The following is a 57671-nucleotide window of genomic DNA, read 5'->3' on the forward strand; positions in this document are numbered from 1 at the left end:
GCTCTGTTCTCGGAGCGGTAGCGGTTGGAAAGTACACTACGCTGCCTTTATTGGCGATTTCTCCTGCGGTTGGCTGCTGCGCATGAACTACAGTGCTGCTGAGGACTGGATGATTGCTTTTCCGCTGAACAAATCTCAGCTATGCAATACCTTTACAGAATGGGTCCGGCAACCCACTTCTATTCTCTAGTTCAGAATGGCAGATGAATAGGGAGGTAAGGTTAGGGAATCTCCCTGTAAGACTGCTACATCAGAGATGTAGTTGATAACTTTGTGATAACTGTCTCCATTCACATTGGGATGAAGCAAGACCTGTTGCTTTTTGCCTGTAAGATTATGCATAACTAGTACTTGCTCCTGAGCGCTCACTCTTTCATAGGCCATAACACCTGTATTGCCCGAAGAATAATCACGAATCCCTCCGTCACGTAAGGCAGGCACGGCATTGCGAAGGGAGATGAGCTCACGGTATCGCTCCAGCAGCGAGTGGTTATCTTTATTTTGACTTTTCACATTATTTTCTGCGGTCCATGTGTTATTGCTGCTGTCTTCCCAAGTTGTTTGTCCTTTGCCGTCTTCCTCAGACACCCATCTCATGGGCTCGCGGATGCCTTCATCCGGCTTCACACCGAGCATCCCAATCTCCTCGCCATAGTAGATAAAAGGATTTCCGGGTAGGGTTAGCAGCATTGCTGCAGCCATTTTAGCATGATCCAAGTTGTCTTGCAGTTGGCTCATTACTCTATTCTGATCATGATTAGTCAGAAATATGGCATCGGTAAAAGCGTCCTTTGAGATTTGTGAGTAAAGCTTATAGGTACGTTCCAGCGTATAGGCTGCCCCACTGTCTTTCTCAGCTTCTGCGGAATGGAGCAAGGTCTCTGCTAAGCCAAAGTTAAAGCCGGAATCGAAGGCCTGATTGAGATAGGCACCAACAGATACGGCAGAATTCTCCCATACTTCGCCTACAATATAAGCCTGCGGATTGACAGCATTCATAGCTTTGCGGAATTCCTGCCACCAGGTTACATTTTTAGCAGTTGTAGCTGCACTTTTGTCTGTAGATAGATCCTCATAGATATGCTTGGCTGCATCCAGTCGAAAGCCATCCACGCCTTTTTTCAGCCAGAATTGTCCGATGTCCAACATTTCCCTGCGAACTGCGGGATTATCGAAATTCAAATCAGGCATCCCCTCCCAAAAGGTTCCCATATAATGACTCCCAAGCAGGCTGTGCCACGGATTTCCACTGCCCGCAGCGCTTGTTCCGCTTGCTGGTCGTTTCTGATCCTCTGCCCATATATACCAGTCCCGATATTTACCCTCTTTATTGCTGGCAGAATCAACAAACCACGGATGTTCCTTCGAGGTGTGATTCACCACCAAGTCCATAATCACCTTGATGCCTCTTTGATGTGCTGCTTGAATAAGCTCCTGCAGATCCTCTAGAGTTCCATAATCAGGATTAATACTCCGATAATCGGTTACATCGTAGCCATGATAACTCGGGGAAGGATTAATAGGCATGAGCCAAATACCGCCAATCCCTAAATCATCTGTGGTAGCGGGATCGCCATCATTCAAATAATCAAGTTTCTCCGTAACTCCCTTCAAATCACCAATTCCGTCACCATCAGAGTCAAAGAATGAACGCACAAATATTTCATAAAAGACAGTGGAAGGCTGCTCATCTACAGCCGTCACGGATGTGGCAGTCGTCTGTTTGGTAGCCGCTGGAGCCACCGTGTGATTCTGCTGTGCTGTCGCTTGAGGAGAGGCGGAAGACTGAGCAGATCCTTCTGGTGGATTACCGGAGCAACCGGCCAGCAATATAGCAGCTAAGGCTGTAGCAGCAACAGTCTGAAGGAAACATTTTGAATGTAGATAGGTAAACTGTGAATACATAGTAGCAAACCCCTTTCATGGCAATTCCGTTTTTATTGTGAGTAAGCGCTTTATCATTAATACTACCTGAATATGCCGAGTATATAAAAACGTTTGCACAACTCTAAAATTACGTAATATCCTGATAATTAGCCTTCTAAAATACATATACTCTTATTTACTCTGATATTCTACAAATTACTCTTCATTAACGGGTATATCTAAAATAAAGATTGATTTCAGCAAAGTGGATCAATGATTTTGGCTAAAAATCGCTCTTAAATTCAAAATAAATCTGTGCAAACGATATTTATTGTTCATCTTAACCTTTCACTAGGCTGCAGCATATGCTTTAGATAAGGGCAAACGACCCGGTAAGAAAGGAGAATGAAGAATGAAGAGAAGGTACAAGAGGTCCCTGTCACTCATGCTCATCACATTGTGTTTTTCAGTACTTGCCGGCTGCGGTGGAGCTTCAACGGGAGTAAAGGTGAAGATTGGGGAAGTCACCCGTTCTGTCTTTTATGCACCAGAATATGTGGCTTTGTCGCAGAACTTTTTTAAGGATGAGGGGTTGGAGGTAGAACTGCAGACGATTCCAGGAGGAGACAAGACCATGACTGCGCTTCTCTCGGGAGCTATTGATGTGGCGCTGGTAGGCTCAGAAACTTCCATTTATGTGTATCAGCAGGGTGCGGATGATCCTGTCATTAACTTTGCGCAGTTGACCCAACGGGATGGTACATTTCTGTTCGCCCGTAAGGATGCAGGGGACTTCAGCTGGGACAAAGTGAAGGGGTCAACATTTCTCGGGCAAAGAAAAGGTGGAATGCCACAGATGGCTGGGGCGTATAGCTTATTGCAAAAAGGGATTGATCCTGCCAAGGATATTACTCTAATTCAGAATATCGACTTCGCTAACATTGCCGGAGCCTTTGCTTCGGGGACCGGGGATTACGTGCAGCTGTTTGAACCTCAGGCATCCATCTTCGAACGTGAAGGCCGGGGTAAAGTGGTAGCTTCGTTTGGGATAGTGAGTGGCTATTTACCATATACGGTATTTATGTCCAAGGAGAGCTATATCAGCAAAAATGGTGATACCGTCCAGAAGTTCACCAATGCGATCCAGCGTGCACAGCTATGGGTGAAGGATCACAGTCCTGAGGAGATTGCCGATGCTATTCTGCCTTATTTTGAGAATACAGACCGGGATATTATAATATCGTCGGTCAAGCGCTACAAGGAACAGGATACCTATGCGGTTAATCCGGTTGTGGATAATGAAGAATGGAACAATCTGTTGGATGTCATGGAGAATGCCGGAGAATTGAAAGCACGTGTTCCAGTAGAGAAAATTGTAAATAACAGCTTTGCCGAAAAAGCTGAAGCCAGCCTTAAGGCTGGCGTCTCAAAATAACAAGTTACACAACATTCGAGAAGGTTCAAGCACTACAACCTTGAAGGAGGGGCTGATATGCTTCCAGTAGTGCAGCTAAAGGGAGTTACGCATGCCTATCTTGGCGATCTTGAGGCTTCATTAGCCGTTGAGGACCTGAATCTTACTGTTGAGAAGGGAGAATTCGTCAGTCTGGTTGGTCCCAGTGGATGCGGCAAGACAACTATATTATCGATCATAGCCGGGCTGATGCAGCCTTCGCGCGGTGAAGTAGTTATCAATGGTCGGTCCATGAATGGACCCTCTCCTGAGGTAGGGTATATGCTGCAGCAGGACTATCTTTTTCCCTGGCGCAGCATTTTGGACAATGCGGTGCTTGGTCTGGAGTTAACGGGATGTTTAAACGAAGAGACAAAACAGAAGACTTTGGAGCTGCTCCAAGACATGGGACTAAAGGATAAGACCAAAGCTTATCCAGCGCAGCTGTCGGGAGGCATGCGCCAAAGAGTGGCGCTGGTGCGCACCTTGGCCACCAATCCCGGACTTCTGCTGTTGGATGAACCTTTCTCGGCGCTGGATTACCAGATCAAGCTGCAGCTTGAGGACCTGGTATCAGAGACATTGCGCCGCCGCGGGACAACTGCAGTTCTAGTTACACATGACCTGTCCGAGGCGATTGCGGTCAGCAGCCGGGTTATTCTGTTGCAACGGAATCCGGGCAAGATCCGCAAAGTCTTTCCAGTGCCGGAGGTTATCCGGGCCGCACCTCCTTTATATGCACGTGATCAGGCAGGCTTCGCGGAGCTTTTTCATGAAATATGGCAGGAAATGGAGTCTGCAGGGAGGGACAGCTAGTGAAACATAACGGGCAAACCAGTGAAGCAGCTTCCCGGGAACAATGGCTGCAGCATATGCATGGAGAATTCCAGAAGAAAAAGCAGCGGCGGCGCAATCAGGTTCTTGCTGTGCGCAGCAGTGTGCTGCTGCTGTTCTTCGTCCTTTGGGAAGCGGGGGCCAGACTGGGCTATATTGATGAGTTGTTGTTCAGCTATCCTACGAAAGTCTTTCGGCAGATCTGGGGGGATATGGTTAGCGGCAGTCTATGGCCGCATCTCGGGATAACAGTAGGCGAGACTGCAGTTGGCTTTGTGCTGGGTACACTGCTTGGGACTCTGCTGGCTGTAATCATCTGGTGGTCTCCTTTTTTATCAGCAGTCCTTGATCCGTACATGGTTGTCTTTAATAGCATGCCGAAAGTAGCGCTCGGACCGATATTTATCGTAATGTTTGGTGCCGGATTCACGGCTATCGTCGTCACTACATTATCTATTACAGTGATTATAACCACGCTGGTTGTGTATAACAGCTTCTGCAGCGTGGACCCCAATTTAATCAAGGTAGTCCGCTCCTTCGGAGCAACACGCGTACAGGTGTTTAATAAGGTTATTCTGCCAGCCTCCTTTCCAACAGTGGTCTCTACATTAAAAGTGAATGTAGGCATGTCCTGGGTCGGAGTTATCGTTGGCGAATTTTTGGTCGCGAAGTCTGGCCTTGGTTATCTGATCATCTATGGCTTTCAGGTATTCAATTTTACACTGGTCATGTCCAGTTTGCTTATCATCGCAGTAGTGGCAACAGCAATGTATCAGTTGGTCTTATATGTGGAAAAGATTCTATTGTTGAGACGGTGAAAATAATGTCTTATTGTGTCTCTGCGGAAAATCTTGTACCATGACTATATCTTTAGCTAAGCATCCGAAGCGAGTTTTGTATGAAGTATTTCGGAGAAGCATGTCTTACAAAACTTTCAAGGAGAGATATCTTCATGGGATTTCGAATTATCAAAACAGCGGCTGCTACCGTCCTGTCCGTATTGCTGGCAGCTGCTGTAGGAATACCAAATGCGCAGAGTGCGGGTCTGTTAGCAATTCTGGGGGTGGAAACCACACGTAAGAGGAGTCTCCGGACGATAACGGCACGTTTTACGGCCTCGCTCGTGGGACTCTTTTTTGGCTGTATTTTGTTCTGGGTCTTGGGTTTCCATTATTGGGTGCTTGGAATGTACGTACTGTTCGGCTTTCCACTTATCGTGAAATCAGGCTTCAAGGAAGGGATCGTCACTAGCTCCGTTATCGTCTTTCGTGTATTTGGACAAGCTGAGATTACGCTGCATGTCCTGCTGCAGCAGATAGAATTGTTAGTGATTGGTCTCGGCTCCGCCGGGCTGGTGAATCTGATCTATATGCCACAGACCGAAGGGGCGATGTATGTAATCCGCAAGGAAGTCGATGGCTTCTTTTCTGTTATTTTCACTCAAATGGCCCGGACACTGCGTGAACCTGGATATATCTGGGATGGAAAAGAGCTTATTGGGGCGAACACGGCGGTACAACGCGGTCTGAGCGCTGCGGCTAGGGAAATGGAAAATCATGTGATAAATCCGGATGCGGCGTGGAATGTCTACTTCTACATGCGGAAGGAACAACTAGAATCGATTCAAAATATGCTGCAGCTGTTATCGCAGGTCTATCGCCAATTGCCGCATGGGGATATGGTGGCTGAATTGTTCGATCAACTCAGTGGAGATGTGCTGGCAGAAGAATATACAGGTCGGACAGAGCGACTTCTTTATAGTCTGGAGGAGGAGTTTCAAAAAATGGGGCTGCCGGATACTCGTGAGGAATTTGAAGTGCGATCTGCTATTTTGCAGCTATGTCGGGAACTGGCACTATATTTGAAAATTGCCAAGCGGCATAAAATGCCGGTAGGATTAAAGCAAGAAAAACGATCGCTCACAGCAGGCGAATGATTGACCTGAGGATTGTGAATAACAAATCAAGTATTAACATTCTTTAGTAAAAGAACGATAGAATATGTATAAACTAAAAAAAGTTGTCGCTGACTATGACTTTTTATTCAGTTTACGTTCAGGAGACGAGAATACTGTGAATAATAAAATAAATAGTGAGGGTTCCAATACAGCAGGGGTTCGCCGCAAGCGAATTTTCCGCTCTGGCAGGTGAAGAGTATGGACAAAAGCAATGACAACTTTATTGGTAAACAGCTTATAACCAACCTCTTTAATGAAAAGGGTGTATTTGTTTTACCCGCAAATACTTTATTAAGTACAGACCATATACGACTCATCAAGCAGCATAAGATTATTCTGGAGGCTAGTGATGTCATTCAGCTTGATAAAACGGCATTTTTTCAGATTGCTGTAGATGATTGCACGGCTGCGATGGAAAATATTTTTGAACAGATTCGCTATAACAAAAGCAAACGTCTGCCGATGATAGAGCTCAGAAATGAGGTTATTCCCTTTATCCAACAGGTATCTGAGCGGAATGATTTCTACGGAATTTTGGCTGCTCTGCAGTCCAAGGATGATTATACATACAGGCATAACGTTGCAGTGGGTATATTGTCCACGCTGCTTGGCAAATGGCTCAAATTGAAGCCGGAAGATCTCGGCATGCTGACCATCGCGGCCACTCTTCATGATATTGGGAAAATGATGATTCCTGCAGAAATATTGACCAAAGAGGGTCCATTAACGGATGAAGAATACCAACTGATGAAGAAGCATACCACTTATGGTTACGAGATGATCAGAGACACGGTAGGCACCAATCATATGCAGGCGCTTGTAGCGCTGCAGCATCATGAACGAATGGATGGCAGTGGATATCCATTTGGTCTGCTCGGACATCGGATAACGGATTTTAGTAAAATTGTTGCGGTAGTCGATATTTTTCATGCGATGACCTCTGATCGTTTCTACCGAAAAGCATCACCGCTATATCAGGTTCTAATTCAGATGCAAAATGATGTATTTGGCAAGCTTGACCCTTATATTTCCAGAGTGTTTATAGATAAGTTGATGCAGTCGATGCTAGGGAACGAGGTCGAACTGACGGATGGTAGGATGGGGAAAATTATTCTAATTCTTTCTCATGATCCGTTGCGTCCACTTGTGAACATCGGGGAGGAGTTCGTTGATCTTAGCAGGGAAAGAACGCTAGGTATTGTGCGAGTGATCCCGCAATAGACAGCTCCTTATTCAGTCCTACAATATGGCATTTTTCTTCTATATGTACTATGAGTCTCGGGGATGAAGCCCTTTCGAGGGCTTACCCAAATTTATTTATAGACTAACAATCAACAAATGCCCAGATCCTGCATACACTTGATAGTGAATGATTGTATGGAGGAGGTTCAAAGATGTCATTAAGCCATAAACGTCAAACAAGGGAGATCATTACGAAGGCAATTTGCGGCAAAGGTCGTAAGTTCTCTACCGCAACCCATACCGTGACTCCGCCACATCATCCGACTAGTATTCTGGGGGCTTGGATTATCAACCACCAATACGAAGCGGTTGCCGCCGGGAACGGAATCGAAGTAATTGGTACTTATGATGTTAACATCTGGTACTCGTACGACAAAAACAAGCAGACCGAGGTAGCAAAAGAAACGGTCTCCTACGTGGAGCTTATTCCGCTGTCGTATCTGGATCCAAGACACCGTGCTTCCACTGTGGAGGTATCTGCGGATGCAACGCAGGAACCTAACTGTGTGGAAGCTGGCGTCTCTCCAGGCGGTGGTAGTGTAACGCTCCGTGTAGAGCGCGAATTCGAGGCGGAGATGGTGGCTGAGACCAAAGTCCGCGTGTATGTCAGCGATCAAAGTGATGATCTGGAAGACAAGGATTATGATTTTGATGGTGAAAGCTTTGATTATGATGATTTGGATCCTGACGCCCTGGATGATGAGTTGTAAGGAAGGTTTCGCCGCCGCTAACCGAATAGCAATGGGTTATGCTCCCATTATATGTAGGAAGGGCGGCGGCGAAGAGGGCTAATGCCCTCCTTTTTTTGAAAATTTTTTGCGTTCAGGAATGACTCCGCTAAGGTTATTATTCAGCTTGCTCTGCGAGGCGAAAACGGTGCCGTCCCTTGGACGGAAGGCCGTTTTTTGCTGTTGTTGTAAAGACGGTGGATAGGACAGACACTCAGGCTGTTTCATGGCATCAACAAGTAATGAAATAAGCTTCGTAGTCATTTTTCTTTTTAGAGGTAATGTTCTTGTTGTCTGTTGCGTACTGCCGTGTTCGGCGGTGCTTCAAGGGAGGGCGTATCCATGAATGAGGGAATGAAAGGTTATCTCGCATGGTCTTTAGAGCTGAGAGAACAAAGGCTGCTGCGCAGTGGTCTGGAAGTTGCCCTAACACCGGCCAGCAGGAAGAAGTTGCTGGGAATTTCCGATCTTTATAATCAACAGTGGGTGCTTAATGTGCATGAGAATATTGAGCTGGAGCATGCCAATCATACATATAAAGCTGGATCAATACAGCGTAGCCATAGACAGCAATATCGAATTTTAGTTTATAATCTTACTGTGCTGGAGATTGTGCCACTGGGCGCAGGCCCGGCTATGATTGCTACCTCCAGAAATTCAGTTAGCGCAAACTTGCAAAACGAAGAGAATAGCTCATTAACCTATGCACCTCCAATAGAGCAGCGTGGAGTAACAAAGCTGCTCAAGGAGCTGGCAGTCCGGGCATTGTACAGCTTAGGTCTGGACAGCGGGGAAGTACGGTTACTAGATATGGGCAGCCGCAGGTATGTAGTGGAGGCGATCACTCCACTGCTAGAGACGCCCAGAACGCCCTTGCCAGAGCCTTACCGCACTGCTTCGCAGATGCTGGCAAGGAAGCTGGCTCTGGAGCAGCCCGGTCGTCCTGGGCTGCTCATGGGCATGGACCCGGAGTTTCTGCTACTCCGGGAGAACTCGGACCGCGTCGTGCGTGCGTCGCGGTTCCTGCCTATGGCTGGCGTCGCGGGCTGCGACGCCGGGCCCCCGGGAACGCGCGGCGCGTTCCCGGTCGCCGAGCTGCGCCCGGAGCCGCGCGGGGAACCACGCGCGCTGCTGGCGCAGCTGATGTCCGCCGTCGCCGCGGCGGACCGGCTCATCACCGACCGCTCGCTCCGCTGGCGGGCGGGAGGCATGCCGCTGCGGGGCTGGGCCCTCGGCGGCCACCTGCACTTCAGCGGCGTGACGCTGAGCGCGCCGCTATTGCGCGCGCTCGACAACTATCTCGCGCTGCCGATGCTACTGCTGGAGGACGCCCGGGCCGGGGCGAGGCGTCCTCGTTACGGAGTGCTCGGCGACTTCAGGTATCAGCCGCATGGCGGCTTTGAGTACCGAACCTTGCCGAGCTTTCTGGTATCTCCGGTCGTCGCCAAGGGTGCAGTCTATCTGGCTCACCTTATAGTGAGCCATTATGAAGACCTGCCGCTGCGCCCGCTCGACCGGGAAGAGCTGCATGCCGCCTATTACAACGGCGACAAACCTCCACTGCGCGCAGCATTCACTCCTCTGCTGGCACAGCTGCGCGCTTTAAGCGGCTACGAGCAGGCCGCCCGTTACATCGAGCCGTTATTTCACTATATAGCCGCAGAACGGACGTGGGATGAATCCCGGGATATCCGGGAGCTGTGGATACATCGGGAAACACACAGGTATGGACCAACCTAGAAATACATCATGGACCAGGCTCCGATATCTTGGAAGCCAAGCCGTTTATAAATGGCTCCAGCTTTCGGGTTATCATAGAATAAACATAACGATCGTCCTTCAGCGAGAAGATCTGCACATAGCTGAACAACTACACGTGTAGCTAATCCTTGTTCTCGATAGGCCTGGTGGGTGGCTACGGCAATAACCATCGCCGACATGGAGTTTTCCGCCGCTGTGGACGCGGTAGCCACCACTTCGCCTTGGCATTCTATATAATAAGTGCGGCCGGTGCCGCTCATCAGCGTTTGATGCAAGCTTTTTCGCGAGCCTTCCGAGCTGCTCTCAAATTCTTGGATGCCATCCGTAAGTGCACATATCGCATTCACTTCTGATACCGTAGCTTTCTTGATGCTGCCTGAGGCCGATAATCCTTTATATATTTCCTCATTCATGTCCTTTAGCTCTGCAAAATATAAATGCTTTTCTTTCCGGAAGTTGATGACTTTGCCAAAAGCCTTCATTACGTCCGACGATCCAGAGATCATTTCGACGTCCTTATCCTTCCTCAGAAGTGCGGCGAAGCCCTCCACATCAAAAGGGCCCTTTGCAAAGGGTAAATAGCTTTTGTAGAAACGCAGCAGGACGGCTTTAATATGAAAATCCACAGGATCAAATTCCCCCCATAGTTCCATGAATTCTTGCTCAAATCCGAAATTCTCCACATCGCCAATCAAGAATAAATTTAATGCAGGTTCTTGAATTAACAATGCCATCAATGGTTTCCTGTCAATCTCTGTTAATTTGCGAATCATTTCACAATCTCCTTCAGTAATAATAATTCACTATATATAATTAAGACTGCTGCTTGTTATTATTTTACATTACATGACCGTAAAAAGCACAGATATTAGCATCCATCTTATCCGTCGAGAATTAATGTAGCTATAGATAGCATCTCCTAGGAGTTCTAATAAACAAGTCGTAACCTTCTCATATGCAGTGGACTATGGGCTCGGTTATCTTCACCGGATATCGTAGTGCGGCAACTTTCTGCTATAATAGAGGACAGTATTAAATAGGCGTGGAGGTTGACCATGGCAGAATATACACCGATGATTGAGCAATATTTACGGGTGAAAGAGGGGGCGAAGGACGCCTTTCTATTTTTTCGGCTGGGCGATTTCTATGAAATGTTCTTTGAGGACGCCTTGCTTGCTTCGAAGGAACTTGAGATTACCTTAACAGCCCGCGCGGGTGGAGGTGATGAGCGTATTCCGATGTGTGGCGTACCTTATCATGCCGCAGAGGGCTATATTCAGCGGCTAATTGAAAAAGGCTATAAGGTCGCCATATGTGAGCAGCTTGACGATCCGACGACCACCAAGGGTATGGTGCGGCGTGATATCGTGCGTGTCGTAACGCCGGGAACGGTCATGGATGGCAAGATAATCAGTGACAAGAGCAACAATTATCTGGTCTGTGTCACCGAGAACGATGGGATGATGGCCCTGGCGGCTTGTGACTTAACTACTGGTGAGCTGTATGTTACCTCTGTGCTCTCGGGAGCAGAATGGCTGCGGGATGAGATTGGCATTTATGAACCTGCTGAGATTATTGGCGATCCTGCTCTTTTGGAGCTTTTGCGTAGGGAAACATCGCTTCTGGAAAAACCTGTTGTGTATACTCCCTGGGAGAAACGCGATGAGGAAATGGCACGCCGTCAATTTGGCGAAGCAGCATGGGTACGGTTGGAGAAAGAACGGGGCCACAATCTAGCTTTGCTGATCTCCTATTTAAGCGAGACCCAGCGGCGTTCACTAGGACAACTAAGCCAGATTTCTCCTTATGAGCCTGGCAATTATATGATTCTCGATCCGTTCACACGACGGAATCTGGAACTTACAGAAACCGTGCGAGAACGGTCGAAGAAGGGTTCGCTGCTCTGGCTGCTGGACCATACCGAAACGTCGATGGGCGCGCGGCTGTTGCGGCGCAGAATTGATAAGCCGCTGCTGCAGCGGGCACCCATTGAACGGCGGCTGGAAGCTGTGGATTTTTTGTACAACCAGTTTATTGTCCGTGAGGATTTGCGTCTTGCATTGAAAGAAATTTATGATCTGGAGCGCTTGGTCGGTCGTATTGCCTTTGGCAGTGCGAACGGCCGGGATCTGAATGCACTGAAGCTGTCGCTGCTGCAAATCCCGACGTTGAAGGAAATGTGTCTGTCTTCTGGTTCAGCAACGCTGCGGGAGATTGGAGCCGCTATGGACGAATGCGCGGAGCTGCGAGAGGATATTGATCGCGCTATTGTTGAGGATGCGCCAGTATCTGTGCGTGACGGCGGAATGATTCGTTTGGGTTATCATGAGCGGCTGGATGAGTTCCGGGAAGCAAGTACGAACGGCAAACGCTGGATTGCCGAACTCGAAGCGAAGGAACGTCTGGCGACAGGCATCAAGTCACTGAAGATCGGCTACAACAAAATTTTTGGTTATTATATAGAAATTACCCGCGCGAACCTGGCTTCACTGCCGGAAGGTCGGTATGAACGCAAGCAGACGCTGGCAAATGCTGAACGTTATGTTACCCCGGAGCTGAAAGAGAAGGAAGCTCTTATTCTGGAAGCCCAGGACAAGATGACGGATCTGGAATATAGCCTGTTTACAGAACTTCGTGAACGGATCAGCGGCGAAATTCCGCGCCTGCAGAGTCTTGCGGAGAAGGTCGCAGAAATTGATGTGTACCAATGTCTTGCAGCGGTCAGTGCGGAGCATCGCTTCGTGAAGCCTACGCTAACAGACAGTTATGATATGCATATTGAAGGCGGACGACATCCTGTAGTTGAAGCTGTACTAAAGGATTCGGCGTTTATTGCTAATGGGAGCCATCTCAGCAAGGGTGAAGGGAATATTCTGCTGATTACCGGTCCTAATATGGCGGGCAAAAGCACCTATATGCGTCAGGTTGCCCTCATTTGCATCTTGGCGCAGATCGGCTGTTTTGTGCCTGCGGCAAGCGCCGAGGTGTCACTGATTGACCGTATCTTTACGCGTATCGGAGCAGCAGACGACTTGATTGGCGGCCAGAGCACGTTCATGGTAGAAATGGCCGACATTCAGGTGATGACCGAGAAAGCAACCGCCCGCAGTCTGATCATTATTGATGAGTTGGGACGCGGTACTTCGACTAGCGAGGGGATGGCAATTGCTCAAGCCGTGATTGAATATGTGCACGATACCATTGCCTGCAAAGCGCTTGTCTCGACTCATTTTCATGAGCTGGCCCATTTGGAGCAGAGTCTGCAAGGCTTGCGCAATTATTCCATGGCCGTTCAAGAGAGCGGCGACAAAGTAAACTTCCTGCGCAAGCTTGTGCCGGGAGCTGCAGACAGCAGCTATGGTATTTATTGCGCCCGATTAGCCGGTCTGCCCGAAGGGATTATCGACCGTGCTTACAGGTTGCTTCAGAACATTGAGCTAGCTGCTGCACCTGGTGCAGTGACTCTTAATTATGGAGTGGGTTATGAAGGACAAGCAGTTGCGAAAGAGAATAAATCTGCTTATGCTGAAGCAGCAGTAACACTGGCCCATTCGGAGCAAGTAGCGGAACGTGAAGTGGTGCAGTTGTCCATCTTCGGCGAGGAAGAGCCGCGCAAGAGCCGCAAAGGCGGTGCTGGTGTTATTGCTGCAGTCGAAGTAAAAGAAAATCCAGCGCTTAAAGAATTAATCGCAGCTGTTAAGGGTGTTGATCTGATGAACATGACCCCACTGCAGGCGATGGGCCTGTTGAACGATTTGAAGATAAAAGCCAACGATCTTTAAGAAGTAAATTGCCTAAGAGCGAGGTGAATGAAATTGGCCAAAATTCATATATTGGATGAGCATATTGCCAACCAGATTGCTGCCGGGGAAGTTGTAGAACGTCCTGCTTCGGTCGTGAAGGAGCTAGTGGAGAACGCCATTGATGCAGGCAGTACCCGAATTGAAGTGACTGTCGAGGAAGGTGGCCTGCAGAGCATCAGGGTCAAAGACAATGGCTCAGGAATAGAACCTGAGGATTGTGAGACTGCTTTTTACCGCCATGCTACAAGTAAAATAGCGAACGGGCGCGATCTGTTCCTCATTACGAGCCTCGGCTTCCGCGGTGAGGCACTGCCCAGTATCGCTGCAGTATCCAAGGTATCTTTGCTTACTGCAACCGCTGATGACGGCAAAGGCCGCCTCATTGATATAGAAGGTGGCAAGCTGATCCGAAATGAGGATTCACCATCCGGAGTAGGCAGTGATCTTGCCGTGCGGGAATTATTTTTTAATACCCCGGCAAGGCTGAAATATATGAAGAGTATACAAACAGAGCTGGGGCATATCTCGGATGCGATGTACCGGATGGCGTTGGCTCATCCAACGATCTCGTTCACGCTGCATCATAACGGCAACCAACTGCTGCATACGCTAGGCAATGGAGATCAGTTGCAAGTGATTGCTGCCGTATACGGCACTTCTGCGGCGAAGGCAATGCTGCCGATAGCAGCGGAGGATCTGGATTATAGGATCTCCGGCTTTATCAGCCGCCCGGAATGGACGCGCTCCAACCGGAATGGGATCACTACCATTGTGGGTGGTCGATATATCCGCAACAATGGTCTGAACGCAGCAATTCTACGAGCCTACCATACACTCCTGCCAATCAACCGCTACCCGCTGCTGGTGCTACAGCTTGATATGCATCCTTCTCTCGTGGATGTCAACGTACATCCGGCTAAACTGGAAGTTCGCTTCAGTAAGGAGATTGAGCTGTTTAAATTTGTGGAAGAAGAGATCCGTAAGGTATTGCTAGGCCAAAGTCTGATTCTTCGTCCGGGTAAGGAAATGATTGGACAGAAGGGGAGCAGTTCATTTATACAGGAGCAGTTTGCTTTTTCCAAGGGGAATATTCCTCAGATTTCAGCGGGTGATGCATCTACTCCAGATTTGCCGGTTACAGAAGATTTCCCGCACGGTGACCGTCCGGGATCAACATTGGGTCCGCTCAGTAACAATCAAGCTGTGTCTGATCGGAGCAGCGATGGGAATCCAGCAGGCAATCGCAACACTGGCGGAAATAGCCAAACAGCGGACCAGGCAGGACTTCATCAAGCAAGAGAATCAGCCGCATCTTATGGCAGCAGTAACAGGCAGTCTCAATCACGCGGCCCTCAGAGCACCGTGGGCAGTAGCTACCGTCCGATGGCAGCAACGTTACCGCGCGGGCAGATGCCTGCTGCAGAAGAGCTGTGGGCGCCCGCAGACGGCGAAGCCTCCAGTCTTCCGGAATTTCCAGAGCTGAATTATATCGGCCAGCATCATGGGACATATATTATTGCCCAGAATGATGGAGGATTGTATTTGATTGATCAACATGCGGCTCATGAACGGATTAATTACGAATACTATTATGAGAAGTTTGGCCGCCCGGAAGAGGCTTCGCAGGAGTTGCTCCTGCCGATAACCCTGGAGTTCACCCCTTCCGAAAGCCGGCAGCTTAGTGAACGGCTGCACTGGTTCGAGCAGGCAGGTGTGTATTTGGAGCATTTCGGAGGTCAGACATTTCTGGTCCGATCCTTGCCCTATTGGTTCCCGGAGGGGGACGAGAAGGCAGTGATCGAAGAGATGGCCGAGTGGGTGCTGAGTGAAAGGTTTATTGATCTGGCGAAGCTGCGCGAGAAATCCTCCATCCTCTGCTCCTGCAAAGCCTCAATTAAGGCTAATCAGAAGCTGACTGAGCAGGAGGTAGATTCACTACTGTCCCGTTTGGCAGCCTGTCGCCAGCCTTATACCTGTCCACATGGACGGCCGATCGTGGTCTCTTTTTCAACCTATGATTTAGAGAAGCTGTTCAAGCGGGTAATGTAATTGCAGTACTGCTACTTAAAGAAGTGAGCAAGACAGGAGGCATCATGATTATAACAACGGGTACTAACCCGATACCGGAAATTGTACAGCGGGCGCAGAGTCTTGCGGAACGAACGGGCTGTGTCTATGCTCCCCGTGGTACTCTTTCTTTACCAAAGCTTGTCGAACGTAGCAAGGACGAAGAGGTTTTGGTTGTACTGCAGGAAGCAGTCCGTCTCTTGCGGCCTGGAATGGCAACGATGGAGTTTCATCCCAGTATGGGGTTTGTCCGCGCCAAACGAATACTGAAGGGCGAGGTTGACCCCATGCTTACCGCTGCCGGGATGCTTCCCGGGGACAGCGTACTTGATTGTACTGCAGGCCTAGGTACGGATTCCCTATTATTCGCGGTTTATGGCAGCGAAAGCTCTGTAGTAACCGCACTTGAGAGTTCACTCCCTTTATACGGACTGTTGTTGGAGGGAATGAGCCATTATATCTCCGGACAAGAGAAAGTAAATGCAGCACTGCGTCGTATTCATGTGGTGCATAGTGATCATTTGGACTATTTGCGGGCACAGCCGGATGACAGCATTGATATCATTTACTTTGATCCTATGTTCCGCGTACCGCTGACCGACTCTGCTGCGATTTCTCCGCTGCGCCAGTTCGCGAACGGAGACGCATTGTCTATGGTGAGCGTTGCAGAAGCGGTAAGGGTAGCTCGCAAAACCGTTCTTTTGAAGGAAAAAGCTTTGAGTGGTGAATTTGCGCGGCTGGGCTTCACTGAGCTGCTCCGTAGCAATTCTAAAACATCGTACGGGGTGATACAAATTGACCAGTGAAACTAGACGCAAGGTGCTGGTGCTTCTGGGGCCAACTGCTGTCGGCAAAACAAGACTGAGTTTGGAGCTTGCTGAAGCTTATGGCGCAGAGATCATTTCCGGCGATTCCATGCAGGTCTATCGAGGGATGGATATTGGTACGGCGAAAATTTCACCGGCAGAAATGCAGGGGATTCCACACCATTTGATCGATATCCACGACCCTCAGGATGCTTACTCCGCAGCAGAATTTCAGGAGCAGGGTGGCAAGCTGATTGAGGAGATCAGTGACCAGGGCAAACTTCCCTTTATTGTGGGGGGAACTGGGCTGTATATTGAGTCCTTATGCTACGGATTTCGCTTCTCTGAAGCTGTGGCAGATGAAGCCTTTCGCAAGGAAATGGATGACTTTGCAGAAAGGGAGGGGGCGCTTGCACTGCATGCCCGGCTTGAGCTTGTAGACCCGGTCAGTGCAGCCAGATTACATCCGAATGACCGCCGTAGAATTATCCGTGCACTGGAGATTCATCTCCAGACGGATACCACACTTTCTGCTTCACATGCGGCCCAAACTAAGGAATCCCCCTATGATTTATGCCTCATAGGTTTGACAATGGACCGGAAAATACTATATAAACGTATTGAAGACCGAATTGACAGCATGCTGGCGGAAGGACTTGTCGCCGAGGTGAAAGGGCTGCTCGATCATGGCTACGGCAGAAGCCTTGTATCTATGCAGGGACTTGGCTACAAGGAGATTGCCTCCTATCTCGCAGGAGAAATGACGCTGGATGAGGCTGTGACACTGCTGAAACGCGATACTCGCCGATTCGCCAAAAGACAGTTGTCATGGTTTCGCCACATGAACGAAATTCAGTGGATTGACGTCGAAGGTGAACAAAACTTTTCTGAGAATTTTGCAAAAATCCGTGCTATAATAGCAGGAAAGTTTCTCTCAGGTCTTGAATATACATCTGAACAATCTAATTGAACCATTGGGGGTACGTCATATGAACAAGTCCATTAACATCCAAGATACGTTCTTGAACCAACTGCGTAAAGAGAATATCCCTGCTACAGTATATTTGACCAACGGTTTTCAGATCCGAGGGATTATTAAAGCTTTCGACAATTTTACCATTGTCATTGACAGTGACGGTCGGCAGCAAATGGTGTACAAGCATGCAATCTCGACCTTTACTCCGCAGCGTAGTGTTTCACTTATGCAGGATAGCGGAAGCGAAGAGTAATATTTTACAAGTTTGAAGTGAAACCTTTTTGTTTATAAATCGTTTGAATAGAGTAGATGAGAGAGCAACCTGAGAAGGTTGTTCTTTTCATTCGTGGATGACCATTTATAAATGGTTCCGAAAGGGAGTCAGGAGACAACATGTCCAGAGACGATATACCGAACCGCAATAGAGATAGAGGATCAAATCAAACGAAACCTAAGAAGAAAAAGAAGTTTTTGACTAAGAAACGTGTGCTGTGGAGTCTGTTCTTTGCAACGGCCTTAGCGATTTTTTGTGCGTTAGGCGGCTATTTGTTCATTATGCTCAATGGAGAGAAGTTGCTTCAGGAGAATAGGGATAAATTGACTGTCAATGAAACGACCAAGATCTATGACCGCAATGCGAATCTTATCGGTGAATTGTCACTGGAGAAGAGTGATCCTGTAGATTATGAGAACATTCCTAAGCTACTCGTTAATGCATTTGTCGCTACAGAAGACAAGCGTTTCTTTGAACACAAAGGGGTCGACTTTTGGTCGATCGGACGCGCAGCAGTCAAGGATGTTGCGGCACGAAGCATGGTTGAAGGTGGCAGTACCATTACGCAGCAGTTGGCCAAAAATATATTTCTGACGCGGGACAAAACTTTTTTCCGCAAAGCGACAGAGGTATCGATTGCTGTAGCACTGGAGAATAACAATACTAAAGAACAGATCATTACGATGTATCTGAACCGGATTAACTTTGGTGGTACCATCTATGGGATCAAAGCAGCTTCCATCCGTTATTTTGGTAAAAGTGATTTGAATGACCTCAAAATATGGCAAATTGCCACGCTGGCTGCGATGCCAAAAGGTCCCTCACGCTATAACCCGCTTCGCAATCCGGAACTTTCCAAGGAACGGCGTGCAGTGGTGCTTCAGCTCATGAATGAGCAGGGTTTCATTACTGAACAGGAGATGAATGAGGCTAAGGCCGTTGATTACAATTATAAACCGCCGGAAAGCAAGCAGCGTTATCAGGCTTTTATTGATTATGCAGTGGACGAGGCAGAAAACAAGTTCGGTCTGTCCGAGGATGATCTGAATATCGGTGGATACAAAATTTACACCACAATGGATAAGCATGCCCAGGAGACCGTTGAGGATGCTTTTGCGGATAGTAACAACTTTGAGAAGAGTGTCGACGATGAGTTGGTACAAGGCTCTATGACCATCATTAATCAGGAGAATGGCAGTATAGTGGCACTGCTCGGCGGACGAAACTATGAGAAAAAAGGCTACAGCCGCGTTAACAGCAGCCGTCGTTCGCCTGGATCAGCTTTCAAGCCACTTGTTGCTTATGCACCTGCGCTGGAGTCCGGCAAGTTTACACCAGACTCTAGTCTCAGCAATGAGAAACAATGCTTTGGTAAATACTGTCCAAATAACTTGCATGGATATTCTTCGACCATCAGTATGAGCGATGCCTTGCAGAAATCGGAGAACATCCCGGCTGTATGGCTGCTGAATGAGATCGGTGTGGATACCGGTTTTGAATTCGCCAAGAAGATGGGTATTGACCTTGAAGATGAGGATAAGAATCTCTCTCTGGCGCTCGGAGGTATGAGCAAAGGAACGAACACGCTGGAAATGGCTCAAGCATACAGTGCCTTTGCGAATGGCGGAGAGTTACGAGATGCTTATACTATTAAATCTATCACGGATAGCACGGGTGAGACGGTTTATAAAGCTAATACGACACCAGAACGTGTCATGAGCGAGAAAACGGCTTACCAAATGACGCAAATGATGCAGAAGGTCGTGGAAGACGGTACCGGTAAAAAAGCGAAAATCAACCGTCCTGTTGCCGGTAAGACCGGCACGACCCAAAGTGGATATACCGGTATCAGCTCGAACCGCGATGTTTGGTTCGTGGGATATACACCGGAATGGACAGCTGCTGTATGGATGGGCTATGACAAGCCCAGCAAGCAGCATCTGCTCAAGAACAGTAGCCCTCTTGCGGCAGCATTCTGGGGAAAGGTCATGGAGGAGGCACTGAGAGATGTTCCGGAGAAATCCTTCCCGCATCCGGATAATGTCGATGTCTCTGAACCTACCGCAACCCCTGAGACAGCTCAGGCGGTAAGCGGACTGACAGCAGAGTATGATCCAACTACAATGACAGTTAATCTTAACTGGCAGGCTGTCCCTACAGCAGGCGTGGAATACCGAATTTATCGCCGTGAGACATCTGAGGCAGACTTTAGTCCACTGTTAAATACGGTAGCTATAAATGCAGGGGATATAAGCGCCATGCCAGGATTGACGTATGAGTATTATGTAACGGCGTATTATCCTGAATTGGATATAGAAAGCGAACCTTCCAACACAGCTTCTTTATCTGTACAGGATGAACTGCCGACGCAGGTGCCAGAAGCCACAATTGATCCAAACCTTCCAACGGCTACACCTGAGAATAGTGGAAACAATGGTGGCCCAGGTAATGGGAATGGAGGCAACAATGGAAAAGACAACAATGGAAAAGGCAACAATGGAAATGGCGGTAATCACGGAGGCGGAAATGGTGGAGAAGGAACACCTCCAGCTGCTACGACCCCTCCTGTATCAGAGACGCCCGTTCCTACCCCTCCACCTGCGGCAACGTCAGGACCAGCAAATTCCGGAGCCGATAGTGGTGCCGTTGCCAGTCCTGATCCAACAGCAGGAGCTGTAGACAATGGGGTCACCACACAGTAATACTCAACAGCTGTTATAAAGATGAATTACACTGCCCTGGCAGACCTTATGCTCTGGTTACATTGGAGTATGGGGGCTGCCGGGGTTTATTTATGAGTGATAAGAAATAAAAGTTGCATAATACAGGGATATTTTGAGTGTATCCGCTAAATGTGGTAAGCTGAAGACACCATACTGGAGAGGGTTATATCTATGAAACGTAAATTCGGAGACCGGGCCAACTGGCGCCGGATTACGCGCCGCCATTTTGCCTGCCGTTATGTGGAGAGCCGGGAATTTAACGGTTACATTACGCTGTACACTATCTACGGACTGAAAGAACCACTGTGGAAGAGCTATGGCAGGCATACATACCGCATCGCGGACAAAGGGTATTCGTGGCTGCAATATTTCCCTAAAGACAGTCACTATATTGTGACGGCTATGTTCGATGAAAGACAGAATATTATTCAATGGTATATTGATACCTGCAAAGTTCAGGGTGTCACAGATCAGGGAGTTCCCTGGTTTGATGATTTATATCTGGATGTTGTAGTGCTGTGGAATGGAGAGGTTTTTTTGCTTGATGAGGATGAGCTCGAGGAAGCGTTGGAACGGGAAAATATTTCGGATGGCGATTACAATTTGGCCTGGAATACTGCTAACGCTATCCTGCACAGCATCGATGCTCACGCCTTTCCTTATTTCTCCCTCTCTTTGAAGCATCGTGCGGAATTGTTCCATCATGGAGAATTCAGGAGGAAATAAAATGGATTGGTATGTCTACGAAAGAGGCTCATCCCCGATTCGAAGGGTGACCCGAAAACGCGGGTTTTGGTCTAAACGCTTTTGGTTGATTATTTTAGCAGCTCTTGTGATTATGGGTTTGCTTTGGGGTGCTTTTGCCCTTTGGAATATTAACCGTGCAGCTACAACCAATCCAATGAATCAAGCGGATGCAGGCATTATTCTAGGGATGTCTATGTGGGGAGATGAACCCAGTCCCGGATTGCAGGAACGTCTGGATTACGGGCTTAAACTCTATCAGGCAGGTAAATTCTCGCATATTATTGTAACTGGCGGTTTGGATCAAGCAGATCTCCAGTATACCGAGGCTCAAGGTATGCGTAATTATTTGGTCAAGCAAGGAGTGCCGGACAGCGCCATCTATATGGAAAATAAGGCTACCAGTACTTACGAGAATCTTTTATTCAGCAAAGAGATTATGAATCGAGAAGGTTTATCTACTGCGATTATCATTACTCATACCTACCATGGGCGGCGGGCTCAGGAAATTGCGGACGAGCTTGGTTATAATAATCCGGAACTCGGATTAACCGATTCTCAGGTTCTGTCCATGGCCCGTCATAAGACACGTGAGGTGCTGGCTTACACTAAATGGAAGCTCCAACAGTTATTCTTGTGATTTGTCCCTGAAAAATCCCGAATCTGCTAATAAGACTTCATATGCTGGAATAGACTTGATTAGAGAAGTCAGCCCTGGATAATGAGGTGAACCCGATGAACGGACGCGTAGCGGCGGCAAGCGGGCGGGAGGAAGGCAGACCGTCACGACAAATTAATGTAGTATTGCGGAATCAGGAGCCTCCGGCTATTACCCATATAGTTGGAGATAGTCAGGTGGTACCTCCCAAGATACCAGGCCACAGCAGCTTGTTTCAAGAATTAAGCCAAGAACTCGACGCCTTGGTAGGTTTGGACAATATTAAAGAACTGGTATTTGAAATATATGCGCTGCTGCAGGTTGCGCAGATGCGCAGCGAAGCTGGGCTAGCGAGTGGTGGTCAAGCGTATCATATGGTCTTTAAAGGCAATCCGGGTACCGGAAAAACAACTGTAGCGCGAATTATCGCCAAGCTGTTTCAACGTATGGGTGTGTTAAGCAAAGGTCATCTCATTGAGGTAGAAAGAGCCGATCTAGTGGGTGAATATATTGGACACACCGCACAAAAGACACGGGATCTAGTTAAGAAAGCACTGGGAGGCATCCTTTTTATTGACGAAGCCTATAGTCTGGCACGCGGTGGTGATAAAGACTTTGGTAAAGAAGCGATTGATACGCTAGTAAAGTCTATGGAGGATCATCGGAGTCAATTTGTGCTGATTCTGGCTGGTTACTCTGGTGAAATTGATTATTTTCTGATGAGCAATCCGGGCCTGCCCTCACGCTTTCCGATCCAAGTTGAATTTCCTGACTATACACTTGACCAACTGCTGCAGATTGCTGAATTGATGGCCAAAGAGCGCGATTATATTTTGATGCCGCAGGCGATACTCAAGTTAAAGCAGCATTTGCTGCTGGAGAGAACCGAAGGCGTGCACGCTTTCAGCAATGCACGATATGTACGTAACGCGATTGAGAAGGCTGTTCGCGCTCAAGCTGTACGCCTGTTGAATCAGTATGAGAGCATCAGCCCTGGGAAGCAGGAGCTGATGAGCTTGCGGACAGAAGACTTTAAGCTGTAGATTATGAAACAAGGATAATATTAAGGTCATAAGGAGAACGACATACATGGCAATAACCACGCATGATACGGATACAGAAGTGCAAGACAAGGCTATTTTGGTCAGCCTTGTCACGGATAAGATCAAACGTATTGGAGTCGATCCTGAGCTTTCTCTACAGGAATTAGTTCAGTTGGCGGAGACCGCAGGAGTTGAAGTGCTGGATGTGTTACGCCAGAATAAAGCAACCCCTGATTCGAAATGGTTTATAGGCAAAGGTAAGGTTGAAGAGCTCAGGATGATCGCAGATGGACTTGGTGCTAATACTGCTATATTTGATCAGGAGCTTTCAGGCGCTCAAGTACGTAATTTGGAAGAAGCTCTGGATCTAAAGATCATAGACCGGACGCAGCTTATTCTAGATATATTCGCTGGACGCGCGAAAACACGCGAGGGAATTATCCAAGTAGAGCTGGCCCAGATGTCGTATCTGCTGCCTCGCTTGTCTGGGCAAGGTAAGAATTTATCCAGACTAGGTGGCGGTGTGGGCACAAGAGGTCCAGGGGAAACCAAGCTGGAGACAGACCGTCGCCATATCCGCGATCAGATTGTCGAGCTGAAACGTCAACTGGATGAAGTCGTGAAGACGCGCGAGTTGCACCGTGAACGCCGTCGTAAAAGCGGGGCGGTACAGGTTGCTCTGGTTGGCTACACAAATGCTGGTAAATCAACACTTCTGAAGCAGCTTACGAATGCGGATGTATATATTGAGAACCAACTCTTTGCTACACTGGACCCAACTTCACGTGTATTGCAGTTGTCTGGGGGTAAGGAAGTCGTATTAACTGATACCGTTGGATTTATTCAGAATTTGCCGCATGATCTGGTGGCCTCCTTCCGGGCGACGCTGGAGGAAGTGAATGAAGCGGATCTGGTGCTGCACGTAGTGGATGCTTCATCACCAATGCGCCAGGAGCAGATGGATGTAGTGCACTCCATTTTGCAGGATCTTGGTGCAGCGAGCAAACCGCAGATTGTGCTGTTTAACAAAATTGATTTGTGTCAACCAGAACAACTGGAAATGCTGCCGACAGGTGCGGGCTATCTGAAGATCAGTGCTTATAATCCTGATGATCTGACCCTGCTTACAGAGATCATCACGGATGAATTGGCTGGTGAAACGTTAGTCTTCCGTATTCCCGGAGATCGTGGAGACCTGTCCGCGTTATTGTACAGAGTAGGCGAGATCTTAGAGCAAAATTTTGATGAGAATGATGTTCTCTACAGCGTCCGCTTGAACAAAGACGATTATGAAAAATGGAGCTATAAGCTTGTCGATTTTGTGGAACAGAACTAACTAAGTCAGTAATTTAATTATTGAACCTCATTAATAGCATTAACACACAGGAAAGCGCCAGGAAACTGACGCTTTCCTGTCATTATGATGGCATGTGAATGTAAGGAGAGAATAGGGGAAATGGTAGTATTTGCAGAGGATATCTTACAGGCGGCAGCGTTAGCGGAAATCGAAATAGAGAGTGCAGTAAAGCTGCTGGACCACATAGTAGATAAGAATCAGTGGAAAGTAATAGAGGCATTTCAGCAGCATCAGGTGAGTGATTTCCACTTTGCTGGTTCCACAGGTTATGCATATAATGACCGGGGGCGGGAAGTGTTGGATCTCGTCTATGCGGACGTATTCGGTGCAGAGGCGGCATTGGTGCGGCCTCATTTTGCTTCCGGCACCCACACAATTTCAACAGCGCTCTTTGGGGTGCTTCGCCCTGGGGATGAGCTGCTCTACATCACCGGACGCCCCTACGATACGCTGCATAAGGTTGTAGGCAAGTCTGGTGATGGAACAGGCTCGCTCGCTGATTTTGGCATTACCTACCGCGAGGTGGCCCTTACAGCCGAAGGGAAAGTGGACTGGGCTGAAGTGGCTCTTTCCATACATGCACAGACAAAAGTAATCGGCATTCAGCGGTCCCGTGGTTATGACTGGAGATCTTCCTTTAGTATTGCTGAAATCGGTGAGATGACGTCTCAGGTAAAAGCTCTAAAACCCGATGTAATAGTGTTTGTGGACAATTGTTATGGGGAGTTTACCGAAGAGCTGGAGCCACCGCAGGTGGGCGCTGATCTTGTGGCCGGTTCATTAATCAAGAATCCAGGCGGCGGTATTGCTGAGACAGGTGGCTATATTTGTGGTCGCCGCGATCTTGTCGAACTCTCAGCCTACCGCTTGACAGCTCCGGGTATCGGGGCAGAAGTAGGAGCGATGCTGGGAACGACTCGTGGGATCTATCAAGGATTGTTCATGGCACCTCATACGGTTGGTCAGGCCGTTAAAGGAAGTATTTTTGCGGCGGCCGTATTTGAACGTTGTGGATTCACGACAAAACCCGCCTGGTACGAACCTCGTACGGATCTGATTCAGGCTGTAGCTTTTGACGGTCCTGAGCACCTGATAGCCTTTGTGCAGGGAATTCAGCGCGCGGCAGCTGTTGACAGTCATGTGGTTCCAGAGCCTTGGGATATGCCTGGATATGAACATCCTGTCATTATGGCGGCCGGTACCTTCATCCAGGGTGGGAGCTTGGAGTTATCTGCAGATGCTCCAATTCGCGCTCCATATATCGGGTATATGCAAGGTGGATTAACGTATTCACATGTCAAATACGGAGTTCTAATGGCACTACAAAGTATGCGAGATCGGAATTTATTGAGTTTGCAGAAATAATTATGAACAGCATAGTGGCTGGTCATCAGCAAAAAGCCACTTCGTTGTTTGAAGTGGCTGACTTTCAATATAAAGGATCTACTCTTAGGTAAATAGTGATTATTGACGTAAAGTCTTTAATGCACCACTCCAAGCAAGAACTTGATCCAGCATAGCATTCACATTAGCAACATGTAATTCAGCAGGTTTGAATACAGTTCCATTTTCAAAGTCTGTAAACAATGATAATAGTGGATGTACTCGAACGTCAGCTATTTGTAATTCTCCCAAGATACCGCGCAAATGTTCTGCTGCACGAACTCCTCCAGCTGAGCCGTAGCTGACAATACCTGCTGCTTTATTGTTCCATGCTTCACGCGCATAATCCAGTGCATTTTTCAGAGATGCTGAAATACTATGGTTGTATTCTTGAACAATGAATACGAATCCATCCAGGCTGGCGAGTTTTGTATTCCAAGCAGTTGCTTGCTCGGTAGCATCGACTTCTCCTAAAAGTGGAAGTTTGAAGTCTGCGATATCTACGATTTCATAATTTGCATCTTCACGCTGATCCGCAATACTTTTTACCCATTCGCCTACTTGTGGGCTTACGCGGCCTTGTCGTGTGCTTCCCAGTATAATTCCGATGTTTAGTTTACTCATTTCAGTCTCCTTCTTTGAAATTTTGATAGCCCAAAAAGGTAAGGACCTCAACTGTAAATTATAGCACTTAACCTTTTTAAAACATAACTATGTGCCAGTAGGGAATGATCATTGTATTACGAACGTTTATTCGTATATAATATGGAAAGGGACGTTCGAAAGGATGATTTATAATGACCGCACACGTAAACTTGAAATATTACGATCTTCCCAACTACGATGAGTTTGCAATGCAGGAACTTGGAGAGTCGCTAGAAGCAGCGGCAAGTAGCAAAAGGCCAATAACGTTGATGGTTTTTAAGATAGGAGAGGTAACTGGAGTTATTGAAAAGATGGATTCCACAACCCGAAAGATTCACCTGCAGACAGAAGAACAAGGATTGTTCAAGATCCCCTTCTTAGAAATATGGAGTGTAGAAGATCCAGCAGATTAATGCCTGGCCACTGAAAAACATGGCCTTCTCGGAAGATTGGAAACAACTATATCCAAAAGACGACATTCATTCGGATCTTGGCGAATGAATGTCGTCTTTTTAAGATGTATTGTTGCTGGACTGAGCCCTTTTTAGCTCATGAGCTTCAAAATCCGTTTCAGATTCACTGCAAATATCGCCATTGCTCCTTGAATTTCCATGCCAATCAGACCCGAGGTAGACGCAACATCATACCCATGTCTGTGCTTGAGTTCACTATTCTTAGCTTCAATCTTGTAACGCTCCTTGGCTTTGGCTTTAAAGGCTTCGCTTTCTTGAAACCTTGCCTGCTCTAGATGCTCGTGGCTCTTTATACTTACCGAATAGGTTTTGCTCTTTGACCCTTCTTTGTAGCAGCCTTCGCGCAGTGGGCATCGTTTGCATTTCTCTACGTCAAAATAATAGGTGTCAGTCTGGTTTTTCCCCCGTCCTTTCTTTCCCTGCCGCGCTCGACGAATGGCCAGATGGCCAGCCTTGCATACATACCTTCCCGCATCTTTATTAAATTCAAATTCGTCCCCTTTCTTTCGGTTTCCCTGCGTAATCAAAGGGTTTAATTTGGAGACGAGCTCGATTTCGTTTTGAGCACTGTAGGACAGATTGTCTTTTTCTGAATAGGCCGTATCTCCAATTACGATTTCAACCTGCATCCCTGCAGCCTTACTTTTTTCAATCAGCGTTTGGAGCTGTTTCCCGTCATTTTGTTCGCCCGTCGTAACCGTCGCTGCTGTAATTATTCGTTCTTCACTCATGGCGATATGGGTTTTGTATCCGAAAAAAGAAGAGTCTGCACTTTTGTGTCCCACTTTGGCGTCCGGATCGGTAGAGGTTTGCAGATGCTCCACATCATCGGCGACCGTTTCTTTCAGCAGATTTAAAGGCTCGCTTACCTTGGGAAGTCCCGTAAACCTTCCATCCTGCTCAATCACCGCAACCAACCGCTGGCAATATTCGATTTCATCCTCAAGGACATCCGTAGTCGGCTTGGACGGAAAAACATTTTTCATTGACTCCTCTATACTGTAGATCACTTTACGTACCTTTTTGGAGCGTTCTCGCAGCACTTCTTGCGGGGTCTTTTGGGTATAGCGCGCTTTGGTATGAGTCGCATCCACAATAATGGTTTTGCTGCGAATGACGCCTTTTTCAATGGCGATTTTCACCGTTTTGCCAATGAGCAGATCGAGTAACTTCATATCTTTCAGTCGCAGCTTGCGAAATTTGGTCAACAGACTGGGGTCAATGACCCCTTCCTCCGGAGCCATATGTAGGAAAAACTTGAACGACAGGTCGGTTTTAGAGCGTTCCACCAGATCGACGTCGGACAAGTCAAAGATAGATTTGAGCAGTAGATATTTAAACATTCGGACCGGGTCCACCGCGGTTCGACCGTTATCGTGGCAATAGGTTTCGTTCAGTTTCTCATAAACAAAGCTAAAGTCCACCAGCTCGTCCATTCGCCGTAGCAAGTTATCCTTAGGAATCAGTATATTGTAAAGTTCGATATACGGGCTCAAGATAAAATTCTGCTGCTCAGGGAGCATGGAGACCACCAGCCTTTGATTTGATACTTTAAGTATACCGAAAAAAATAGACATTCTCCTCAAAAAATGAGGAGAATGTCTATTTGAGATCCTGATGGACTTTTTCAGTGGCCTCGATTAATGCCTGGGTCTTTCTGTTTTATGTTACTCACACTTCACTCATAAAAGGTTTCAGAGATGGGTATTTTTGCTTGTGGATAGTTCAATGTGATATACTGCGGAAAAGTCTAATCCTATATAGCTCACATTCACTTCACCTAGATTCCTGTAGGTTTCAATAGATGTTGTGAGAATATCTTACACACCATTGACACGCAAGAACAGGAAATGTACAATGAGATGAGAAAAAGATCATTGGAAGGTTGGATGAGTCATGGGTGATGAAATCCGCAGAAATATGGCATTATTCCCTATAGGAATCGTAATGAAGCTAACCGATTTATCTGCGCGACAAATTCGTTATTATGAGCAGCACGGCTTGATCGTACCAGCGCGTACATCAGGCAACCAACGTTTATTCTCGTTTAATGATGTAGAACGACTGTTGGAGATTAAAGCATTGATAGAGAAGGGTGTCAATATCGCTGGCATCAAACAAGTGATGAACCCCGTTTCTAAGGAATCGGATGAAGCTACAGTGATAACCCCTGATACAGAGGTTAGACGTAGAGAATTGTCCGACTCCCAGCTCCATCGTCTGTTGAAGCAAGAACTGGTTTCCGGTAAAAGACCGGGACAAGTTTCTCTGATTCAAGGTGAGCTATCCCGGTTTTTTAATAAATAAGATAAAGAAGCTTGAAAGGGAGAGGGTAAAGTGAGCTTTTCTAAAGAGGATATAGTGCGCATTGCCAAGGAAGAGAATGTCCGTTTTATTCGTCTGCAATTTACCGACCTGCTCGGTACAATCAAGAATGTAGAAATTCCAGTAAGTCAGCTAGAAAAAGCACTTGATAACAAAATGATGTTCGATGGTTCTTCCATCGAAGGTTATGTGCGTATCGAGGAATCTGACATGTATCTTTATCCTGACCTTAGCACTTGGGTGATTTTCCCGTGGGTGACGGATAATCGTGTGGCACGTTTGATTTGTGATGTGTACATGCCTGATGGCACTCCTTTTGCTGGAGATCCACGGGGTATTCTCAAGCGCTGCTTGATTGAAGCTAAAGAAATGGGCTTCACTGCTATGAACGTAGGACCTGAGCCTGAATTCTTCTTGTTCAGAACGGATGAAAAGGGTAATCCTACTACAGAATTAAACGATCAAGGTGGATATTTTGATTTGGCGCCGATGGATCTTGGGGAGAACTGCCGCCGCGAAATCGTATTGACACTGGAAGAAATGGGCTTTGAAGTGGAAGCCTCACATCACGAGGTGGCTTATGGCCAGCATGAGATCGACTTCAAATATGCTGACGCAATCAAAGCTGCTGACCAAATTCAAACCTTTAAGCTTGTAGTGAAGACGGTTGCCCGTCAACACGGCTTGCATGCAACATTTATGCCTAAACCATTATTTGGAATGAACGGATCAGGCATGCACGCTCACCAATCCTTGTTTAAAGGCGAAGAGAATATGTTCTATGATGAAAGCGATTCTCTTGGTTTGAGTAAAACTGCACGCTATTACATGGCTGGTATATTAAAGCATGCGCGTGCTTTTGCTGCCATTACGAACCCGACAGTGAACTCTTACAAACGTCTTGTGCCTGGTTATGAAGCGCCTTGTTATGTAGCTTGGTCCGCGAGCAATCGCAGTCCAATGATTCGTATCCCAGCTTCAAGAGGGCTTAGCACACGCGTTGAGGTCCGCAATCCAGATCCAGCAGCTAACCCGTACCTCGCACTTGCTGTAATGTTGAAGGCAGGGCTCGATGGTATTAAGCGCAAGCTTGATCTTCCAGCTCCTATTGACCGTAACATTTACATTATGTCTGAGGAAGAACGTATTGAAGAAGGTATTCCAAGCTTGCCAGGAGATTTGAAAGAAGCGTTGAGCGAAATGATTCGCAGTCATGTGATTACAGAAGCTCTCGGCGAACATGCTCTTGCACATTTTTATGAACTGAAAGAGATTGAATGGGACATCTACCGCACCCAAGTCCACGAATGGGAAAGAGCGCAGTACATGACTCTTTACTAGAAGGCTAAACCCTAGACGCTGAATGTAGCGTCTAGGGTTTTTGTTTGTTGGGGCATATTTTTACGAGACAATTTCATTCCCTAATGCCCAAGTGTACCTCAGTAATTTTCATATTCTAATTTGTATTCAAATACAAAGGAGGGAATATGATGGGTGAATTTGCAGGAGGGTTTACTTCTACTAGTGCAATTCTGGTTCTGTTTATCTTGTTGGTAATTATATCTAAGGCTTTCTTGATCTAACCTAATTCATAGCCCTTTTCCTAATTCCAATAATCCATTTTGGATTGTCGGAATTTTTTTGTTGAAGATGGAAGGCTATTTTTTCAGCTTTGCCAAAGCTTTTTCCATTTGCTGTTCATTTGATTTTATACTGTCACTATCAACAGCATTTACACCCAGATACGTATATTTCGTGTTTTGATAAAAATCGAAGGCAAAATCACTTATCGCTTCACCATCACTATGTTGATTTCCAACAACAATAGCTTTAAATATATTGGTCAACATGTATTCAGCATCATCGATATTAGCCAGATAGTTCTCCGAAGTGTATTCCTCAACAATGGACGATTCGAAATCAAGCAATTCGTCTTTATTTGGTTTGTAATTTCTTGCTAACGCTTCAGCCGATGTGGCTTTTTCTGTAGGTGACGCATCTGATTGAGCAAGTCTTTTTAGCGTGGATTCCCAGCTCTCGTTGACCTGTTCGGTAGTTGCTGGGGTAACGCTTGGCCCATTTGTAGGCTGGTCTGTTGATTGTGTTGGCTGTGTTGGCTCCACTGTTGGCTCAATTATAGGTTCGGTAATGGCCTCTTCAGTTGGCTCAATAGTAGCAGTAGGAGTTACCTGTTCTATTGTTGTTTTTTTACCTCCGTTGGTTATGACAAAGAATCCTATAAGCACAACTACGATGCACCAGAACAACCACTTTCTATAAAATGGAATTTTCATGTTGTCCTCCTCATGTCTGACCTTCATTCTAAATCCAGTTTATCAATGATGTCGTGGGATAACTGTTCATCCAGAAAAGATTAAGGAAATATTCAGCGGAGCTTTATGTAGCTTTAAGGTTTAGAGGTTATAGTTAAGTTCTCCACTCCCCGGTGGATTCATTCTTTTCCTAGATCCTACCAAACATTTTGGTAGGATCTTCTCTTATTTCATTCGCTTAATGTTTCCTTCACGCATATCCACTACGGCGATGCTCAAGTAATATAATTGGAAAAGGGAAGAATACGGTAGCAACGGGTATGCGGCTTTAATCACAATAGATCAACCGCTGATTTTGGCTTTGAGCCAATAATAGAATATAGAATATTCTCTCTCTCATACAGGTTACTTAACCAATGACGAGGGCTTAGAATAAGCCCCCGAAAAATATAGATATATTAAAATACTTTTATAAAGTATTGTATTAAGTGAGGTGATTATTATATATGGAGAATATTGGCGGAAATGCTCTTGTCACAAGAGAGGTTAATATTAATTTGGTTAGAAGAGTCTTGAAGGAGAAGCAACAAGCCACCAAACGAGAAATTGCTGAGACAACAGGCTTGAGCGTGGTGACTGTCGCTACTGTGCTGCAGCATTTAGTGAAATACAATGAAGTGCTTGAGTCTGGGCTGATTTCATCTAGTGGAGGGAGACCTGCGCAACAATATACATACAATGAGGAGTTCGTTCTTGCTTTGATTGTATATCCCTATGAAACGGAAGGTTGTACCTTTATCCATGGCACCATTGTCAATCTTTCCGGAAAAAGCATGTACGAAACAAATGTTCAAGTAGAACTTGTGAATCTGCAAAGTTTTGAACAAATTATTGATCATTGTATTAGTCTCTATGCTTCTATTCAGGCGCTTGGCTTCGGTTTACCTGGCGCTGAATATGATGGGAAAATGATTGTGTCAGACTATGAATCCTTACTAGGTATTTCGGTTACAGGGCACTTTAGAACTCGCTATCAAAAACCAGTTGTTATGGAAAATGATGTGAATGCTGCAGTTATTGGGTTCTGCAGACGTACGCAGGTAGCTGTCGATGCTTCAATAGTCTACTTGTATTTCCCGGAAAAGTTCCCTCCTGGAGCTGGTATATATCTAAATGGAAAGCTGTACAGAGGGAGACGAAGCTTTGCCGGTGAAATTGCCAATATACCGCTGGGGATAGCATGGGGGGAGGCTGCCTTGCTGGACTCATCAGAACTGCTATCTGAAGCGATAGCTAAACTTACGGTAACAATCTGTAGTGTGCTGAATCCTGATGCTGTAGTGCTGTATGGGAGCTTTTTAACGATGGACCATATCCATGAACTTACCCAAAGATGCAGTACACAACTGCCTGCAAGCGCGATGCCAAAGCTGTTGCTTTCCGAGGATTTTGCAGCTGATTATAGAGAGGGAATGATAGTGCAAACCCTCAGTACGTTAGAACCAGAGATACATTTAATCAAATATGACAGTATAGGTGGGAATCGCTAATGGCCACATTATTTTTAATCATCATCTATTTAGCTTTCATTAGTTTGGGATTGCCTGATTCTATGCTAGGAGCAGCGTGGCCGGTCATGCAAATCGAGTATGGAACACCCATTGAAATGGCTGGTGTGCTCTCCATGGTCATTGTGGCCGGTACGATCATCTCCAGCTTAGCAAGTGAGGCTGTGCTAAATCGTTTGGGTACTGGAAAGGTCACTTTAATCAGTGTTGCAATCACCGCTGTTTCGCTATTAGGCTTCTCACTATCACCCTCTATTCTGTGGCTTGCTATTTGCGCGCTGCCGCTTGGACTAGGAGCGGGGTCAATTGATGCCGGGTTGAATAACTATGTGGCTACCCACTACAAAGCGCACCATATGAGCTGGCTGCACTGTTTCTGGGGGGTTGGAGCTATGATTGGACCTATTATAATGTCCCATAATATTGCAGGGGGGCATTCTTGGAGAGATGGTTATACTGCTGTTAGCCTGATTCAGTTTGGATTGGTTTTGGTGTTATTCCTCACACTTCCATTATGGAAACGGGTTGAGCGAACCAACCATGTTGTGGAAAAAGAGGAGCAAATCATATCCATCCATTCATTACTTCCGGAGACCCATGAGAAACCCTTGAAAATTAAAGGTGTTAAGTTTGCCTTATTTACTTTCTTATTTTATGTGGGTGTTGAAGCGACAATGGGATTGTGGGGGAGTAGTTTTCTTGTGAATGTGAAGGGATTGTCTGCCTCATCGGCAGCGCAATGGGTGTCCATGTATTATGCAGGTATAACAGCAGGGAGATTGCTCACCGGATTCGTAACTTTTAGATTCAGCAACCGGGATCTTATACGTGCTGGACAAATAATAGCATTGCTAGGGGCTATATTACTGGTCATACCGTTACCGGAGATGTTTTCGCTAATTGGTTTTATTCTGGTTGGCTTAGGCTCTGCCCCTATATTTCCTTGTATGCTGCATGAAACGCCAGTCCGCTTCGGGAAAAAGCACTCCCAAAAGATCATGGGCTATCAAATGGCTGTCGCCTATGTAGGAGGAGCAATCCTGCCGCCGCTGCTGGGATGGGTAGCTGCCCTTACCTCGTTTATGATCTTTCCGTTTGTCATTGTAGCCTATATTATCATCATGCTCATTAGTTCAGAGAGAATAAATAGCTTGATGAATAAACGTCAGACGATTTGATATTATTTATAAGACTGTACAACCTGTATGCAGGAAGTGATATACTCTTTTGTGAAGTTATAACTTTAGAATTACGTTCATATAGGAGTGATATCATGAGTAATACTTATAAAGTACTTTCTACAGATGCCGATCTTTTTACCGCTGCGCTCGCTCAGGTTCAGGTATATGTAGTCCAGAAGAAGACGGAGCAACCGGATTGTATTGTAGATTATTGTGGGCCGATTCGCGAATATACACCGGATTTTGTAAATATGGGTGATATTAAATATAGAAGAGCTGGATTTGAATTCCGAGTGCATATCCCTAAAAAAGCATTTTGAGCCCCCCTCGGAAAATACCGGTTTAGTTTGTTCCGAGGGATACACCCAAAATTAAGGTTACAAGAAATTAAAAGCTGTTATTTGATCTGCATAAACAATCAGTTGTTTATATTCAATCGCGAGCTCATAGTTGGCGAATGGTCTAACAATAACGTTATCCAGGACTATGAAGTTATAGTTGAAGTTCTTGTCCGGATGCTCAGATTCCAGATATGATATGTACTCGTCCACAATGACGTCATCCATCAATGATTTTAAATTAAATAGATCCTCCTTATTCGAACTGTTGGGAGATACATTTCCTTGAATACTGCCAAAGGCCGTAAGCAGGTTAACCTTTCGCTCGCTAACAAGCTCATTATTTAATAATAAATTGGAGAGCTTGCCCAGTGTATCAACCTTAAAATCCACGAGGGTTCTTATTTTTGAATTATTCAATCCTGACACTTCCCTTCAAGTATTAATACCAGTTACAATATTCGACATATAATTGCAGAAGTCCTCGCAGATCAGTAAAAATATTTAGAAGTTGCCAGAGGCTGACCTATAAGCCATGTACATGAATTTAGGACAACCTCTTTTGTAAAAGCAGAAGCTCAGAAAGGAAATACTTTAATCTCTTATGGTCACTCGGATTCCTATAGGAAGTATTGCTGCAAGAGCTGTAACATCCTCATTATACATACGTATGCAGCCATGAGAGACCTCTTTTCCGATGGAGGAAGGGTCATTGGTTCCGTGGATGCCGTAATGCGGTTTCGATAATCCCATCCAAAAGACTCCAAACGGGCCACCAGGATTAGGCTGCTTGTTGATTATTGTATATTCGCCCAAGGGAGATTGGGTTAGCATTTTGCCGATCCCAACAGGAAACCCTCTGACAACGGTGTTATCATCAAGCAGATATAACATACGTTGTGATAAATCAACGATAATTCGATAATTTGGCATCGTATTCATCACTCCTCTCAGGATAGAATATGTGTGGAGTGTCGGGGCTGTTAATACAATGAGGGCGATGCTTGAAAGATGGTTTCTGCGTGGTGAATTTATGATAAACTTTTTTCGAAATATAAGAATTTATATGTTTCACACGATAATTTATCCTTATATTTTCGAAGAAACGGGTGCCGTCCATATAAAGGACGGCACCCGTTTCATCTTGTTCCAATAAAGACAAAAGGCAGTTCCGCATAGAAGCGGAACTGCCTTTTGTCTTTATTGGAGGAGGGCATAACACTAGTGGATATCGCGGAACAATCCGATCACTCTGCCCAAGATGGTAACGCGGTTTAGACGTAAGGGTTCATAGGCAGGATTCTCTGGTTGCAGGCGTATATGATCACGTTCTTTATAAAAGGTCTTAACGGTTGCCTCGTCTTCTTCGGTCATAGCTACAACGATATCTCCGTTGTCGGCAGTTTGCTGTTGACGCACGATGACATAATCACCATTCAGAATACCAGCGTCTATCATACTGTCTCCAAGTACAGATAACATAAATACTTTGTTGTCACCAATGAAATGAGAAGGTAGCGGAAAGTAATCTTCAATATTCTCTGTGGCTGTAATTGGAATTCCGGCGGTGACTTTACCGAGAACAGGAACACGGGTAACGGTTTGGGCAAATTGATGAACATTATCGGAATCATCTTGACCAAGTACTTCAATCGCACGTGGTTTCGTTGGGTCACGACGGATTAGACCTTTCTTCTCGAGCCGGTCCAAGTGACCGTGTACTGTTGAACTGGAGGCAAGGCCGACGGCTTCACCAATTTCGCGGACAGAAGGTGGATAACCCTTGCTGCGGACTTCGTTACGTATAAATTCCAGGATCGCCAGCTGGCGACTCGAAATCTTGGACATCGGAATCAACCCCATATAGTAATGTTTGGGAAAATTATAACATAGAACTACCGTTCGCACAAACATAAGTTCTAATCTACCAATTTAAAATGAAGTAGAGAGGCTAAATATTGATATTTTATATTCTAGAGCTGGAAAATAGACCTCCCGAAATAAGAGAACAATTGTTCGAAAAAAGCTATTGATCAAAACACATGTTCGTGTTATATTATTTTTGAAAGTAAGAACAAGTGTTTGGAGGGCGATGTTTGATGATGAAGTATAGCACATACCGCAGTATCTATGATGAGGCTCAGAAGGTCGAAGCTGTTGGGCAGATTTCTGTATCTGATAAATTGAAATTAAGCAGAGAAATTACAGGTCGACTGGTAGATAGAGTATTGAAGATGTTCAAGCAAGATCAATTGGTAAAGTTATCCTTAATAATTCTACTTGTGGTATCTGGCTTTACAGTGGTTGGTAACGTATTTGCAGGATCAGTGTCTTTAATGAAGCAAGAGAAGCGGGTTGTTGTGGAACGTGGAGATACACTTTGGAGTATTGCACTTGAGAACAAACCGACAGATATGAAGACGGCTGTATATATAGAAGGAATTAAACGATCTAGTGGATTAGAGGACAGTAATATTAAGGCTGGAGATATCATTACATTGCCTATTTATTAATTTATTATGAACAGCATACATGTATAAGACAGAGCTTGCAGGGAGTAGACCTTGACAAGCTCTTTTTCTCATGGCAAAGTTAGAATGAATTTATTAGGGGAGGGGAAAGTTTTGGACTTCGATAAAATGGTCGCACGCATTAACGAATTAGCACGCAAGCAGAAGAGCACCGGCCTTAGTGAAGAGGAAACGGCAGAACGCGCCAAGCTCCGCGAATTGTATCTTGCTAATTTCCGCAGTAATTTCCGTACTCAGCTGAATACTATTGAAGTTGTAGATAATGATGAGCATGGACAAGGCAACAAGGGGCTAAAACATTAGCGCCTCGGTACCTTTTCATAGATATTACAGTATGACTAGGGGGAAATGACATGGCCCGTTCTTGGGAAAGAATGGTTCAACGCAACACGCAAAATATCAATAAGCAAAGAAAGAAACAGGGCAAGGAGACTCTTTATGCTTCGAAAACCCCTGCAAAGAATGTTGATGTTTTTAAAGGACGGAATATTGTGTTTCCAGTAGTTTTATTCGCGCTTGGTGTGATGTTTTGGTTAGTAGGAACGATAGATTCGCAAAGATCTGAGGGTCTTCTAGCCAACTGGCTGGGTGTTGTCCTTTACTTTGTTCTGGCGGCACTTATCTATTTCCGTCGGCCATACTTAAAGGTAGATCGCAACAAACTCTCCACGTCCAAATTCAATCGTGAACGCTTTCTGCCTGCTGCTGAAATTGAGAACATCACCCTTTCGCGTGGCGCGGTTACGATTAAGCATAAGGGCAAACGGACAAGATGGGTTTTCTCAAGATTAATTAATCGTTATAATACGGCCTCCATGGGTGAACGGCTGGAGCAATTTGCAAAGGCTAACAACATTGTAATCGAACACGAATAACATTAGAGTCCATCTTAGGGAGAAGGAGCGCTATAATGCCAATTGCTGCTGTACTATTTGACCTTGACGATACACTGCTATGGGATGACCGGAGTATTGAAGAAGCGTTTCGGTTTGCCTGTGAAGCGGCTGGAGACTCTATAAATCCTCAGGAACTTGAAGTCGCTGTCCGCAGGGAAGCAAGAGGTCTGTATGAATCTTATGAAACCTTTCCTTTCACTCAGATGATCGGGATTAATCCCTTCGAAGCTCTTTGGGCCAACTTTACTGCAGGGGAGCAACCGGAATTCCGTCAACTGGAGCAACTAGCTCCTACCTATCGGAAAGAATCTTGGAGACGTGGGCTTGCAGCTCTAGGTGTGAATGATGAAGCATTAGCTGAGACGCTAGCTGCCAAGTTTGCCGCAGAGCGCCGCAGTCGCCCGTATATCTATGAGGAAACGATCCAGGTACTTGATCAGTTGCGCGGAGAAGTGAAGCTGCTACTGCTTACAAATGGCTGCCCAGCTCTGCAGCAGGAGAAGCTGGATGGTGTACCGGAGTTGATTCCATACTTTGACCATATTGTTATATCGGGAAGTTTTGGCAAAGGCAAGCCAGATAAGGATATTTTCGTGCATGCGCTTGAATTGCTTGAGATAACACCGGATCAGGGAATTATGGTCGGTGATAAACTCACCACGGATATTCGCGGAGGGCTGGCAGCGGGTTTGACAACAGTTTGGATTAACCGGAACGCCAAAGTTCCAGATCCGGCGATCCAACCTAACTATGAAATTGGACATCTTACAGAGCTCCTTCCACTAGTACAATCTCTATAATGAACAGATTAGACACCAGTGTCCCTTGATGGGATGCTGGTTTTTTATTTGAAAGTATACAGGGAAAGCTCAATGGTTGTGTGAACTATGTCATTGATAACTGGAGGAGCCAAGATTCTGAGTTCCGAAAACTCGAGAATTATGTGTATAATAGAAAAAGAAAGCATTACGCCAGATGTCAGTATAGATCCGCCCTACACTTAAACCGGGAGGACAACAAATGATGACCCACAGGAAAATGGTCTTTCTATTTTCAGTTGTTACAATTTTTGGACTTGGGGGATGTTCCTTAGGCAATCAAGAACAGTCCCATATGAACAGCACAGATCTATCTATGGTTGCAATTAAGGTAGAGTTACGATGGAATCCTGATGAGGTTTCCGTCAATGAAAAGGTGACTTTTGAAGCTGTTGTGACACAAGATAATCAGCCGGTAGATGATGCAAAAGAGGTTAAGTTCGAAATCATAAATAAGGCTGATGCAACTTTGAAGCAGGAGCTGAACGGAAAGTCTGCAGGAAATGGGTTGTATAGCGCCGAGGGTATACTAAAGCAAGAAGGTCAGTATACGGTCACTTCCCATGTTACTGCACGAACACAGCATTCTATGCCAAGTAAAGAGCTTACCGTACAGCCATAAATGAAATGGGCGGGATTCTCCGCCACAGAATACGGATTATGCAGGGTGGAAAGGAAGGCTTTCCGAATTCCCTTAATTCTGCTAAACTTACTCTAATGTTTTACTGGGGGGATTTGAAGTTGGCTAAATTCACACTTGCTGAAAGCTTGCAGCAACGCATATTAATTCTTGATGGTGCCATGGGTACCATGATCCAACAGGTGCCACTTACCGGCGAAGACTTCGGCGGAGAAGACCTTGACGGTTGTAATGAAATGCTGGTGCTTACCCGGCCGGAGGTTATTCAGAAAATACATGAGCAGTACCTAGAAGCTGGCGCTGATCTCATCGAGACTAATACATTCGGTGCAACATCAGTAGTTCTTGCGGAATACGATATTTCGCAGCGGGCACGCGAGATCAATCTGGTGGCAGCGCAACTGGCTCGCAACGCTGCAGATAAATACGATACGCCTGAACGTCCACGTTATGTTATAGGGGCCATGGGCCCAACGACTAAGACGCTTTCCGTAACTGGTGGTGTAACCTTTCAGGAGCTTGTAGATAGCTATGAAGAGCAGGCAGTAGCGCTGATAGATGGTAAGGTTGACGCTTTACTGTTGGAGACTTCCCAAGATACTCTTAATGTGAAAGCGGGAAGTATTGGTATTCGCAATGCTTTTGAGAAAACAGGTATCACACTTCCGATTATGATCTCGGGCACAATAGAGCCTATGGGTACAACGCTGGCTGGGCAGAATATTGAATCCTTTTACATTTCACTGGAACACCTGAAGCCGATTTCGTTCGGACTGAATTGTGCAACTGGACCGGAGTTCATGCGTGATCATATTCGTTCGTTATCTGAAATTTCGTCAGCAGCAGTAAGCTGCTATCCCAATGCGGGACTGCCGGATGAGAATGGGAACTATCACGAATCACCTGAATCGCTAGCGCATAAGGTTGCAGCTTTTGCTGAGAAGGGCTGGCTTAATATTGCTGGAGGCTGCTGTGGAACAACACCGGAGCATATTCGCAAGATGGCAGAAGCATTATCACAATTTCCTCCACGTCCACTTACAGGAAGTCATCCACCTGCATTATCAGGTATTGAGCCTATCTATATTGAAAGTGATAATCGTCCATACATGGTCGGAGAACGCACGAATGTACTGGGCTCAAGAAAGTTCAAACGTTTGATTGTTGAAGGTAAGTACGAGGAAGCAGCAGAAATCGCTCGTGCTCAGGTCAAGAGTGGAGCGCAGGTTATTGATGTTTGCGTACAAGACCCTGACCGTGATGAGACTGAGGATATTAAGCTTTTCCTGGACTTGGTAGTGAAGAAGGTTAAGGTACCTTTAATGATTGATACCACTGATCCCAAGGTTATTGACTTGGCTTTGCAGTACTGCCAAGGTAAAGCAATAATTAACTCTATTAACCTTGAAGATGGTGAAGAAAAATTCGAGTTGGTAACTCCACTTATTCATAAATATGGCGCAGCTATTGTAGTAGGTACAATTGATGAGACAGGACAGGCTATTAAAGCGACCGACAAGCTGGCGGTCGCTATACGCTCCCACGATTTGCTGGTCAACAAGTATGGTCTGGCTGCAGAGGATATTATTTTTGATACACTTGTATTTCCTGTGGGCACTGGTGACGAGCAGTATATCGGTTCTGCTAAAGAAACCATTGACGGGATTCGCCTAATCAAAGAAGCACTACCAGCAGTGCACACGATTCTGGGAATCAGTAACGTCTCCTTCGGTCTGCCAGAAGCGGGACGTGAGGTGCTGAATTCTGTATTCCTTTATGAGTGTACCAAGGCGGGTCTTGATTATGCGATTGTGAATACGGAGAAGCTGGAACGCTACGCCTCCATACCTGAAGAGGAACGTTACCTAGCCGAGCAGTTGATTTATAATACGAATGATGAGACTCTTGCGACGTTTGTAGCTGCTTATCGCGGTAAAAAGGTGGATAAAAAAGAGAAAATATCCAGTCTTTCGCTGGAGGAACGTCTGGCTTCTTATGTGGTTGAAGGGACGAAGGAAGGGCTCATTCCGGATCTTAATGAAGCATTGCTCAAATCAGGTGCGTTGGAGATTATTAATGGCCCGTTAATGACGGGAATGTCCGAGGTTGGCCGGTTGTTTAACAATAACGAATTAATTGTTGCTGAAGTGCTGCAAAGCGCTGAGGTTATGAAGGCCTCTGTTGGACATCTGGAGCAATTCATGAAAAAAGATGAGACTTCAGTTAAAGGGAAGATCATGCTTGCCACTGTAAAAGGCGATGTACATGATATAGGCAAGAATCTGGTAGAGATCATTCTCTCCAATAATGGTTATCAGATTATCAATTTGGGTATAAAAGTACCACCACAGGCGATTATTGAAGCCTTTAAACGTGAGAAAGCAGATGCTATTGGTTTATCTGGCTTACTAGTGAAGTCGGCTCAGCAGATGGTGCTGACTGCTCAGGATTTGCGTTCAGCGGGTATCGATGTTCCGATCATGGTCGGCGGTGCAGCCTTAACGCGCAAGTTCACCAAAACACGTATTCGACCTGAATACGAAGGCTTGGTGTTGTATGCGAAGGATGCTATGGATGGTTTGGCTATTGCGAACCGTCTGATGAATCCTGAGGAACGGTTCAAAATAGAGGATGAGATTCGTACCGAGGAGGACGCTGCGGTTGCAGTTGCTCCGAAGCAGGAACTTCCAGTACTGACAAGAGCGGTTCGCTCGAAGATTTCTCCGGATGCTCCTGTATTTATCCCACCGGATTTGGATCGTCACGTGCTACGTAACTATCCTTTGGGGCATATTATCCCCTATGTGAACATGCAAATGTTGCTTGGACATCATCTGGGAGTAAGAGGTTCAGTTGAGACCCTGCTCAGTACGGGAGATAAGCGCACTTTAGAACTTAAGGAAACAGTGGATGACATTATCCAGCAAGCTATGGTTGAGGGTACAATTACACCACATGCGCTGTACCGTTTCTTTCCGGCACAGTCACGTGGCAATGACATCCTGATTTATGATCCAGAGGATGTCAGCAAGGTACTGCATACTTTCACATTCCCGCGACAAGGAGTAGAGCCTTTCTTATGTTTGGCTGATTTTCTGAAGTCAGTGGATAGTGGTATTATGGATTACGTTGGTTTCTTGGTAGTGACAGCGGGGCATGGTGTCCGTGAACGATCGACAGTTCTTAAGGACAAGGGGGATTACTTACGCTCCCATGCTCTCCAAGCAGTCGCGCTTGAAGTGGCCGAAGGGTTGGCCGAGCGTGTCCATCATATGATGCGGGATACATGGGGTTTCCCCGATTCAGCAGATATGACCATGAAGAAAAGACATGGTGCCAGATATCAAGGTATCCGCGTGTCGTTCGGTTATCCAGCTTGTCCGGATCTGGAAGATCAGGGTCCACTCTTTAAGCTGCTGTCACCAGAGGATATTGGTGTTGAGCTTACAGAAGGGTTTATGATGGAGCCTGAGGCTTCAGTATCAGCGATGGTATTCGCCCATCCCGAGGCTCAATATTTCAATGTTGAGAAGCTGTAATATTCTCTTATCTATAATCGCTGTCTGAAGGTGGAGTTAAATCCCTTCTACGGAACCTCCCGGTTACGGGAGGTTCTTTGGAAATAGAAGATCTTATTTGTTTCACACGATAATTTGTCCTTATATTTCTTGAAGAAACGGGTGCCGTCCGTAAAGGACGACGAAGCCGTTTCTTCTTGCTTCTAGTCTAGAAGCACAGCAATCCAAAAGAAGACAAGAAAGGAGGCGGGTTATGGAATTATACTTTTTGGGCACCAATGCTGGGGTACCCACTCTGCAGCGCAATGTGACGTCTGTGGCCTTGCGGCTGCTTGAAGAACGGCGCAGTTTCTGGATGTTCGACTGCGGGGAAGCTACACAACATCAGATTCTGCGTTCGCCGCTACGGCTGGGCAAGTTGGAAAAGCTGTTTGTCACCCATCTACATGGTGACCACTTGTTCGGACTGCCTGGATTATTATCCAGCCGTGGTTATCAAGGTGGTATTGCTCCGCTGACTGTTTATGGACCTCCGGGATTAAAGGATTATTTGGATATCTCCTTGTCGGTCAGCCAGTCCCGTATACCATACAAACTAGAGATTGTAGAGCATACTGGAGGTTTGGTGTTCGAAGATGACAGCTTTAAGGTGGAAGCCGGATTGCTGGAGCACCGAATTGACAGCTATGGCTATCGGATAACGGAAAAGGATAGTCCGGGCAGCCTCAATACCGAGCTATTGCAGAGTTATGGCTTGAAGCCAGGGCCTCTATACGGCAAACTGAAGAAGGGCGAGAATGTCACTACAGATGAAGGTATTATTATTTACGCTGCTGATGTAGTAAGCGAGCCCAAGCGGGGACGTATTGTTACTATACTTGGCGATACAAGACCGTGTAAGGGTACACTTCCGTTATCAATAAATGCAGATCTTATCGTTCACGAAGCAACCTTTGCTCATGATCTGGTAGATATGGCGTATCAATATCATCACAGCACTGCTCGTCAGGCTGCTGAACTTGCTAAAGAAGCGGGGGCTCATCAGCTGTTGCTGACCCATTTCAGTTCCCGTTATAGCAACCCGGAGGCACTCATTCCACTGCTTGAGGAAGCGCAAATAATCTTTCCTGAGACGCTGCTTGCTGAGGAATTTTGTGCCTTTCCCGTGTACCGGAGAGTGCTGAGAAATTAATTATTTTCCGGGAAAGCGCAGGAAATGACAGTTTAATCCTCAAAAAAACCGTTATTGACAGTAATTCGATGAAGTTCGTCGAAGTATGTTAAATTTAAAGAATTAGCTTATGGGATTACTCCAAACAAATGGATAAATTGCCGAATTGCAGTATATTTACGGGTACAACATCCTATGTAGCTTCAACAGAAGTAGAAACGAAAATATTGTTCACAGTATTATTGATTCATGACATTAAATAAATTAAGATGAAATTTTGAGGTGAATTGCTATAGACACAATCAAAGGATTATTGATTGATCTGGATGGAACATTATACCACGGGCATCAAATGATTCCAGGTGCTGATTTGCTGATCGCAGCTCTGCGTAAGGCGGGTATTCCTTTTTTGTTTGTCACAAACAACTCCTCACGGACAGCAGAGAGTGTAGCTGAGCATCTGCGTGATATGGGGATCGAAGCCAGAGGAGAAGAGGTTTGCACCTCATCGCTCGCTGCTGCACGTTATATTGCGGAGGAATCACCAGGGGCGGCGGTAGCGATACTTGGAGAAGCGGGGCTGCATGAAGCCTGTGCTGACGCAGGCCTTACCCTAGTAACACAGTCTCCACAGTATGTGGTACAGGGTATAGACCGCTCTTTTACATACGATGCACTGGCACAAGCTTCACGCTGGATTCTTGGCGGAGCGAAGTTTGTTCTCACGAATCCGGATCTGATGCTACCCTCCGATGATGGAATTATGCCGGGTGCGGGGACCATTGGCGCAGCGATTGAAGCAGCTAGTGGTGTGGCTCCCATCGTCATTGGTAAGCCTGAGTCTCATCTAATCACCTTTGCAGCATCTATACTCGGAATAGATTCCAGCCAGGCTGTTATGGTTGGCGATAACATGCGTACAGACATTGCGGCAGGAGCAGGTGCTGGCTGTCGGACCATACTGGTGCTTACTGGATTGACCACTATGTACAATCTTGATTACTATAAAAGTGTTACTGGAGTTACTCCTGATGAAATTTGTAATGATTTAACTGAACTAATGACGCTGCTCGGTGTATAATGGCAGAGGCTTAAATATGGATCAACTTAGAAGGGACGATTAAATATGCCGGAACTTCCGGAAATGGAGAATTACAGAAGGCTGCTGAGTCAGCATCTTATAAATGTACCTATTACGGGTGTAACCGTAAATAGAGAGAAATCAATTAATATGGAGACTGAGGCTTTTGCCAAAGCCTTGATCGGCGTACGTATTGTTTTTATTGAGCGGCGCGCCAAGCATATTTTGTTCCACTTACATGACGGTCGTAGATTGCTGTTGCATTTAATGCTGGGTGGAATACTGTTCTACGGAACCGAAGAGGAACGGCCAGGCCAAACGGCACAAGTCGAACTTGCTTTTGGAGAGCGAATTCTGTATTTTATGGGTCTTCGACTGGGATATCTGCATTTGTTATCCGTGAAGGAAGCTGAGGCTGCAATGGGCAAACTGGGACCTGAATTGCTGGATCACCGGATGAACCTGGAACGGTTTACTGGACTGCTTAAGGGGCGTCGTGGAGCGCTCAAAAGCCTGCTTGTTAACCAGCATGTGATCGCCGGGATCGGAAATTGTTACGCCGATGAAATTGCCTATGAAGCGCGTTTGCTGCCTTCGACGCTTGTGCAGAATTTGACGCCAGAATCCATAGCAAGACTATATGAGGGTATCCGTAAGGTATTGACTGAAGCGACTGAAATTGGCGGCTATATGGAAATGCCGTTTATGACTGGCGACACCGTTACGGGTTCATATAATGATCAGTGTAAAGTTTATGACCGTGAGGGAGAACCGTGTCTACGCGGTGGGGGAACCATTGTCAAAATTGAGCTGACCGGACGCAAGGTTTTTTATTGTCCTGACTGTCAGCATGATCAATAGTCCCAAAATTGGGGCTCATGTCAGTACTCGTGGCGGATACGGGAGAGCTGCCCGTTTTGCCTGGGAGAGCGGTGCGGCATGTTTCCAATATTTTCCGAAGAACCCGCGTAGCCTGAAGCTTAAACCTGTAGATGTACGGGGGACGCTAGACTGTGCCTCCTATTGTCGGGAGAAAGGTATAGTGTCTATCGCGCATACCCCTTATCCAACCAATATGGCGGCGGGAGTCGATGATGCCACCCCTAGGAAGGTTATAGTGGCATCGCTGCGTAACGATCTGGAAATAGCTGAGGCTTGCGGTTCGCTAGGCATTGTGGTTCACTTTGGACAATTTGCCGGTATGGAACCGTTACAAGGTTATCAAAATATTATACAATGTATGAATGAAACGCTGCAGACTTGGGAAGGACAGGCCAAGCTTCTGATCGAGAATCAGGCTGGCAATCATGGTAGTGCAGGTATGACGCTCGAGGAATTGGTCAAGGTACGTGAATTGAGTCTGTTTCCAGATAAGATTGGTTTTTGTTTGGATACCTGTCACGCATTCGCTGCAGGCATTTGGAATCCTGAACAGACAGAGGAGTTGCTGTTGCGGGGACAAGCACTGGACTACTGGCCTCATCTCGTTGCTATTCATCTTAATGACTCCAAATTTCCGTATGCTTCACGCCGAGACAGGCATGCCAGAATAGGGCACGGTCACATCGGAGATAGAGTGTTGAGTGACCTGCTGACCTCGGAGCTGTTGTCAGGAGCGGCAGTTGTCATGGAAACGGAAAAGGGACCGGATGGCAGCCATCGGGAAGATATTGCAACCGTTCTTACTTGGTGGGAGACGATACGTTATGAAAGAAATGAATGAACAGGAACTGCTTGATGTGCTGCAGAGCACTGGTGAACCTCTAGTCGTGTTCTTTTATACACCGCTTTGTGGCACCTGTAAGGTTGCTCGTCGAATGCTGGAGGTGGCAGAACATATGCTGCCTTCTGAGCTTGTGATTGCAACCGGAGATGTGAATAGGATGCAGGGTATTGTGAACCAGTACCGTATTTCGAGTGTGCCCGCACTGTTAGTGGCTGCTGCGGATCGTATTGCTGAACCGGCCATTTATTATTCTATGGGCTCTGTAGAACGGATGCTGGATTACATAAGGAGTGTGACCTCATAATGATATCTTTACAACATCTTACCCTACGCAGGGAAGAAAGTTTAATTCTAGATGATGTCTCGCTCGAGATGAAGGATGGAGAAAACTGGGCTATACTGGGCCGTAATGGTTCTGGCAAAACAACGCTGTTAGAGATGATGACCGGTTACCTATTTCCGAGCAGCGGTTCTGTTGAAGTACTGGGGTATAAATATGGACAATGTGATTTGCGCGAGGTGCGCAAAGAGATTGGTTATATCGGTCCATCCCTGATGGAAAAAATGTCGCTGACAGATCCCGTGTGGGAGGTTGTGGCAACCGGCGCTTATGCTTATCTGCGCTTCTATCAGGACATTCCGGCTAAAGTAAAGAAACAGGCAATAAACCTTCTTGAAGATATGAATCTGGGTTCCATGGCGTTCCATCCCTTTGGAACACTGTCTCAGGGTGAACGCAAAAAAGCGATGCTGGCCCGTTGTCTGATCGCCAATCCTAAACTGCTGATTATGGATGAGCCTTGTGCGGGTCTGGATCTGTTCGAACGGGAAAAGATGCTGGCCGAAGTAGACAAGCTGAGACAGCGTAATGTTTCCGTCGTTTATGTAACTCATCACGTTGAGGAAATTGTGCCATTGTTCACGCATGTGGCACTAATCCGCGGCGGTAAGCTGGCCGGGGCAGGACCCAAAGCAGAGATATTGACCAAAGAAATGATCTTGGCTACCTATGATATTCCTGTTGATGTAGAATGGGATAGTGGTCGTCCCTGGATTAAAATAAGACCTGGAGGCAAATGACTTGAACGAAATTAGACAAGAAACCGCAGAGCAGACTCCTGCTCCGGAAGAAATAGTATATTCACGGTATATATGTACGGCTAATCACGGCTTTGCTCCGTATGCACAGGAGGAACTCTTCCGTCTGTTTGGGGCTGTGAAGAGCACGCAACTGCTGCCAGGTGAAGTGTTTATTGCAACGCTGCAGGTGGAGCCTGAAGAGGTTTCACGGGCGTTGCTACAGAATCTGCCGATCTTTCTGCGGCATATTCAGCCGATACAATTTCAGGATGAAGGGGACATGCCAGCGCTGCAGCGCTTGGCTGAGTATTTGAGTCAGCAAAGTGAGCTTGAAGGCAAGAAGGTCGCCCTGCATCTTCGTAAGAGCGGAGATTATTTTTGGCAGGAGAGTGCAGGCGAACTGCGCGAGTGGTTGCAAGAACAGCTGCTATCTTTAAATGCTGAATTTACAGTGCAGGACCCTGACTGGGTCATTTCTGTCTATGCAGACGGTGGGGCTTTGTATGCCGGCGTATCACTTCCTGAGGATAACTTATCCAGCTGGAACGGTGGGGCTATTCGCTTCCGTAAAGATGATGGACAAATCTCGCGTGCCAAGTTTAAGCTTATGGAGGCGGAAAAAGAATTTGATATTCCGTTTTCCAGTTTCCGAAATGCGGTCGATATTGGCGCGTCTCCAGGGGGTTGGACTTCCTTTCTGCTGGAGCGTGGAATGAAAGTAACAGCGGTAGACCCGGCACTGATGCACGAGTCACTTCGGAATGCTCCAGGACTTAAAGTACTTCGCAAAAATGCCGGAGAAGTCAAATTCAAGAATAATGAATTTGATCTGCTTGTCTGTGATATGAGCTGGAGTCCTAAGCTGATGGCGAAGTTGGTAACAGGCCTGTTATACAGCCTTGCTCCTGGTGGAACGGCAATCGTAACCGTTAAGCTGATGCACAAGAAGCCACTGGCCATGATTAAAGAAATTGTGACTATGTTCGAAGAAGAGCGGATGCAGATTCAGCGAGCTAAGCAATTAGTTCATAACCGTGATGAAATCACGCTTTATATGATTAAGTACTGAGTATCTAACTACAGAATACTTTAAGGGAAAGCATCCCGTTATTAACACTTGCCGGCTTTTTGCTGGTTGGAATGTTAATTGCGGGGGCTTTCCCTTTTTTTCGGCTGAAAAGGAGAGAACAATATGCAATTCATATCAAAGCTGGCTAAAGGACAGATTATCGGCGATCGCTATAGAATTACAGAATTGCTCGGAACTGGTGGGATGAGCTATGTATATTTGACTGAAGATTTGCGGCTGCCAGGTCAGCGCTGGGCAGTTAAAGAAAACATGATTTCGGGAGAATTGTATAGAGATGTGATCGCAGAGGCAGAGCTGCTCATCTCATTGAACCATCACCGCCTGCCGCGAATCATTGATTTCTATCGTCCGGATGAGGACGGTTATGCCTATCTTATAATGGATTACATTGAGGGTGTAACCTTAAGCCAATTTATGGCGGTTAATTCAGGACCTCTGCCAGCTGTACTAATTGTATCTTTAGCTAGGCAATTGCTAGAAGTGCTGCAATATCTGCATGGGCAGCGTCCGCCGATTGTCTACCGTGATTTGAAGCCTGCCAACGTTATGCTGACCCATGAGGATGAGCTGGTATTGATCGATTTTGGGATTGCCCGCAGTTATCGGAAGGGAGCAAATGAGGATACAGTCAAGCTTGGAACTGTGGGTTTCGCGGCTCCTGAGCAGTATGGCAGTGGACAAAGTCAGCCAGCTTCTGATTTATATGCGCTCGGAGCCTTACTGCTCTACATGGCTACCGGGGGCCAATGCAGCAGATGGGAATCGGGAATGGAAGGCAGGCTGCACGGGCATATTCCAGATAGACTGATACCTGTGCTAAGACGGCTGCTGCGTCATCATCCAGATGAGCGTTATCAGGATGCAGATACTGTTCAGCGTGTGCTTGCGCCTATTGCAGCTGAATTTGCTGCCAGAGGTAAAGACAAAGCTCAAGATAAAGTTAAGACGAAACACATAGCGAAGCCTAACATAAGTACTGGTGAAGCTGGAAGGTCCAATTTCTCAGATTCAGTTATAGTAGCAAAAGGGTGTAAACCAGCAGTTATTGCCCTGCTTGGAGTAGCTAATGGTCTTGGAACAACACATACTTCGTTTGCCATTGCCCGTTACCTTTCACAGTTGGGTTCTACAGTATGGGTGGATCTAAGCCCAGTTTCATCTGTCTATGACCGTATCTGCAGTATGCTTGAGATCCCTGAAGAGACAGGTTATAACGATGAAGGCGAGAGTGGTAGGGCCATAACATGGAATGGGGTTCATTATTGGAAACGTCCACCTCACGGAAATATTGCCGAGTTATTGCAGGGTGATTATCGATATATAGTACTGGATCTGGGTACAGGGGAGTATGAGGGAGCCATGGAGGCATTCACGAGCAGCGCTGTGCCGATATTGGTTGCCTCAGGCGCAGATTGGCGGCTGGAAGAGACACTGCTCTGGTTGCGTCGTAGCGGACTTTCTCCCCACCCCAATTGGCGGGTAGCGTTACCAATCTCTGGACGCGCTGCGGTAACCCTTTTGCAGGTCAATTTGGGTGTGGGCAAGGTCTATGCACTTCCACTACAACGAGATCCATTTCAGCCGAAGGGAAAGCTCGCAGAGGTTCTGCGCGAACTCCTGGCAGAGATCACGGGATTGCAGAGTGGAGGAAAAAGAAGACGTTTTTTTCAGAAAAAAACATAATAAGGCTTTCATTGCTTACAAAAGCCGACTATTCCGCTAAATACCTGTTCTGTGTTGAGCTCACTTGTGATAAAATAGATAATTGTATGTATAATATAATCTCGAAGATTTTAAATATAGATAGGAGCTTGCGGAGAATTTATGAGTTTACTTACAGTAGAAGACGTTTCCCATGATTTTGGGGGCCGTACGTTGTTCAAAGATGTAACTTTCCGTTTGCTGGCCGGCGAGCATGTAGGACTAGTAGGTGCGAATGGGGTCGGCAAATCAACACTGATGAATATTTTAACAGGAACTCTGTTGAAGGATAGCGGTAAAGTAGAATGGACACCAAGAGTGCGTTTTGGATATCTCGATCAGCATACGTTGCTTACACCTGGCAAAACCGTACGTGATGTGCTGAAGGATGCGTTCTTGCCACTGCTGGACTTAGAGCAGGAAATGCTTGAAATTACGGAAAAAATGGGCGATGCTACGCCTGATGAGTTGGATTTGCTGCTGGAGCAAATGGGTGATATTCAGGAACAGCTGGATATCGGCGATTTCTATATGATCGATGTAAAAGTAGAGGATATGGGCAACGGACTGGGCCTCTCAGCTATAGGTTTGGATCGCGATGTCTCTACACTCAGTGGTGGACAACGGACTAAGGTTCTTCTAGCGAAGCTGCTGCTGGAGAAACCGACGGTACTGCTGCTCGATGAGCCTACCAACTATTTGGATGTGGAGCATATCGATTGGCTGACCAACTACTTGAGACAGTACCCGTACGCGTTCATGCTGATCTCCCATGATACTGAATTCATGAATAAAGTTGTGGATATCATTTATCATTTGGAGTTTACGAAGCTGACACGCTACTCAGCCAACTATGAGAAATTCTTGGAAATGGCAGGAATGAACAAATCCGCGCACATTGATGCTTATGAGAAGCAGCAGGAATTTATTAAAAAGCAAGAGGATTTCATTCAGCGCAATAAAGCGCGTCTATCCACTTCAAGCCGGGCGAAGAGCCGTGAGAAGCAATTGGATCGGATGGAGCGGATCGATCGTCCTGAGGAAGCAGCGAAGCCGACATTCCAGTTTAAGGAAAGCCGGGCTAGTGCCAAAGTGGTCTTCGAAGGCGTGGATTTCGAGATTGGATATGACCGTCCTTTGCTGCCGAAATTGAATATGACGATTGAACGCGGTGAGAAGATTGCCATCGTGGGCTGTAATGGTGTCGGTAAATCGACACTGCTGAAATCTATTCTGGGTGTACTTCCAGTTTACAGCGGTAAGACTTATCTCGGTGATTTACTGAATGCCTCTTACTTCGAACAAGAGGTTAAGGCAGCCAATATTACACCTATTGATGATGTCTGGAATGAATTCTCCAGTCTAACGCAGAATGAAGTGCGATCTCATCTGGCGCGTTGCGGACTGAAGAACGATCATATTACCCGTCCACTGAGCATGCTAAGTGGGGGAGAACAAGCTAAGGTTCGTCTATGTAAGCTGTTGATGCGTGAGAGCAACTGGGTTCTGTTTGATGAGCCGACGAATCACCTTGATATTGTGGCCAAGGCAGAGTTGAAGCGTGCGTTGAAGGAATATAAGGGCACGATTCTTCTAGTTTCCCATGAACCAGAATTTTATGAAGATTGGGTCACCAAAATTTGGGATGTTGAGCAGTGGTCACAACAGTCTGTATAAGTTAATCAGAATCCGGAGAGGAGCAGTTGATACTGCTGCTCTCCGGCTTTTACATATAGGGGGCCTCCAGAATGATCCATAATGAAGAAAGTAAAAAGGTAGCGCCTGCATCCGCAGAAGGACGGGATGGCCGCTATTCGCGGCAGGTTCGTTTTACACCGTTTGGTGCAGAAGGTCAACTTGGACTTGCGAGTTCCAGTGTGCTTGTAGTAGGCGCCGGTGCGCTGGGCACAGGAATTGCTGAAACATTGGCCCGTTGTGGTGTTGGGCGAATTATTATTGCTGACCGCGACTATGTGGAGTGGAGCAACTTGCAGCGTCAGCAGCTGTATACGGAGGAAGATGCTAGACAGCGCATGCCGAAGGCTGCTGCAGCCAAGGCAAGACTTCAGCAGATAAACTCAGATATAACGATAGAGTCCCATGTTCTGGATGTGCGTGCAGAGGAGCTTGAAAGCTTGCTGCCGGGAGTGGATCTCATTATGGATGGAACGGATAATTTTGATACCCGATTGATTATCAATGACATGGCGCAGAAGTACAACATCCCCTGGATTTATGGAGCCTGTGTAGGCAGCTATGGCATCACTTATACTATTCTTCCAGGTGAGACTCCCTGTCTGAATTGTCTGCTTGGTACGGTTCCGCTGGGTGGAGATACCTGTGACACGGTAGGCATTCTCCCGCAGGCTGTACAACTGGTTACGGCAAACGGTACAGCGGAGGCGCTTAAGCTGTTAGGTGGACGCAGGGAACAGTTGAGAGGCAAGCTGCTTACGTTCGACGTATGGCGTAATGAACATCAAGAGATCGGAGTAAGCGCTGCGAAGAAGGAGCATTGTCCTTCTTGCGGTAGCCAGCCTATTTATCCGTACCTTACTGCGGCCAATACGGAGCGGAGCGATGTGCTTTGCGGGAGGGATACTGTACAGATCCGTCCTGCTCGGCGTCAGCAGATCAATCTGGAGGAGACAGCCAGCCGTTTATCCCGGATCGAAAATGGTAAGGTAGACAGTAATCCCTATCTGGTATCCTTTAGAGAAGGCGACTATCGGATGGTAATTTTCGCCGATGGTAGGGCATTAATTCATGGAACCAGTGATATTGCGGCTGCACGCAGCTTTTATCACCGTTATTTTGGATAATTGGAATTGAGGAGGAGAACAGTATGAACAACGGAGCGATCAGACATATGGCTCTATTTACATTGAAATATTCGGTAGGTGCACTAGAGACCGAAGCTTTCCTGAAGGATGGGGCAGACATATTGAGCGCTATACCGGTTGTGCAGAATTTTGAGGTGCTGCGTCAAGTAAGTGCGAAGTGTGAATATGATTTTGGGTTTTCGATGGAATTCGAGAATCAGGAAGCTTATGAGACTTATAATAACTATCCTAGTCATCAGACTTTTGTGAAGGAACGTTGGGATACTGAGGTTGTGAAATTCCAAGAGATCGACTTAACTAAGTAATCCTTTAGAATGTCTTGTCTGCATCCGGGGAATCCTAGTTCTATCTGCGACGGCTTTGTCCGCGCAAGGCTGATCTGGATGCGGGGGATATCCGTGAATGAACGAATTGTATGGTACGTGTCTGAGCACCGAGAGGAAGAGCGTGTTGCTCTTGAACGGGTGTTGGAGGAGCTTGGACTGGAGGCAACAATGAGCGAAGATCCTGAGGATCTTCGCTCATTGTTATCCAGAGTAGAGCCTGTTTTACTGCTAACAGAGCTGTATGATGCTGGTAGATGGGAAGGATGGGACATCATATCCGCGATAAGAGAGGAAGGGGTAGTTCTGCCAGTCATAGTTATCTCCGACGATCGTTCCGGTGAAGGGGCTGTGGCGGCTTTTGAAGCGGGAGCTAATGATTATTTGGCAAAACCTGTACATCTAGGTGAATTCAAATGCAGAATTCTTAATGTATTAGGGCTCACCCGTCGAAGACAAGGACTGAATAATCTACTCAAAATCGATGGATTGATACTCGATCCTAGCCGCCGGCTCGTAAGCCGGGAGGGGAAAGAGATGATTATGACTCCCAAAGAATTCGATCTGCTCTATTATCTCGCAGCAAATCTCGGTGATGTATGTCCACGGAACGAAATATTGAGGCATGTATGGGGATATCACTTCCAAGCCGATACTAATGTTGTGGATGTCTATATCAGGCACCTTCGTCTTAAGGTGGATAAAGGCTACCGTAATAAGCTGATTCATACTGTACGCGGGACAGGGTATGTAATGAGGGCGCCAGTGAGCAGCGCCACATGCTGAACCCAAATCTCTAATATAGACATAACACTATGATTAAGAGCTGTTACAGAACGCGGCGGGCCTTCAGGTAGGTTCTTTTCCAGTTGCCAGAGTTGAGATCAGAGATTGTTACACCTGGAGATCCGTATGTGTGCAGGATTTTTCCGTTGCCAGCATAAACAGCTACGTGTGTTACATTTCTGCCGTTTGCTCTACTGCCACTAGAGAAAAACACCAGATCACCGACGCGAAGATTAGCTTTCGAGACAGCCGTCCCAACCTTTGATTGAGCTACTGAAGAACGGGGCAAATTAACGCCATATTTACTAAAAATATATTTCATGAACGAAGAGCAGTCGAAAGATCGGGTTGTTGAAGTAGATGCCCCAAATTCATAACGAACGCCCATATATTTTTTGCCAAGGTTAACGATGGCTTGTCCTGTTGAAGAAGTAACAGATGCTGCTGCAACGGGTGCTGTGCCAGCTCCAGTTGCCATCAGAGTACTCATTCCAATCGTGGTGCACATTCCTACTATAATTGCTTGTTTAAACCATTGGTGCTTTATCATGTTGTAATACCTCCCAGGTTTGTAAGTATGATTCTGTCTATCTTGCTAGCTTGCCTGATTCGTAGTATAGCAGGTTCTCTATGCCCTAAATATTGGTTAGTAGGCTCCAAATGCAGACTGAGCCTAGGTTGTAAGCGTTATATTAAAATTTCATTAAAAGTTACAAAAAATTAATATTTATATGATCGCCAACAAAATAAAACCGATAAATCCTTCAACAGCAAAGGATTACCGGTTTTTAGAATTTGAAACAAAGGTTACAACGATGTATCTAATTGAATATGTACTTAGTCTTTACTCTGAATAATAAGCAGCAATCCACTCTCAATGGTAACTGTACCTATTGGAGCTGCTAGCTTATTGCTTACCCCGAGCGATTGTCCAAGTTTCAGGGTGGCGTCTGTTAGTGGATATTGAAATCCTTGAAGTGTAATCCCCGTCACTTCTGGAGTTAAAGGCAGTAGCGAAACATAAGTATATCCCCGCTCTTCAACAAGGGCCTGTGAGCCAGTGAGTGTTACAAAGTTATGGGAGTCCATTACAGAGCAGCTAACCTGCCGCTGAAGTGCGCGTGTCATCATTTGAATGCTGGCTAGCGTATGGTCAATTCTTGTTCCTGTTACACCCAACATTAATATGGATTCAGGTTGGGTATTTAACGCCAGATCAAGCGCCATCTCACTATCTGTTAAATCTTTGTTTACTGCGTCGCAAGTAATGGTCTCTCTGCTTCCAGATTGAATCTTTTCAAACGTACCCGGCGGGATGGAGTCAAAATCACCAACTGAAATATCAGGTGTATATCCGTGGGTAATCAGGAACAGGGCTCCCCGATCCGCACCGATAATAAAATCTTCTTCATCTAATAGGGTCAAATACTCCGGAGACAGTTCTCCGCCTGCAAAAATAACGACTCGTTTGGACGGCATAACAATCCTCTCCTTTACTTAGATCTATAGTTTGTCATCCTGTCCAAGTATAATGCAGATCGAAAAGTTGTACAATTGACTTAGACAGCGCTAAAATGATTAGTGTAAGAAAGTTTTTGTAGAATATTGTAATCTTAATAGGGAAAAACGGCTTGGAGGTGAAAGAGATCGTAAGAGTGCTTTTTGTATGTCTCGGTAATATTTGCCGCTCGCCTATGGCTGAAGCTGTTCTGCGTCACAAAATTAGTGAACGCGATCTATCGCAGGAAATTGTTGTAGACTCAGCTGGGACTGGAGACTGGCATATTGGCAAAGTCCCACATGAGGGGACTCGGCATATTCTTGATCAAAAAGGAATCGGATATAAAGATATGACGGCCCGTCTGGTAATCAGTGACGACTTTCAAAAGTTTGATTATATTGTCTGCATGGACAGATCAAATGCGGATAATGTACGCAAGATCCCCGGCGGAGAGCAGGCCAAGCTGTTGTTCTTCATGGATCTGCTGCCAGAGGAAGAACTGCGGGAAGTACCGGACCCTTATTTCACAGGAAATTTCGAGCAAGTATACGATTTGATTAATGCTGGCTGTGACGTATTTTTGGAGAAAATAATCAGAGAGAACTTGAAAGCGTGATCACTGGGAATAACGTACATACTGTTCTTAAGATGTTCACTTTTTCCTTCTATCAATGAGTCTTTAAGTGTTTAAGAAATAGAGTAGTGATTCCGGAAGCTCATTTTGCCAGAATCCCCAGAGATGGCGTCCGTCCTTTTCCCGGTAGGAAACAGTCGCTCCGCGTGACTCAAGCAAAGCTTTAGTTTCGCGGTTCATTTCAACAAAATTGTAGATACCGGTATCGGTCTTGTAATCCGTTTCCTGTAATCCAACTACCATGTTGATGTTAAGCCAAGAGAGATCCTCTTCCTGAGCTAGCATTTCACGGGATTCAGGATAAAACGCACCGGAAAGGCTTAGGATACGATTGAAAATGGACGGATAAGCCAAGGCGAGGTGAAGCGAAACACTGCCTCCGAGCGAATCTCCGGCAAGGATGCGTTCAGCAGGGGTGCGGCGCACTGGATAATTGTGTTCAATGTAGGGAATAATCTCTTCGCCGAAGCAAGAGAGGTACTGCTTGAACCTGCTGCCAAAAGGAGCATATTCTTGCGTTCTAACTGCAACATCCACTTCAACACCTACAATAATAAAGGGTTCTACGTTTTCTTCGAGAATCAGGCGTCCTGCGAGTGTAGCAATACGGCCGAAGTTGAAGAACTCCTCACCGTCCTGGCAATAGACAACAGGATAACTAAGAACTTCGTTATAGCCAGGTGGAAGGTAAATACGCAGTTTTCGGTCCTCCTGGAGGTATTCGCTCCAGATGGTTTGCTTAACAATTGTACGTTTCAGAAAAACAGGTTCGCTCATAGTTGTTTCCTCAGCTTTCTTGTCGATTTTTGCAATAGTTCTAGCATTACGTTAAATTTATTCCAGCGCCAAGTGTG

Annotated in this window: 56 protein-coding genes (1 of these 56 cut by a window edge); 45 read left to right on the plus strand and 11 right to left on the minus strand. The window is 46.3% G+C overall.

Features of this window, described 5'->3' with window-relative positions; all coding sequences use genetic code 11:
* On the plus strand, positions 1 to 190 hold the end of the coding sequence (locus H1230_RS15140; protein WP_239716671.1) for a hypothetical protein. 470 nt of this gene lie to the left of the window's left edge; 190 of the gene's 660 nt are visible here — the last part of the coding sequence; the start codon falls outside the window, past its left edge; the stop codon is at positions 188 to 190.
* Here H1230_RS15140 and H1230_RS15145 read toward each other — a convergent pair.
* Positions 187 to 1905 carry an alpha-amylase family glycosyl hydrolase gene (locus tag H1230_RS15145; RefSeq protein WP_239716673.1) on the minus strand — a complete coding sequence of 573 codons (1719 nt, stop codon included), beginning with the start codon at positions 1903 to 1905 and terminating at the stop codon, positions 187 to 189. The genes H1230_RS15140 and H1230_RS15145 overlap by 4 nt on opposite strands.
* 373 nt (positions 1906 to 2278) lie before the next feature.
* On the opposite strand from H1230_RS15145, the gene H1230_RS15150 reads away from it, so the two are divergent.
* From H1230_RS15150 to H1230_RS15180, 7 genes are all read left to right on the plus strand, one after another.
* A complete protein-coding gene (locus H1230_RS15150) occupies positions 2279 to 3301 on the plus strand; it encodes an ABC transporter substrate-binding protein (protein ID WP_239716675.1) in 1023 nt (340 codons plus the stop codon).
* Positions 3302 to 3358: 57 nt separating this feature from the next.
* The gene (locus tag H1230_RS15155) at positions 3359 to 4135 is read left to right on the plus strand and encodes an ABC transporter ATP-binding protein (protein ID WP_239716677.1); all 777 of its coding nucleotides are present in this window, start codon (positions 3359 to 3361) and stop codon (positions 4133 to 4135) included.
* Between the two features lie 56 nt (positions 4136 to 4191).
* A complete protein-coding gene (locus H1230_RS15160) occupies positions 4192 to 4971 on the plus strand; it encodes an ABC transporter permease (RefSeq protein ID WP_239717348.1) in 780 nt (259 codons plus the stop codon).
* Between the two features lie 134 nt (positions 4972 to 5105).
* Positions 5106 to 6089, plus strand: a complete 984-nt coding sequence (locus tag H1230_RS15165; RefSeq protein ID WP_239716680.1) for an aromatic acid exporter family protein — start codon at positions 5106 to 5108, stop codon at positions 6087 to 6089.
* Positions 6090 to 6308: 219 nt separating this feature from the next.
* A complete protein-coding gene (locus H1230_RS15170) occupies positions 6309 to 7331 on the plus strand; it encodes an HD-GYP domain-containing protein (RefSeq protein WP_239716682.1) in 1023 nt (340 codons plus the stop codon).
* A gap of 173 nt (positions 7332 to 7504) precedes the next feature.
* Entirely contained in the window at positions 7505 to 8062 is a 558-nt protein-coding gene (locus tag H1230_RS15175; RefSeq protein WP_154119841.1) for an outer spore coat protein CotE, read from the plus strand.
* A 360-nt stretch (positions 8063 to 8422) separates the two neighbouring features.
* Entirely contained in the window at positions 8423 to 9820 is a 1398-nt protein-coding gene (locus tag H1230_RS15180; protein ID WP_239716684.1) for a putative amidoligase domain-containing protein, read from the plus strand.
* On the opposite strand, the gene H1230_RS15185 is transcribed toward H1230_RS15180, so the two are convergent.
* A complete protein-coding gene (locus H1230_RS15185) occupies positions 9817 to 10614 on the minus strand; it encodes a GNAT family N-acetyltransferase (protein ID WP_239716686.1) in 798 nt (265 codons plus the stop codon). The genes H1230_RS15180 and H1230_RS15185 overlap by 4 nt on opposite strands.
* 282 nt (positions 10615 to 10896) lie before the next feature.
* Here H1230_RS15185 and mutS point away from each other — a divergent pair, with 282 nt between their 5' ends.
* From mutS to H1230_RS15240, 11 genes are all read left to right on the plus strand, one after another.
* Entirely contained in the window at positions 10897 to 13623 is a 2727-nt protein-coding gene (mutS, locus tag H1230_RS15190) for a DNA mismatch repair protein MutS (RefSeq protein WP_239716688.1), read from the plus strand.
* 33 nt (positions 13624 to 13656) lie between these two features.
* Positions 13657 to 15693, plus strand: coding sequence for a DNA mismatch repair endonuclease MutL (gene mutL / locus H1230_RS15195; RefSeq protein WP_239717350.1), 2037 nt, complete (start codon positions 13657 to 13659; stop codon positions 15691 to 15693).
* Positions 15694 to 15737: 44 nt separating this feature from the next.
* Complete coding sequence (locus H1230_RS15200) at positions 15738 to 16517, plus strand: class I SAM-dependent methyltransferase (RefSeq protein ID WP_239716690.1); 780 nt, start codon at positions 15738 to 15740, stop codon at positions 16515 to 16517.
* Entirely contained in the window at positions 16507 to 17487 is a 981-nt protein-coding gene (gene miaA / locus H1230_RS15205) for a tRNA (adenosine(37)-N6)-dimethylallyltransferase MiaA (RefSeq protein WP_239716692.1), read from the plus strand. The genes H1230_RS15200 and miaA overlap by 11 nt, the downstream gene beginning before the upstream one ends.
* A gap of 19 nt (positions 17488 to 17506) precedes the next feature.
* Positions 17507 to 17746 carry an RNA chaperone Hfq gene (gene hfq, locus H1230_RS15210; RefSeq protein WP_019910673.1) on the plus strand — a complete coding sequence of 80 codons (240 nt, stop codon included), beginning with the start codon at positions 17507 to 17509 and terminating at the stop codon, positions 17744 to 17746.
* Positions 17747 to 17886: 140 nt separating this feature from the next.
* On the plus strand, positions 17887 to 20469 hold the full coding sequence (locus H1230_RS15215) for a transglycosylase domain-containing protein (protein WP_239716694.1): 2583 nt from the start codon (positions 17887 to 17889) through the stop codon (positions 20467 to 20469).
* Positions 20470 to 20661: 192 nt separating this feature from the next.
* A complete protein-coding gene (locus H1230_RS15220; RefSeq protein ID WP_239716696.1) occupies positions 20662 to 21216 on the plus strand; it encodes a ribonuclease FAU-1 family protein in 555 nt (184 codons plus the stop codon).
* 1 nt (position 21217) lies between these two features.
* Positions 21218 to 21874: a YdcF family protein gene (locus H1230_RS15225; protein ID WP_239716697.1), complete on the plus strand. Its 657-nt coding sequence runs from the start codon at positions 21218 to 21220 to the stop codon at positions 21872 to 21874.
* A 95-nt stretch (positions 21875 to 21969) separates the two neighbouring features.
* Positions 21970 to 22935 carry an AAA family ATPase gene (locus tag H1230_RS15230; RefSeq protein ID WP_239716699.1) on the plus strand — a complete coding sequence of 322 codons (966 nt, stop codon included), beginning with the start codon at positions 21970 to 21972 and terminating at the stop codon, positions 22933 to 22935.
* Positions 22936 to 22981: 46 nt separating this feature from the next.
* Positions 22982 to 24271, plus strand: a complete 1290-nt coding sequence (hflX, locus tag H1230_RS15235; protein WP_239716701.1) for a GTPase HflX — start codon at positions 22982 to 22984, stop codon at positions 24269 to 24271.
* A gap of 120 nt (positions 24272 to 24391) precedes the next feature.
* Positions 24392 to 25657, plus strand: a complete 1266-nt coding sequence (locus H1230_RS15240) for a methionine gamma-lyase family protein (protein ID WP_239716702.1) — start codon at positions 24392 to 24394, stop codon at positions 25655 to 25657.
* Positions 25658 to 25756: 99 nt separating this feature from the next.
* On the opposite strand, the gene H1230_RS15245 is transcribed toward H1230_RS15240, so the two are convergent.
* Positions 25757 to 26299, minus strand: a complete 543-nt coding sequence (locus H1230_RS15245; RefSeq protein WP_239716704.1) for an NADPH-dependent FMN reductase — start codon at positions 26297 to 26299, stop codon at positions 25757 to 25759.
* Positions 26300 to 26472: 173 nt separating this feature from the next.
* Here H1230_RS15245 and H1230_RS15250 point away from each other — a divergent pair, with 173 nt between their 5' ends.
* Complete coding sequence (locus tag H1230_RS15250; protein WP_239716706.1) at positions 26473 to 26733, plus strand: YolD-like family protein; 261 nt, start codon at positions 26473 to 26475, stop codon at positions 26731 to 26733.
* 131 nt (positions 26734 to 26864) lie between these two features.
* Here the strand turns inward: H1230_RS15250 and H1230_RS15255 are convergent, their stop codons facing one another.
* Positions 26865 to 28316 (minus strand): IS1182 family transposase, encoded by a 1452-nt coding sequence (locus tag H1230_RS15255; protein ID WP_239717352.1) that lies wholly within the window; start codon positions 28314 to 28316, stop codon positions 26865 to 26867.
* Positions 28317 to 28689: 373 nt separating this feature from the next.
* On the opposite strand from H1230_RS15255, the gene H1230_RS15260 reads away from it, so the two are divergent.
* From H1230_RS15260 to H1230_RS15270, 3 genes are all read left to right on the plus strand, one after another.
* Positions 28690 to 29100: a MerR family transcriptional regulator gene (locus tag H1230_RS15260; protein ID WP_154119813.1), complete on the plus strand. Its 411-nt coding sequence runs from the start codon at positions 28690 to 28692 to the stop codon at positions 29098 to 29100.
* Between the two features lie 30 nt (positions 29101 to 29130).
* The gene (gene glnA, locus H1230_RS15265; RefSeq protein WP_239716707.1) at positions 29131 to 30459 is read left to right on the plus strand and encodes a type I glutamate--ammonia ligase; all 1329 of its coding nucleotides are present in this window, start codon (positions 29131 to 29133) and stop codon (positions 30457 to 30459) included.
* A gap of 149 nt (positions 30460 to 30608) precedes the next feature.
* On the plus strand, positions 30609 to 30701 hold the full coding sequence (locus H1230_RS15270) for a YjcZ family sporulation protein (RefSeq protein ID WP_481857175.1): 93 nt from the start codon (positions 30609 to 30611) through the stop codon (positions 30699 to 30701).
* 75 nt (positions 30702 to 30776) lie between these two features.
* On the opposite strand, the gene H1230_RS15275 is transcribed toward H1230_RS15270, so the two are convergent.
* Entirely contained in the window at positions 30777 to 31412 is a 636-nt protein-coding gene (locus tag H1230_RS15275; RefSeq protein ID WP_239716712.1) for a PT domain-containing protein, read from the minus strand.
* 485 nt (positions 31413 to 31897) lie between these two features.
* Here H1230_RS15275 and H1230_RS15280 point away from each other — a divergent pair, with 485 nt between their 5' ends.
* From H1230_RS15280 to H1230_RS15290, 3 genes are all read left to right on the plus strand, one after another.
* Positions 31898 to 32941 carry an ROK family transcriptional regulator gene (locus H1230_RS15280; protein WP_239716715.1) on the plus strand — a complete coding sequence of 348 codons (1044 nt, stop codon included), beginning with the start codon at positions 31898 to 31900 and terminating at the stop codon, positions 32939 to 32941.
* Positions 32941 to 34137 (plus strand): MFS transporter, encoded by a 1197-nt coding sequence (locus H1230_RS15285; RefSeq protein WP_239716717.1) that lies wholly within the window; start codon positions 32941 to 32943, stop codon positions 34135 to 34137. Before H1230_RS15280 ends, H1230_RS15285 begins: the two co-directional genes overlap by 1 nt.
* A gap of 95 nt (positions 34138 to 34232) precedes the next feature.
* Positions 34233 to 34460: a hypothetical protein gene (locus H1230_RS15290; RefSeq protein ID WP_239716719.1), complete on the plus strand. Its 228-nt coding sequence runs from the start codon at positions 34233 to 34235 to the stop codon at positions 34458 to 34460.
* 57 nt (positions 34461 to 34517) lie between these two features.
* Here H1230_RS15290 and H1230_RS15295 read toward each other — a convergent pair whose 3' ends face one another.
* The 3 genes from H1230_RS15295 to lexA form a co-directional block, all read right to left on the minus strand.
* The gene (locus tag H1230_RS15295) at positions 34518 to 34898 is read right to left on the minus strand and encodes a hypothetical protein (protein WP_239716721.1); all 381 of its coding nucleotides are present in this window, start codon (positions 34896 to 34898) and stop codon (positions 34518 to 34520) included.
* Between the two features lie 174 nt (positions 34899 to 35072).
* On the minus strand, positions 35073 to 35411 hold the full coding sequence (locus H1230_RS15300; RefSeq protein WP_239716723.1) for a L,D-transpeptidase: 339 nt from the start codon (positions 35409 to 35411) through the stop codon (positions 35073 to 35075).
* Positions 35412 to 35699: 288 nt separating this feature from the next.
* On the minus strand, positions 35700 to 36326 hold the full coding sequence (gene lexA, locus H1230_RS15305; protein ID WP_239716725.1) for a transcriptional repressor LexA: 627 nt from the start codon (positions 36324 to 36326) through the stop codon (positions 35700 to 35702).
* 251 nt (positions 36327 to 36577) lie between these two features.
* On the opposite strand from lexA, the gene H1230_RS15310 reads away from it, so the two are divergent.
* The 18 genes from H1230_RS15310 (at position 36578) to H1230_RS15395 (ending at position 54682) form a co-directional block, all read left to right on the plus strand.
* Positions 36578 to 36991: a LysM peptidoglycan-binding domain-containing protein gene (locus tag H1230_RS15310; protein ID WP_239716727.1), complete on the plus strand. Its 414-nt coding sequence runs from the start codon at positions 36578 to 36580 to the stop codon at positions 36989 to 36991.
* Positions 36992 to 37102: 111 nt separating this feature from the next.
* Complete coding sequence (locus H1230_RS15315; RefSeq protein ID WP_239716729.1) at positions 37103 to 37312, plus strand: DUF896 domain-containing protein; 210 nt, start codon at positions 37103 to 37105, stop codon at positions 37310 to 37312.
* Positions 37313 to 37362: 50 nt separating this feature from the next.
* Positions 37363 to 37884 carry a hypothetical protein gene (locus H1230_RS15320; RefSeq protein ID WP_239716731.1) on the plus strand — a complete coding sequence of 174 codons (522 nt, stop codon included), beginning with the start codon at positions 37363 to 37365 and terminating at the stop codon, positions 37882 to 37884.
* A 35-nt stretch (positions 37885 to 37919) separates the two neighbouring features.
* Positions 37920 to 38705, plus strand: coding sequence for an HAD family hydrolase (locus tag H1230_RS15325; RefSeq protein ID WP_239716733.1), 786 nt, complete (start codon positions 37920 to 37922; stop codon positions 38703 to 38705).
* Positions 38706 to 38925: 220 nt separating this feature from the next.
* Positions 38926 to 39345, plus strand: a complete 420-nt coding sequence (locus tag H1230_RS15330) for a FixH family protein (RefSeq protein WP_239716735.1) — start codon at positions 38926 to 38928, stop codon at positions 39343 to 39345.
* A 179-nt stretch (positions 39346 to 39524) separates the two neighbouring features.
* The gene (metH, locus tag H1230_RS15335) at positions 39525 to 42902 is read left to right on the plus strand and encodes a methionine synthase (RefSeq protein ID WP_481857176.1); all 3378 of its coding nucleotides are present in this window, start codon (positions 39525 to 39527) and stop codon (positions 42900 to 42902) included.
* A 232-nt stretch (positions 42903 to 43134) separates the two neighbouring features.
* Positions 43135 to 44073 carry a ribonuclease Z gene (gene rnz, locus H1230_RS15340; RefSeq protein WP_239716739.1) on the plus strand — a complete coding sequence of 313 codons (939 nt, stop codon included), beginning with the start codon at positions 43135 to 43137 and terminating at the stop codon, positions 44071 to 44073.
* Positions 44074 to 44344: 271 nt separating this feature from the next.
* Entirely contained in the window at positions 44345 to 45133 is a 789-nt protein-coding gene (locus H1230_RS15345; RefSeq protein ID WP_239717354.1) for an HAD-IIA family hydrolase, read from the plus strand.
* Positions 45134 to 45178: 45 nt separating this feature from the next.
* Positions 45179 to 45994, plus strand: coding sequence for an Fpg/Nei family DNA glycosylase (locus tag H1230_RS15350; protein WP_239716741.1), 816 nt, complete (start codon positions 45179 to 45181; stop codon positions 45992 to 45994).
* Entirely contained in the window at positions 45984 to 46856 is an 873-nt protein-coding gene (locus H1230_RS15355) for a deoxyribonuclease IV (RefSeq protein WP_239716743.1), read from the plus strand. The genes H1230_RS15350 and H1230_RS15355 overlap by 11 nt, the downstream gene beginning before the upstream one ends.
* The gene (locus tag H1230_RS15360) at positions 46840 to 47163 is read left to right on the plus strand and encodes a thioredoxin family protein (protein ID WP_239716745.1); all 324 of its coding nucleotides are present in this window, start codon (positions 46840 to 46842) and stop codon (positions 47161 to 47163) included. The genes H1230_RS15355 and H1230_RS15360 overlap by 17 nt, the downstream gene beginning before the upstream one ends.
* Positions 47163 to 47939 carry an ABC transporter ATP-binding protein gene (locus H1230_RS15365; RefSeq protein ID WP_239716748.1) on the plus strand — a complete coding sequence of 259 codons (777 nt, stop codon included), beginning with the start codon at positions 47163 to 47165 and terminating at the stop codon, positions 47937 to 47939. The genes H1230_RS15360 and H1230_RS15365 overlap by 1 nt, the downstream gene beginning before the upstream one ends.
* 1 nt (position 47940) lies before the next feature.
* Positions 47941 to 49008 (plus strand): SAM-dependent methyltransferase, encoded by a 1068-nt coding sequence (locus H1230_RS15370; RefSeq protein ID WP_239716750.1) that lies wholly within the window; start codon positions 47941 to 47943, stop codon positions 49006 to 49008.
* A 123-nt stretch (positions 49009 to 49131) separates the two neighbouring features.
* Positions 49132 to 50712 (plus strand): serine/threonine-protein kinase, encoded by a 1581-nt coding sequence (locus H1230_RS15375; protein ID WP_239716752.1) that lies wholly within the window; start codon positions 49132 to 49134, stop codon positions 50710 to 50712.
* A 141-nt stretch (positions 50713 to 50853) separates the two neighbouring features.
* Positions 50854 to 52407: an ABC-F family ATP-binding cassette domain-containing protein gene (locus H1230_RS15380; protein ID WP_239716754.1), complete on the plus strand. Its 1554-nt coding sequence runs from the start codon at positions 50854 to 50856 to the stop codon at positions 52405 to 52407.
* A 71-nt stretch (positions 52408 to 52478) separates the two neighbouring features.
* Complete coding sequence (locus H1230_RS15385) at positions 52479 to 53552, plus strand: ThiF family adenylyltransferase (RefSeq protein ID WP_239716756.1); 1074 nt, start codon at positions 52479 to 52481, stop codon at positions 53550 to 53552.
* Between the two features lie 23 nt (positions 53553 to 53575).
* Entirely contained in the window at positions 53576 to 53878 is a 303-nt protein-coding gene (locus H1230_RS15390) for a Dabb family protein (RefSeq protein WP_239716758.1), read from the plus strand.
* Positions 53879 to 53971: 93 nt separating this feature from the next.
* Positions 53972 to 54682, plus strand: coding sequence for a response regulator transcription factor (locus tag H1230_RS15395; protein ID WP_239716760.1), 711 nt, complete (start codon positions 53972 to 53974; stop codon positions 54680 to 54682).
* A 43-nt stretch (positions 54683 to 54725) separates the two neighbouring features.
* Here H1230_RS15395 and H1230_RS15400 read toward each other — a convergent pair whose 3' ends face one another.
* Both H1230_RS15400 and H1230_RS15405 read right to left on the minus strand, forming a co-directional pair.
* Complete coding sequence (locus tag H1230_RS15400) at positions 54726 to 55232, minus strand: C40 family peptidase (protein ID WP_239716762.1); 507 nt, start codon at positions 55230 to 55232, stop codon at positions 54726 to 54728.
* Between the two features lie 287 nt (positions 55233 to 55519).
* A complete protein-coding gene (locus H1230_RS15405; RefSeq protein ID WP_239716763.1) occupies positions 55520 to 56161 on the minus strand; it encodes a thiamine diphosphokinase in 642 nt (213 codons plus the stop codon).
* Positions 56162 to 56328: 167 nt separating this feature from the next.
* On the opposite strand from H1230_RS15405, the gene H1230_RS15410 reads away from it, so the two are divergent.
* A complete protein-coding gene (locus tag H1230_RS15410) occupies positions 56329 to 56799 on the plus strand; it encodes a low molecular weight protein-tyrosine-phosphatase (protein WP_239717356.1) in 471 nt (156 codons plus the stop codon).
* 63 nt (positions 56800 to 56862) lie between these two features.
* On the opposite strand, the gene H1230_RS15415 is transcribed toward H1230_RS15410, so the two are convergent.
* Positions 56863 to 57594 (minus strand): alpha/beta hydrolase, encoded by a 732-nt coding sequence (locus H1230_RS15415; RefSeq protein ID WP_239716765.1) that lies wholly within the window; start codon positions 57592 to 57594, stop codon positions 56863 to 56865.
* Between the last annotated feature and the right edge of the window lie 77 nt (positions 57595 to 57671).

Origin of the sequence: Paenibacillus sp. 19GGS1-52 (assembly GCF_022369515.1) — a bacterium.
Classification (GTDB): Bacteria; Bacillota; Bacilli; order Paenibacillales; family Paenibacillaceae; genus Paenibacillus_AQ.

What these genes read in the sequence shown, in the direction of transcription:
- H1230_RS15145 (WP_239716673.1), bottom strand. Translation starts at nt 1,905, where the DNA reads ATGTATTCACAGTTTACCTATCTACATTCAAAATGTTTCCTTCAGACT.
- H1230_RS15150 (WP_239716675.1), top strand. Translation starts at nt 2,279, where the DNA reads ATGAAGAGAAGGTACAAGAGGTCCCTGTCACTCATGCTCATCACATTG.
- H1230_RS15155 (WP_239716677.1), top strand. Translation starts at nt 3,359, where the DNA reads ATGCTTCCAGTAGTGCAGCTAAAGGGAGTTACGCATGCCTATCTTGGC.
- H1230_RS15160 (WP_239717348.1), top strand. Translation starts at nt 4,192, where the DNA reads ATGCATGGAGAATTCCAGAAGAAAAAGCAGCGGCGGCGCAATCAGGTT.
- H1230_RS15165 (WP_239716680.1), top strand. Translation starts at nt 5,106, where the DNA reads ATGGGATTTCGAATTATCAAAACAGCGGCTGCTACCGTCCTGTCCGTA.
- H1230_RS15170 (WP_239716682.1), top strand. Translation starts at nt 6,309, where the DNA reads ATGGACAAAAGCAATGACAACTTTATTGGTAAACAGCTTATAACCAAC.
- H1230_RS15175 (WP_154119841.1), top strand. Translation starts at nt 7,505, where the DNA reads ATGTCATTAAGCCATAAACGTCAAACAAGGGAGATCATTACGAAGGCA.
- H1230_RS15180 (WP_239716684.1), top strand. Translation starts at nt 8,423, where the DNA reads ATGAATGAGGGAATGAAAGGTTATCTCGCATGGTCTTTAGAGCTGAGA.
- H1230_RS15185 (WP_239716686.1), bottom strand. Translation starts at nt 10,614, where the DNA reads ATGATTCGCAAATTAACAGAGATTGACAGGAAACCATTGATGGCATTG.
- mutS (WP_239716688.1), top strand. Translation starts at nt 10,897, where the DNA reads ATGGCAGAATATACACCGATGATTGAGCAATATTTACGGGTGAAAGAG.
- H1230_RS15200 (WP_239716690.1), top strand. Translation starts at nt 15,738, where the DNA reads ATGATTATAACAACGGGTACTAACCCGATACCGGAAATTGTACAGCGG.
- hfq (WP_019910673.1), top strand. Translation starts at nt 17,507, where the DNA reads ATGAACAAGTCCATTAACATCCAAGATACGTTCTTGAACCAACTGCGT.
- H1230_RS15215 (WP_239716694.1), top strand. Translation starts at nt 17,887, where the DNA reads ATGTCCAGAGACGATATACCGAACCGCAATAGAGATAGAGGATCAAAT.
- H1230_RS15220 (WP_239716696.1), top strand. Translation starts at nt 20,662, where the DNA reads ATGAAACGTAAATTCGGAGACCGGGCCAACTGGCGCCGGATTACGCGC.
- H1230_RS15225 (WP_239716697.1), top strand. Translation starts at nt 21,218, where the DNA reads ATGGATTGGTATGTCTACGAAAGAGGCTCATCCCCGATTCGAAGGGTG.
- H1230_RS15230 (WP_239716699.1), top strand. Translation starts at nt 21,970, where the DNA reads ATGAACGGACGCGTAGCGGCGGCAAGCGGGCGGGAGGAAGGCAGACCG.
- hflX (WP_239716701.1), top strand. Translation starts at nt 22,982, where the DNA reads ATGGCAATAACCACGCATGATACGGATACAGAAGTGCAAGACAAGGCT.
- H1230_RS15240 (WP_239716702.1), top strand. Translation starts at nt 24,392, where the DNA reads ATGGTAGTATTTGCAGAGGATATCTTACAGGCGGCAGCGTTAGCGGAA.
- H1230_RS15245 (WP_239716704.1), bottom strand. Translation starts at nt 26,299, where the DNA reads ATGAGTAAACTAAACATCGGAATTATACTGGGAAGCACACGACAAGGC.
- H1230_RS15250 (WP_239716706.1), top strand. Translation starts at nt 26,473, where the DNA reads ATGACCGCACACGTAAACTTGAAATATTACGATCTTCCCAACTACGAT.
- H1230_RS15255 (WP_239717352.1), bottom strand. Translation starts at nt 28,316, where the DNA reads ATGCTCCCTGAGCAGCAGAATTTTATCTTGAGCCCGTATATCGAACTT.
- H1230_RS15260 (WP_154119813.1), top strand. Translation starts at nt 28,690, where the DNA reads ATGGGTGATGAAATCCGCAGAAATATGGCATTATTCCCTATAGGAATC.
- H1230_RS15270 (WP_481857175.1), top strand. Translation starts at nt 30,609, where the DNA reads ATGGGTGAATTTGCAGGAGGGTTTACTTCTACTAGTGCAATTCTGGTT.
- H1230_RS15275 (WP_239716712.1), bottom strand. Translation starts at nt 31,412, where the DNA reads ATGAAAATTCCATTTTATAGAAAGTGGTTGTTCTGGTGCATCGTAGTT.
- H1230_RS15280 (WP_239716715.1), top strand. Translation starts at nt 31,898, where the DNA reads ATGGAGAATATTGGCGGAAATGCTCTTGTCACAAGAGAGGTTAATATT.
- H1230_RS15285 (WP_239716717.1), top strand. Translation starts at nt 32,941, where the DNA reads ATGGCCACATTATTTTTAATCATCATCTATTTAGCTTTCATTAGTTTG.
- H1230_RS15290 (WP_239716719.1), top strand. Translation starts at nt 34,233, where the DNA reads ATGAGTAATACTTATAAAGTACTTTCTACAGATGCCGATCTTTTTACC.
- H1230_RS15300 (WP_239716723.1), bottom strand. Translation starts at nt 35,411, where the DNA reads ATGCCAAATTATCGAATTATCGTTGATTTATCACAACGTATGTTATAT.
- lexA (WP_239716725.1), bottom strand. Translation starts at nt 36,326, where the DNA reads ATGTCCAAGATTTCGAGTCGCCAGCTGGCGATCCTGGAATTTATACGT.
- H1230_RS15310 (WP_239716727.1), top strand. Translation starts at nt 36,578, where the DNA reads ATGATGAAGTATAGCACATACCGCAGTATCTATGATGAGGCTCAGAAG.
- H1230_RS15320 (WP_239716731.1), top strand. Translation starts at nt 37,363, where the DNA reads ATGGCCCGTTCTTGGGAAAGAATGGTTCAACGCAACACGCAAAATATC.
- H1230_RS15325 (WP_239716733.1), top strand. Translation starts at nt 37,920, where the DNA reads ATGCCAATTGCTGCTGTACTATTTGACCTTGACGATACACTGCTATGG.
- H1230_RS15330 (WP_239716735.1), top strand. Translation starts at nt 38,926, where the DNA reads ATGATGACCCACAGGAAAATGGTCTTTCTATTTTCAGTTGTTACAATT.
- metH (WP_481857176.1), top strand. Translation starts at nt 39,525, where the DNA reads ATGGGTACCATGATCCAACAGGTGCCACTTACCGGCGAAGACTTCGGC.
- rnz (WP_239716739.1), top strand. Translation starts at nt 43,135, where the DNA reads ATGGAATTATACTTTTTGGGCACCAATGCTGGGGTACCCACTCTGCAG.
- H1230_RS15350 (WP_239716741.1), top strand. Translation starts at nt 45,179, where the DNA reads ATGCCGGAACTTCCGGAAATGGAGAATTACAGAAGGCTGCTGAGTCAG.
- H1230_RS15355 (WP_239716743.1), top strand. Translation starts at nt 45,984, where the DNA reads ATGATCAATAGTCCCAAAATTGGGGCTCATGTCAGTACTCGTGGCGGA.
- H1230_RS15360 (WP_239716745.1), top strand. Translation starts at nt 46,840, where the DNA reads ATGAAAGAAATGAATGAACAGGAACTGCTTGATGTGCTGCAGAGCACT.
- H1230_RS15365 (WP_239716748.1), top strand. Translation starts at nt 47,163, where the DNA reads ATGATATCTTTACAACATCTTACCCTACGCAGGGAAGAAAGTTTAATT.
- H1230_RS15375 (WP_239716752.1), top strand. Translation starts at nt 49,132, where the DNA reads ATGCAATTCATATCAAAGCTGGCTAAAGGACAGATTATCGGCGATCGC.
- H1230_RS15380 (WP_239716754.1), top strand. Translation starts at nt 50,854, where the DNA reads ATGAGTTTACTTACAGTAGAAGACGTTTCCCATGATTTTGGGGGCCGT.
- H1230_RS15385 (WP_239716756.1), top strand. Translation starts at nt 52,479, where the DNA reads ATGATCCATAATGAAGAAAGTAAAAAGGTAGCGCCTGCATCCGCAGAA.
- H1230_RS15390 (WP_239716758.1), top strand. Translation starts at nt 53,576, where the DNA reads ATGAACAACGGAGCGATCAGACATATGGCTCTATTTACATTGAAATAT.
- H1230_RS15400 (WP_239716762.1), bottom strand. Translation starts at nt 55,232, where the DNA reads ATGATAAAGCACCAATGGTTTAAACAAGCAATTATAGTAGGAATGTGC.
- H1230_RS15405 (WP_239716763.1), bottom strand. Translation starts at nt 56,161, where the DNA reads ATGCCGTCCAAACGAGTCGTTATTTTTGCAGGCGGAGAACTGTCTCCG.
- H1230_RS15415 (WP_239716765.1), bottom strand. Translation starts at nt 57,594, where the DNA reads ATGAGCGAACCTGTTTTTCTGAAACGTACAATTGTTAAGCAAACCATC.